The sequence below is a fragment of the Penaeicola halotolerans genome (genome assembly GCF_016464625.1).
Lineage (GTDB): Bacteria > Bacteroidota > Bacteroidia > Cytophagales > Cyclobacteriaceae > Penaeicola > Penaeicola halotolerans.
Map to the genome: position 1 here is coordinate 230,686 of NZ_JAEAGO010000002.1, position 57,671 is coordinate 288,356.

The following is a 57,671-nucleotide window of genomic DNA, read 5'->3' on the forward strand; positions in this document are numbered from 1 at the left end:
TCTATATACGTTTAAAAAAGTGACTTACACTGCTGAGACTACCTTTACGCTAGAAAGTGGCACAGGTGGTATGTCTGGAGATGCTTCTGGCTTAGCCTCCCTTGTGGGCATAGATATCGGTTCGCTTGCAGGAGGTGCAGGTGGTGCTTTTGAGGGTGAAAACATTATAGAGCTTTACAAAAGTCAGCGATTACTTGAACGTGCACTGCTTAAAAATGTGACTACAGTAGAACAAGACAGCTTTAGATTGATAGATCGATTCATAGCAGAGCGCAAGTATGATAAAAAGTGGTCAGAAGAATTGGCACAAGTAGACTTTAGTGTTCCAAGAGCACAGTTTAGCAAAATGCAAGACAGCTTGATGTATGAACTAGTAGAAGACTTAAGAGACTATCATGTGAGTGCCGAAAAAGTCTCTCGTAAGCTCAACATCATCAGTGTCAAGGTCAGCGCGAAGGATCCTCTTTTCGCTAGATACTTCAATGAGCAACTGGTCAAAGAAGCCAATCAGTTTTACTATGAGACTAAAACGAAAAAAACGAGTGACAATGTAGCGGTACTTCAACAGCAAACAGATAGTGTGAGACGCGTGCTAGATGAAAGTTTGCTCGGTATGGCTCAAATCTCAGAGCGCAATCCAAACCCTAACGCACTCAACAAATCCCAGCAGATACCTGCTCAACAAGCGCAGATAGACATGCGTACAGCTACTGCTGCATATACTGAGCTGGTCAAAAATCTAGAAATGGCCAAGCTGAACAATCTCAAAAATGCGCCCATCATCCAAGTGATCGATACACCAAGAAAGTACTTGGACAACAACAGAGTTTCAAAGTTAAAAGGGATTGTTATAGGCGGGCTACTAGCTGGGATATTAACGTTCATCTACTTGACAGGGAGCTGGATCATCCGTGGTGCCCTGCAAGCCGAAAAGTCAAAAGAGTAAATGTTAGTGGCTCATAAAGTAAGGTCGCTATTGATTCATAAGTCTTTTCAGAACTTTACTTTTCTTTTTATCACACAGATTTCCAATATCCTGATCTCTGTGCTTTCGATTCCTTTGATCTTTAAAGCCCTAGGAACAGAAGCCTTTGGTCTTGTCAATGCTGCCTTTACCATCATGATCACGATGGCCTTAGGGATTAGCTATGGCTATCATTTGAGTGGGCCTAGAGAAGTGGCCATTCACCAAGATAACCATCAGAAGCTGTCTGAGATCTTTACTGAAATATTCTCTAGCAAACTCATTCTGGCCTTCATCTCCCTATTACTCATCTGGGGAGGTAGTTTTTTGGGTGCTTTTTCGAGATATAGCGACATCCTCTTATTCTCCTCCGTGATGATCTTAGCGGAAGCATTTTTTCCCCTATGGTTTATGCAAGGAGTAGAGCAAGTGAAGCTACTCACGATTAGTAATCTTTGCGGCAAACTACTCTACATATTGAGCTTAGTTTTTTTTATACAAAGTCCTTCAGATGCTGTTTGGGTCAATTTTAGCTTTGGCGCCTCTGCTCTTTTGGTCAACATAGGATTAATCTTTTATGTAATCAAAAAGTGGAAAATAACGCTTTTCATCCCTAAGCTTCAGGCATTAGTCAATTCATTGAAAGAGAACTTTTCGCTCTTTATCAGCTCAGTAGCAGGGTATCTTACCGTCAATGGTGGCGTGATTATTCTTTCGTTTACTGCTACAGATTATGAGCTTGGTAGCTTTGGCCTAGCAGAACGTGTGATCAGAGTAGTGCGCCTATTTCCAAGCATCATGGCTCAGGCGATTTATCCTCATGCTTCAAGGCTTTATCAGCAAGATAGATTGAGTTTTTTTCGCTTTGTTAAAAAAACATATGCAGCCAGTCTTTTACTGACTTTGATGGGGTCTGTATTACTTTATTTATTAGCTCCTTACATCATTTATTTCTTTGCCAAAGATCCACTGGAAGATGCTGTACTATTACTGCGTGTATTGAGTTTGGTTCCCTTTTTAGCTACGCTCAATATTGCCAATGTCCTTTTGGTTTTAGTCAAATCTGAGAACAAACTGCTACTAAAAAGCACCTTTATCTCCTTTGTCTTTATGCTCTTAGTGGCCACACTAGGCGCGCAATATTATGGTGCTCTAGGCATGTCCATTGGTTTACTTTTGACAGAACTGATGTTCTTTGCAAGTCAGACTTGGATCAATTATCGCTATATCAAATCAGACACTATCGCACTCTATGGTCGCTATCGTACTCGTTAACTGGAATGGCTATGCCTACACGGCTAAGTGTCTCGATAGCTTGCGAAAGATCAGCTATCAAGACTTCGTGGTGATCGTAGTGGACAATGCCTCCACAGATGATTCAGTAGAGCAGCTACGAGCGCACTATCCAGAAATTGTCCTTTTAGAAAACTCATCCAATGCTGGCTTTACTGGGGGGAATAACTTGGCGTTAAACCATGTGCTGAATACTGCTAAGTATAACTATGTCATGCTGCTCAATAATGATACGGAGGTGACAGAGGGATTTTTAGAGCCGCTTATCACGTCACTCGATAGCAGTACTGAGATCGGGGCAGTACAGCCTAAGATGCGCTATGTGCATGATAGAAGCCTGATCTGGAATGCAGGCGGTAAGTATAATCCTTGGCTAGGTCTTCCCCAGACAGTGGGTGAAAATCAGCGGGATGTTGGACAGTTTGATGAAGCGCGAGCCGTAGATTGGATCACAGGGTGCTGTATCCTCATGCGTGTAGAGACACTGAGAAGCTTAGGGCTCTTAGAAGAACGATATTTTGCTTATTTTGAAGATGTAGATTGGTCGTTTAGGTTAAAGGCTATGGGCAAAAAACTCCTTTATGAGCCAAAATCTCTGATTTACCATGAGGCTGGTGTATCTGGTAAGCGAAAAGAGAAGGGTAAGGAGGGCTACTTATCTCCCTTTGTGATACAGCTGAATGTGCGCAATCATCTGTACTTTTACAGAAAACATGTAAAGGGACTTTATAAAATCAGTGCTGGATTCTATCAGACTGGAAAGGTATTAGCTTATGCGCTTTACTTCTTGCTTAGAGGAAGAAAGGAAAAGTTAAAAGCTGTTTTAAAAGGGCTACAAGAAGGTTTATCATAAAAATTGGGTTGATAAAAGGCTATTGAAAACTAAAAAATGATCACAGGCTTGCTATTTTTTTTAATAGTCCCGTTTTGCTTATTGGTATTCGGGTATTGTCTCTACCAACTTTTGGTAAAGGCTGAGCTTGTTTATTATTTAGTATTTCTCATCTTATACACACCATTTTACATCACCAATATTTCTTTGGTTTATGAAGTCACTGGGCTACAGATCGCTGTTCAGTTTTTTCAATACACCAAGGAAATCATTATGTTGGCAGCGTTGGTAGTCTTGTTTTTTTATCATCCCAAAGTACTACAAAAGCAATTTAGACTCATAGCTATCGATTATGTTTTCTTAACCTTCTTAGGCTTATGTACCTTGTTTTTGGTCTTGCCTATAGGAGATTCATCTTTTGTACAGAGATTACTTTACTACAAAGGAATCTTGCTCTTCTCTGTAGCTTATCTCGTGGGGAGAAATCTCCAGCTTAAACCAGATGAAATCAAACAACTCCTTCACCTGATCTTATGGGTCGGAGTAGCTACTTTGGCTTTCAATCTGCTAGAGGTATTTGTCTTAGACGCACACTTGCAGCAGTTTACTGGCTATGCCAAGTGGAACTCAGACATCAATGAGATAGATCCTACGGGAAACTATGGGCTTACTTGGACTTTCGAATCAAGCTCTGGAAAGAGGCGCTTCGCTTCATTCTTTGCCAATCCCCTTGAACTCGCAGCAAGTTCTCTACTGACTTTTTCTACTGCGCTGATATTATTTCTCAAGAGTCCCTACAGAACCAATCGAGCGATTTATGCTGCTATGATATTGGTAGCAGTTTTGACGTTGTATTTCTCATTTTCGAGGGCGGCATTTGGAGCACTCTTTCTTTTGATCGCTTTTACGGCTGTCGTTTTCAGACTGTATAAATTGATCGGGCTGGGCATATTGACCTTTCTTGGCTTAGTGATTTATATATTCTTCTTTGCACCAGATGATCTTCGTTATTTGGTCATTGACACATTGACCTTCAGCGAACCGTCTAGTCTAGGGCACGCGATCGAGTGGTTTCAAGCGATCAATCAGATGGTGATCAACCCTGAAGGTATCGGCCTCGCCATGAGTGGCAATGCGGGAGCTGTAGATGATGAATTAAAAGTGGGAGGAGAAAATCAGTTTTTGATCTATGGCGTACAGATCGGTGTGCTAGGTTTACTCTTATACTTGATACTTACATACCTCTCTATCAAAGTGCCTCTGAAAGTATATCGAACATATCCTGATGTCATGTATCGACTGATTCCGTTCATTGTATGTACTGTCAAAGTTGGATTATTACTACCACTTTTTACCTCTAATTTGGATATCTTTATTCACATCAGTTTACTTACTTGGTGCTTATTAGGCTACAGCGTGAGTTTTTATGGAAAGGAGTCTTATGAAAAAGCGTAAGGTAGTCTTGCTGGACATTTTTTATCTCTTGATGGCGCAGACGGGCATTAAGACTTATACGGAGACACTTATTGAGGTATTTCAGCACTATCCTGAAGATGATTTTCAAGTGGTAGTCTATCCTTCTTTAGAGAAAATACAAAAAATCACTTTTTTCAAAGGACGCATTAGTCTTTGGAAACGATTGCTTTTTCAACTAATCTATCATGGGTATAAGTTGACTTGGCTGCCGATCAAGTCGCATCTGGTGCAAGCTCGGGTAGTCATCAATCCAGACATTCTCTCCAATATCTGGGGTAAAGGTACGATCGTGCAAGTGCATCATGATACCTTTCTGTGGGATAGTCCTGAGCATTACAATCCCACTTGGCTCAAGGGCTACCTGCGTCTATTACATGCGGCACATAGAAGGGGGCGAGCAGCTATCTTGACCATTAGTGAGTTCTCTAAAGAAAGACTAGGGCATATTTTTCCTAAAGCGAAATCAATAGACACTATCTACCCTAGCGTACATTTGGGCTTGAATAACAAGGCTGCTACGCCCTCTCCAATTTCTGATCTCTATTTACTGCATGTAGGCGTCTTTGAGAAAAGAAAAAATCTAGTGAGTTTGATCGAAGCCTTTTATCTTGTCCTTCAAAAATCGCCTGACCTGAAACTAGTCTTAGTAGGTCAATCTGCACCAAAACCAGATATGGATGCCTCAGCTGAGATGGAAGCTACAGTCCAGCGGTTGGGGCTTGAGGATCGAGTAATTTATACTGGCTATTTATCTCAGCAGGCACTGCAGCAGTATTATCAGCATGCGGCTATGTATGTATTTCCTTCGAAAAACGAGGGCTTTGGAGTGCCTATTTTAGAAGCATTTTACCATCGCTTGACCGTGGTGATTTCTCCACAAGGTGCTTTAAAAGAAATAGGGGATGCGGGCGTTTATGTAGCAGCAGGTTATGAGCCCAAAGCGCTAGCAGCTGCTATCGACACAGTTCTCTCAGACGAGCAATTGCAAAAGGCGCTGATAATGGCTGGTCAACAGCGATTGACCTACTTCAGTCAGGAGCGCTATGCAAAAGATTTATACCAATGGCTAAGAAAACTCTAAGGTAATGAGCGAAATACTTAAAGGTAGGTTTGATGAGGATTGGAGCTTTGGTGCGAGACTAGGGCTTTTTTGGAGAGCTTTCGTTTGGCTAGTGAGAGGATATCTACTCAAGCCCTTTTTAGGAAAGTCTGGGCGTGTGATTTTGATCGGTTCGGGTGTAAGGATTCGTATGAAGTCTCAATTGAAGGCTGGTAATCACTTCATCATAGAAGATGATGCGGATATTAGCTGCCATAGTAAGCAAGGCATCTCTTTAGGAAATAAAGTGACCATTGGAAAAGGAGCGATCATTCGTCCTACTACACTTTGGGGAGGCCCACTTGGTGAGGGTATGCGCATCGGAGATCATTCTAATATCGGCCCGATGAGCTATATCGGTTGCTCAGGCTTCATCGATATAGGCAATCACGTCATGATCTCCCCTCGCGTAAGCATCTATGCTGAAAACCACAACTTTGCAGATCCTCATACGACTATGAAGTCTCAGGGAGTCACAAGGAGCTTTGTGAAAATCGAAGATGACTGCTGGATCGCTTCACATGCGGTGATCTTAGCGGGTGTGACGATAGGCCGGGGAAGTGTAGTCGCTGCGGGTAGTGTAGTGACCAAAGATGTCCCTCCCTATAGTATAGTAGCTGGCTCACCTGCTAAGATCATTTCAAATAGAAAGCAGGATGTCTGATAAATCAAAAATACTCTTTTTGCATAGTTCTGGCGATCTCTATGGGGCCTCCAGGATCATGCTATACAGTATAGAAATTGTTATAGCTGCAGATTATGAGGTCAAAGTGATTTTACCTGCTGAGGGTAATTTTAGTGAAGAACTGACTCGAAGAAAGATTCCTTTTGAAATCTTCAATCTTGGCATCATCAGGCGCAAATATTTTTCGATCAAAGGGCTCTTTAACCGCTATAGTAGGATGCGAGCTGCCGCTAAAAGGATCGCTCATATCTGTCGATCAGAAGGTGTCACACATATATACTCCAATACCACTGGTGTACTCGTTGGGGGCTATGTAGCACGAAAGCTTCAAATCAAACATATCTGGCATGTTCATGAGATACTGTCTCATCCGCGGTGGTTGGCTAAAATCATCGGTTTTTGGATCAATCTCACAGCCACTGCTGTCGTCTATGTCTCTCAGGCTGTCGCTAGAGCTTGGCAGCCTTTTGTACAAAAACCTCAAGCCTTTCAGGTCTATAATGGACTAAACTATCAGCAACTATTAGACACTGACCAAAGAGTCAAGCTCCGAAAGGAATGGGGAATTTCCGAAGAGCAAGTCTTGATCGGAATGATCGCCCGTGTGCATTATTGGAAGGGGCAGACCTACTTCCTAGAAATCGCTGCTAAGCTGAAGGAAAAGCATCCGAATGTGCAATTCTTGATGGTAGGAGATGCTTATCCTGGATATGAGTATTTGTATGAGGAGATTGCTCAAAAGAAGCAAAAGTTGAAAATAGAGTCCTCTGTGACAGACTTAGGTTTTCGTACGGATATCCCTGATATATTGTCTGCACTGGATATCTTTGTCCTCCCCTCTATCTTGCCAGACCCGCTACCCACTACCGTACTCGAAGCGATGGGCAGCGGCAGAGCAGTAGCCGCTACAAATCATGGTGGCGCCACAGAGATGGTCATTGTCGGTGAGACAGGAGTACTTATTCCTTTTGACGATGCAGAGGAAGCAGCAAACTTAATCAGTCCGCTGATAATGGATGATACAAAACGCAGTGTCTTTGGTAAATCTGCACAAAACAGGGTGCTGAAGCATTTTTCATTGGAGAGCTATGCGCAGCACATGAAAAGAGTATTTGAATTTTAGGATCATGAAAATCAGCATAATCGGCACTAGAGGTTATCCATATGTTTACAGTGGCTATGAGACATTTGTCAAGGAAGTAGCAGAGCGCATGGTTCAGAGAGGTCATGAAGTCACTGTGTACTGCCATGCAGGTCTTTTTAGTGAGAAGCCCAAAGAAGTCAATGGTATCAAACTTGTCTATGTTCGGGGCTTTCATACTAAATCATTAGAGCAGCTTTCTCATTCATTTTTGGCATTTATGCATGCTTGTATAGGTAAAACAGATGTGATCCTAGCAGCTAATCCAGCCAATGGTCCTTTTGGTTTGATCTGTAAGCTTTTTGGTAAAAAATGTGCTATCAATATGGATGGCTTAGAATGGAAGCGCCCCAAATGGAAAGGTTTAGGCGCTCGCTATTTTAAGTTTGCCGCCAAGCAGGCTACACGGTTTTATGACTTGATCATCAATGACTCTGAGGAGATGCGACAGGTTTATCTGAAAGAGTTTCAAACAGACTCTGAAGTAATCGCCTACGGAGCACATGTGAAGGAAAGCCAATACCCAGAGTTGATTCAAAAATGGGACTTACAGCCTCAGGGCTATTATTTGATTGTAGGTCGTATGGTTCCTGATAACAATGCAGACCTTTTGGTCAAAGGATTTATCGCTTCCTCCAGCACTAAAAAATTGGTGATCGTAGGCGATGTGCCTTATCAAGATACCTTTGCTAGGTCACTGAAAGCAATGGCAGAAAAAGATGACCGACTGGTCTTTACCGGCTATGTCACTAGCAGTGATGAACTGGCTGAATTATATCATCAGTCATTTGCCTATCTGCATGGTCATGAGTTTGGTGGTACCAATCCTACTATGCTCAAAGCCATGGCCTATGGCTGTGCGATCATGGCGCTAGACACGGTCTTCAACCAAGAGATGCTACAAAACGGTAAGCACGGACTATTTTTCTCCAAAGATGAAAATGCCCTAAGACAACTTATCCATCGTGCAGAAGCAGAACCGCTCACGATCTCTCATCTCAAAGCTACAGCTCGTCAAGGGATTACAAAAAAATACACTTGGGACTTTGTAACCGATCGATACTTAGAGGTACTCAAGTCATTGAGCAAATAGCTTTTCCTACTTCCAGAAGTAAGTAGCCTGCACTTGAAAGCTAAGATTTTGCTTGTCTATACCATCTACAAAATACTCTGCAGGATCATTGTAGAGTTCCCATTGGTAGTTGATCGCATTGGTAAAAAGTATGTCTGCACTTAACAGTACTTGGCCAAGCTGTTTGCTCCCTCGAAGACCTATATTGAGGTCAACCCAGAATCTTCTAAAGTCTCTAGAGTCTTCAAAGGCATAGTAGTAAAAGTCATTGTCATGCAATCGCCTCTCTATGGTAAGTCCTACTTGGTCTAAACCCTTAAACCAAGTGACTCCCAGAAACTGTGCATTGGCACCGCCACCAATCCCAGCACCAAGGACTTCTCCCTTGTGTGTAAAGCCTTGCCTGATGTAGTTATCCACATACCAGCTATCTCCTGAGCGAATTTCTCCCCTAGTATTTTGTCCAAGGAAACTTGCTTCCATTTCTACTTTGACAAAGCTGTTATTTTTGACAGGGTAGATTTTAGCCACTCCGCCCGTAAATGCCCTATCAAGCGTAGGGTTTTCTATGAACTCTCTAAATGATCTACTAGGCCCTTTGGTGCCGTATGAAAGATAAAACTCTGCTTTGGCCTCTTGCAGTAGCCATCTCATATACATGCTGCTCATCTGCTGAGAGCGAGGTCTATTGGTATTAGCGGCTACACCCGTAGACATGCTCCCATTGAAGAATGGGATGAGGTCTGCAGCGCCTCTGATCTCATCTGCATATAACTGTGTCAATTTATTGTAGCCAAGAGTCAAACCCTCGAGCCATTTAGGCTGATAAGCTAGGTTGATCCCTGAGACGTAGCGCCACTGATCACGCTTAGGCACATAGAGCTGGTAGCCTTGATTGGTCCTAGCAGTGTCGGGAGGCAGCTGATTAGAGTTTCCCAATTGACCTGCGATAAACTGTCCTTCAAACCGTCCGATCTTAGTGAGAATAGGTTTTTCTGTCTGCGCACTAAAGTGTAAAAAGCCTTCCGCCTGATTACTCATGACAAGTGCGTTTCGTTTGGCTGGACCCCACCAAAGATTTTGGGTTGAAATCCCTAAAGAAATGTCATTATCAAAAGTGTACTTAAGTGCGGACTGACCAAGCAGCATTCTCAGTTCGGCTTGATTGCCAAATCGCTCGGGCTGATCTATTCTGTTCCAGTAGTAGTACCTCCTCTCCCAGATCACATCAAAGTGCTCTTCCGGAAAAGCATCGTAGTTTTTGTTTTCATGAAAAACCAATTCAGGCATGAGTTGCAGGCTCCAGTTGCCTTTAGAAAGGTAAACGCCTCCAGTCAGGCTTTTTTGTAGCCCTCCATCTGCTCTAAAAGCGCCATCGTTGATGCTCGTAGGGAAATTGGTATTGAAGCTACTACGCATGCTCACTGGCAATAGTCTGATATCAAGCCATTTGTTAGACCACTTTTGCTCACTGAGAAAAGGCAACATGTCTGCTGGAAATGCCGAGATAGAAATTGGTCTTTGTATAAAGGAAAGTGTGCTATCTATTTGACCTAATAGCTGATAATTTCTCCAATACTCTTCATATGCATGGAAACCAACGGGAAGTGTTTGAGCTTGGACTTGCGAAGTCAAGCAATAAAGGAAAGATATGATCAGTAAGAATTTCTTCATCAGAATACGTAGCTAGCGCCCATGGTAAATTGTAAGTTGAATCGATCCTCGCCTACTCTGCGATTGGTGATTGGGTTTGGCTCAGACATGCGCCACTGATAGTTGAAACTCTGTATACCTCTCATAGATGCGTTCATGACTAAGCGGTCAAACTGCCAGCTGCCCATGAGGTTGATACTGAAGTCGGTCCAAGGCCTTCTAGCAGGATCATCTCCAAAGGCTCGATTGAAAAAGTCCTTTTGATTTTCTAGTCTTTGTACTTGAAGCCCTAGTTTGTTGATTTTTCTCACCCAGGCGATTTCTACTGTCTCTACATTAGATCCTGGTCCCGAGCCGACTCCTAGTGGCTGACCATAGTGGGTAAAACCTCTGACTTGATAGTGGGTATTCCAGCTGATGCCATAATTCTCTATGTACCGTGTGATCGTAGAGGGTGTCTCACTTGCTCGTGTGACTTCCGCTCGTATTTGGAGGAATTCGCTTGACTTGGGCAAAGGCACGAGTTTTTGAAATCCAAATAGGTAGGCACTCGCATGATCTGGCGACATGAAAAAGTCTCTCCAGTTGAGCGCATGATCTCTCCTGCCATACTCCATGTAGATTTCAGCATTTGACTTAGGAAATACCCAGCGTAGATTGACTGCTACTTGTTGGTCATTTCTTTGGTTGTCATACTCCACGCTATTGCCTCCACTGAAGCCCACTCGCTCCTTTTGAAACGCCTCGAAGATAGGGAAGTAAGTTTGCCAGTCCCCACCGATGATGTCTTCGCTATAAAACTGAAATGTTCTACTCAAACCAAGATAAAGCCCTTTGACCCATTTTGGATTATAGGAAATATTGATGCCATTGAGGTAGCGCCAGTCATCTGAGATCGTTCGAAAAAACTGATTGTTGATAGCCTCATCTTGCGTGGGCCCTTGATTAGAGCTTTCTAAACGTCCCATGATCAGCTGCCCTTCAAAATTCCCCAGAAATGTCTTGGCAGGCTTTCGTGTATTAAAAGTAAGGTGTTGAAAACCGGGCGCATTGTCACTGAAGATCAGTCCATTGAACTGTCCAGGACCCCAGGCGATATTTTCAGTGCTATAGCCTAGCGAAAATGCCCCAAAGTTTAGTCGTATGCTGCTTTGACCCAAAAAGAACTGTTGGTGAGCAGCTGTTCCGATGCGTTCGGGATTGTCTCCGCTATTCCAGTAGATGAATCGGCTATTGATCACACTTGTACTAAAATTCGCAGATTCGAATCCATCAAAGGCTCGGTTTTGTGCAGTGACCCACTCTGGTCTGAGTTGGATACTCAGTGGCCCCAACTTAGCATAAAATCCGGCCGAGAGCATTTGCTGAAAGCCTCTGTTTGGAATCATGGCGCGATCGCCCCAGCCATAAGGGTTTTTACTATTAAACTGCATTTGATATTCAGCTGGCAATAGCCCCAAAGCTATCTTTCCGCTGGCATTGCTTCTGTGCAAGGGGTACTTTGAAGCACCGACAGGCTGCATCAACACCCCATAATAATATGTAGTATCGAGCGCTGCCTGTGGATCAAAGGGTCGCACCATGAAGCTTGGGTAAGTTCGTGTGGTATCTAGTAATTGCTGTCTTCTCAAGGCCTCTTCCCAGACAGGTGCGCCCACAGGAATCGTCTGTGCGAAAGTATGGCTACCTATCAAGCAGCATAGCGCTATGAGGATTTTGACTTTCATGGGAGAATCGATATCCTAATGTTTCCTAAAGACCAACTTTCATCACATTTTGGATCAGGTGTGTTGGTTTGAACTAGCTGATCACGGAGTACCAGCCTGAGATCATCTTTGGTATGCCGGATGATCCTTTTGATCGTATATAATGCTGTTCCGTTGTTATTTTGAGACAAGTGACAAAAACCATTCAAAGCAGTGTTTTGACCTGTTCTGGGGTCATTGGGTGTAGGAAACGGATCTGGAAAAGACTGCTTGAAACAGTAGGTAGGTTCACAGGGTGTATTGGAAAAAGTCGTGTGCAGTACACTTGTATCATCTGCGATCATCTCCCATACATCTGGTCCATCTGGAGACTGAGCATTGCCATCCCAAGAGTCGTGTACGTAGAGATCTAGGGAGACTTCTACAAAACGATGTTTTGGCATGTCACTTAGTGAAAGCGTGATGGACTCATTGTTTAGCGTACCGAGCATTGCTTGGCCTCCAAATGAAATAATAGATGCGGTAGTACTGATATTGGATAAATCTCCCGCAGCAAAGTCAGATTGATAAACTATGACAGCCTCTTCTGCATCTAGTGCAGGAGTACATGCCGTAGCGAAGGCAATTAGTAGGCTTAATGCGGTAAAAACTTGTGATTTTATGAGTTTCATTGATAGGCAAATATACGCTGTTTAGGCATATGAGCGATTTACTAAGTGTGATTTCTTTTGATTTTGAGGAGGGATTGGTTGGGTTGATAGACCCGTCATTTCGGAGATACCGTTTTTTGTACTGGATTGATAAAAGTTGATGTGAGGCAAACCTTCCTTTGTCATCCTACCAAAAGTGGCAGGCAGGGGCGAGCCACAAGCGAAGCCATCCAGTCAGTAAGCTTCTGGATTGCTTCGGGTCAAGCCCTCGCAAGGACGCTATCCATCATACTGCAAGAAATAAAATGTTGCAGTTGGTAGGACAAAACAGGCATGGAATTAAAAATGGTATGAGTTAGCATCTATAGGATACCTAAAATGAAAAGAGACGCCCTGATAGGTCGTCTCTATGTGGGGTGGTGCAGGTGAGCGATCATTATAATTTCATAAATTATTGATATACAATTAATTGCATATTTTCTACCAGCTATTTAGGTGGATTTGTGTGTCACTATTGCGTAGGGTTTGTTGGCGGTGCTGATTGGGTGCTAGGAGGATGATTGAGGAGTTCTTGTAAGCGGGTTCTCTGGTTGCTGTAGGGGATCAAACAGGTAATTATGTAATGGTCGGGCGGTACTCAATGAGTACTTTACGGGTAAGCCCTAAGTACAGGACGGCTAAAAACTACCTAAAACTTACCTATACATGCAGGATAACTCAGGGAAGACTTGGAGTTGAATTGGTGTTGGATTGGAGATGAGTTGGTGTTCCTTTGGAGTTGCATTGGTGTTGCTCTTAAAAAAAACACCCTTTTGCCTCGTGGTAAAAATTCACTGTCCGCTTGCGTTTGACAATGTGAGGCTGAAGTCAAAGTTTCATAAAATCAGAGGTACACTTCCGTTGAAATGACTATATGAACTACGAGAGATTCTCTCTAAAAGTTGTGAAAATTTGAGGAAAGTTTGGTTTAGCACTGAACCGCCAATTTCTTGTAGGTGCTGTTAGCGGTAGAGGTTACTTCATCCTGCATTGTCATAAGCCTTCCTCATCCATTCAATCACTTCTTTGTCAATGTCTTTAATATCAGTAAGGATTATCTTATGAGAACACATTGCATTTGGTTTTTCGGGTTCTAGTTTCCCTTGTGGCTCTTGTCCTTTAAGATTAATTCCAATTTCAAAACGTGTCTTTGTTGCTGGATTCAAAGTCGCAAATTGTTTTTTCCGTCTCACACTCACATAGGAATTTTTCGGTGCGATTTCAAAGTCTTCCCCAAAAGACTGTATTTCGGAAATTAGTTTCTCGTAAATGGGTTTAAAATGTTCTTTCCCTTGATACTGGTTTATTATCAATTCATTTTGATTTTTTGCTGAACCTGCATCGGATTCGTTTACTTTGTGTGCAACAAGATTTGCAAATCCGTGTGTGAACTCGTATTGTTCTTTGAGAAATTTTACCATTTCTCCGTGTTTAGTAAATTTTTGAGATTTTACGATTTCAACCCATTGTTCTAAAGACTTACCTGTATTTTTATGCAGGTTGTCTATCATTGTTTGCGTTGCTTTATCCATACCTTTGTTTTTAAAAATCTATTATTGAAGATCCGCATATACAGGATTAATCAAGCACAAAGCTTGATTTAACTACTGAACGGCCACTTTTGGGTAGGTGATGATGTGCCCAGTTTTTCTTTTATTTTTTTAAAATTATCTTTTACCCGAATTCTGTCCTCATACTTAGTGTAGTCTTCGATGTTGATATCAAGTTTTTGTTCAGACGTCCTTATTTCAATTACGTCCAGTCGAATATCAATGGATTCAATATTGCTCAAATGGATAGTCGTGAGGTTATACTTTCTCGATTTAAAAGAGATTTCATTTTCTTTCCATTCAATAAATTGCCCACCCCATTTTTTTGCTGCACTTCGATATTGGAAAAACAGTCCTATAGGAATAAGAGTCAGTAGGAAGTCAGCCATTTTACCTCCACCATCCAAGATGTCTGGGGTAAATGCAACTTTGAAAACTGCCAGTAATAGTGTAATTATCGCACCCCATTTGAAAAACTTTATGTTTTTTTCAAAGCGATAGTTCTCTATTCTGTCTTCTAGCATATTCATTTTCAAATTGGGCTACAATAGTTTGGCTAAACTGCGTTTTAATGCAGTTTAGGTCTTATTGTAGCTAGTTTTAAAGTTCTATCTGTGCTGCTTTATTATCAAGAAGTGATTTGTATTCTTCTTTCATTGAATCATTTAAGAAACTACTTTCAATGAATTTGTTCCATTTCGGAATTAGTTTTTTATACTTTTTGAATATGTTGTCTATAACCTTTGAGTCCAAACCAGCACCCTTCATGGCAATTTCAAAATCTTTCTTTTTGATCTCTTTTTTCTTCCCATTTAAGTTCAAAGCAAGATCTTCATCATCTCCTTCGACTACTAATTCTGTGGCAACTAGATCATAAGCAGGGCATAGGCCATATTCTGAATTCCTTTTCAGTAAAGAGAAATTTTTAAGGTGCATATCGTTGTTTCCGGTTAAAAAACTAAATAGCACTAATTCAAAGAAATCCGTAACATCCAAACCTGGATTTGTGGCATGCTTTTTTATGGCCTTTGCTATTTGCTCATACGAGCCTTTGTACTTGTGCTCCGTCATTCGTTCAGTTATTTGGCACATGTCCTCCATATGAAGCTTGTTTCCTTTTTCCCGGTCGATTCTTTTTGTTATATAAGCTAACTCTCCAGATTTCAGTCTGATAAGTGAATGCTCTACGGTTTTTAATTTACTGACTTCAGCCAAGTGCATTGTCAAATCTTCGATTTCTGGTAAACTTGAGTATGTTTTTGTTTGGGGCTTTAAAATATATTCACCCCAAAGACCTACAATTGTAAATCGCTCAGGTTCTGATGAATTTTCCAATAGTCCAAGGGATAGTTTAGGTTGAACACCTGTAACCGTTTTTTTACTTTTGATTACTTGTTCAGCTAACTCTAGGATTTGGTCTTCTGTAAAATTCAATTCTGGAGGATTAATTTTACCAAAGAATTTCTTACTGCATTTTTGATGATAACCTTTTATGCCTGCCTCAGTAGTTAATTCTTCTAAACCTATTTCTTTATAGCAATAAAGACATTTATTCTCCATCTTCTTCCTGTGGTTGTATTGATACTGCCCCTATGCAATCATGACAAGTTTTTAGTAATATACTCATCCTATCCCGTGGATCTAGTTTCCAGTTTTTTTGTGCGATATCTAATAACCATCCTTCTGGAATTAAACCATCAAAAAACGGGAATAGCATTTTACTTTCATATCGATCACTTGTAAGTGGAAACGTCACGCTTATTGCTTCTGAGTTCAGTTGGTCCAGATATGATTTTTCGTATTGAAAATGATAGCCATCTTCATCTTCCGTTAATTTTCCGGCCAGTTTGTTATGCATGTAAACTTTAGCGGTCTTCATTTCTATCTGTTGGTATAGGTCCAAGTTCGTGGCCAAATAATGATAAGACCTGATTGACCTTATCAATCATTAATGATTTCTTTCCTTGTTCTAAGTCGCGCACAAATCGTAGTCCAACGCCTGCTTTAAACGATAGGTCTTCCTGTGTTAATCCGAGTTTTTTACGTCTTTCTTTTACAAATTGGCTTAGCTTTTCCATAATAACTTTATACCCTTTCGGGTATAAATATAGGGATAAAACGGAAAATATACCCAATCGGGTATAGAAATATGCGATTCAGTATAAAATATACCCGCTCGGGTATAATTTAATTAGCTACAACGTTTTGCATATGGCTTGTGGCGATTTCGGAGCACTTCACCATTAACCAAGAAGAAACTAAGATAGAAGCACAAAGCTCCAAGTTTGCACGTCACCCCGCCTGACGCAAAACCCGTGTTATAGGGCGTAGTTTTTGTTACCATATACCAATCCAGTTTTCTAATTTTCTTTTAAACTCGTCCACCGCAAGCCAAGTGTTTACTTTTTGTTCATCTCTCTTGTCGTATGCTGTCAAATACTGAATGTGAATTTTTTCTCCCTGTTTTAGTTCGGGAATTTTTGTCACAAATCCGTTCTGTTTCATTTCTGTTATTGACTGATAGAAATCTACTTTGTTTTTAAGTCTTGGTGGAAACCAGTCGTCATTTTCTGCTCTTGAATTTAAAATTTCTCCGTCTTCTGTCCCAATGTGCAATGTCCACTCGTTACTGTCGGCTTGTATTGCGTCCAAATGCTCTCCTGTCGCTGTGTCAAAAGTTATTTCGCCATAGATATTGTCAAGCAAGCAATAGGTTTCTAGTTTCTCGTCAATGTCAGCCGTTTTCTCAATCCTAAAAATCCAGCCGAAACTGTCAGTCAAGGTCTCCCCATTATAAAGTGGAACTCTTATTTTAAATGAAACGATTTCAATGTTGTGTCCGTCCGTTTTAAAAATTTCCGAACTGCCGTTTTCGTATTTCTTTGTCTCAATAACATTGTCTTGTCGGTTACAGATAAGTCCGCAACGAACAACTCCCAATGGTGTCTTAAATTCTCTTTTTATGTCAGTTGTCTGTGTCGTCATACTATGCCCTATAACTTGTATATACCCGCTACAGACTTTCGCTTAGCTATCTACTATTAGTTGTATAAGCGAATGTATTGTGCGTGTATCTTTCTTTCAAAACAAGATAATGAAAGGAATACAATTTTCTAACAACTCAGTGAAATTTTGAGAATGGGAAACGGTAAGCTCTTAGCGCATGCGCTTATCTCAAATAGATAAATCTACACCTGCTGGAGCAGTCGGCTGAAGGTCTCTGGGCGGATGGCGAGTAGGGAAGCGAGGTATTTGTAAGGCACTCTGGCGAGCAAGTGCGCAAAGGGCGACTGAGCAAAGTACTTTAAGCGCTCGGAAGCATTGGGTATGCGAGCGAGTAGCGCGCGCTCCTCAGCCATCAGGTAATATTGCTCCAGTAGTTGGCGATTGATCTTAGCAAATTCTGGATAGCCCTCTAGCGCTTCGTGCATCACCTCATAGCTGAGACACTCTACCTGAGTAGGTTCTAGGGCTTGGATGGTTTCCTTCGCAGCTGATTGGTTGAAAAAGCCCGAAATAGATGTCACCAGCTCATTTTCACAGCTGATCCAAGTGGTCACTTCCTTTTTGCCAGACAGGAAATATCCTCGCATCAGCCCTGATTTGATGAAGAAAAGATTTTGACACTGCTGCCCCTGCTTGAGTACGATCTCACCTTTGGCATAAGTCTTTGCCGTCATGTTTTGCGTCAGAAATACACTCAGTGCTTCTGATATCGGAAAAAGGGCATTCAAAAAATTTGTCGTATGGTTATTTTTCACGCTAGAAGTCAAATTCGGGATAATACCTAAAGCTAAAAATAATCTGTAAAAAAAATACCCTCCACAAAAAAACCTGCCCTTATCAGCAGGTTATTTTATCTCTATAGGATCATTTTTAGGAATAAAGGGCGTCCCACCACTGCCATCAGGCCAAGTTACTCCTGGTGGCAGATCGATATGCGGAGGACTTTCTATGCTGATACCGCCATCTCCACCATTGGAGTCTCCGCCTCTGCCCATCCATCTTTTGCGGCCGATGGTCGTCATAAAGTAGATCAGCATCACATAAGTCAAGCCGCACAGGATCAGGTCAATCACGAGGGAAGTCATAGGCGTGTTTTTTACTAAGTTACATATAATCAGCGCATAAAGTCAATGTGCCGACCCTCTAATACAAGAAAAAGTACACGCAGATTGTTCTAATTTGCCTCAAGATTTTATTTTTAAGCGAATCTGTTGGATATTTGCGCTCGAAATAATGAAGCACCATGATCGTAAAAACTAGAAAATACAAGCTCGAAAATAAAACCTATATCAAAATAGGGATGACCAATATCGTCAAAGAACAGTGGTGGGTGATTCTCATTTACTTAGCCCTCAACGCTGGCTATTTCTTAGCTCCTTCTTGGTGGTGGTTTATCGGTTCTACGATCGCCCTTGTACTTTATGTATTGTTTTGGGTGATACAGTTCGTGGGTGTCACACAGCTCGATCAGAACAAGATGCTCTTTGAGAAATTGGCTTACGAAATAGACAGCCGACAAATCCTCATTAAACTCAATAGCAAGCAGGGCATGCCTGTGACTTGGGATATGATCAAAGGGGCACAAGTGGTCAAAGATGCCTTTATCCTAAAGATGTCCAAAGCACAATTTATTCACTTGCCTTACAAGGTATTTGCTACAGATAATGAACGTAAGTTTGTAGAATCTGTCCTTAAGCGCAAAGGCTTGGTCAAATAAGCTAAAAATAGAAATCCCCAATGGCAGCCATTGGGGATTATTTTTTAAGGTGTTAGAAGTCTAGCAACTTTCCCATTGTTTCCTGAAGCCCAAAAGCTACTGCCTCCTTTAGCGCGCTTCACTGTATGAAAGCCCTCTTCTGAAAAAGGTATCCAAGCTAGTCCATCGTAAGAATAATCGCTGCCTGTAGTTCCTACGCAAACCCATAGCGCAGGATCTTCTCTTAGCGCAAGTCCTGATCGATAGCCTTTTGGGGGATAATTGACAGTAATTCTCCACTGCAAGCCCTGATCAAAAGTCGTCACTGCATTTTGAATAGTATCTTCGGGAGCGGCATAGTCTCCTCCTACGGCATAGATCGCTTTGCTATCTACTGCCAGAGCAAAGATCCCTTGGCTCGCTAATCCTTGTTTGATGGGACTATTCATGGCTTTCCAGCTCTCTCCTCCATCTTCTGTGAAAAGCAATCTGGATACAGCACCACCTGTACCGATGTAGGCTTTGTCCATCTCATGCGTCACTATGCTTGTGCCACTTGCCGCAAAGGCTGCTTCACCTTCCATAGCCACTGGAGCATTGGCTAGTCGTGTCCAAGTCTCTCCCGCATCAGTGGTCTTGAGTATGTACCACTGACCTCCTACAGGATCTCCCATGAGTAGGCCTTTCTCTACATCCCAAAAGTCTAAGCCATCAAAAAAAGCTGTACTGTCAGTCTCTTGAAACTTCAAATCCCAAGTTTGTCCACCATCTGTCGTCTTGTAGATGACTGCTGGCTGACCCGCACTCATAGCGATAGCAACCTGATCACTGAATGCCTCTATGTCTCTGAAATCCACCGAATCCATCCCTGCGATGATGCCTTGCTGCCATGTTTTCCCCCCATCTATACTGCGTAGCCAAGTGCCTTTAGATCCACTAGCCCAGACCACTTGATCATCTACTACAGAGAGTCCTCTTAGACTAGCAGAGGTACCCGTTTTAAAAATTTCCCAAGTTGGCTGTTCTACTTTATTCTCCGCTTGTCCACAAGCGAGTAGTAATCCTATCAATAGACCTACCAAAAAACGACTTTTCATTCTTGTATTATTTATGATCCAATTCTCTCAAGTACTTGGCCGTATAGTTATTTTCTAGTTTCATCATCTCCTCTGGCGTTCCTTCAAAGGCCAAATTGCCTCCACGCTCTCCTCCTTCTGGACCGAGGTCTATGACCCAGTCAGCTGAGCGGATGACTTCCGTATTATGCTCAATGACGATGACTGAATTACCTTGATCGATCAGGGCATTCATCGAGTAGAGGAGCTTTTTGATATCATGAAAATGCAAGCCTGTGGTCGGCTCATCAAATATAAATAAAATGTGGTCATCTGACTTAGAACCACCTTTGCTAAGGAAAGAGGCAAGTTTCACACGTTGTGCTTCCCCTCCACTCAGTGAGTTGGAAGACTGCCCCAGTCGGATATAGCCCAAGCCTACATCTTGGAGTGGCTGCAGCTTATTAGTCACAGCGCGCTGATCTGCAAAAAATTCTAGCGCTTCATCAATGGTCATGTCTAATACCTCTGCAATGTCTTTGTCTTTGTACTTGATATCTAAGATTTCTTGCTTGAAACGCTTCCCTTTACAGCCCTCACAAGTCAAGAAGATATCCGCCATGAACTGCATTTCTATCTTTTGTGTCCCTTCTCCTTGGCAAGTCTCACAGCGACCTCCGTCTACGTTGAAGGAAAAGAAGGCTGGCTTATAGTTTCGTTGCTTAGCCGTAGGCTGTTCTGAAAATAGGTTTCTGATGGCATCATAGGCCTTCACGTAAGTCACTGGATTGGAGCGTGAAGATTTACCGATAGGATTTTGATCTACAAACTCCACTTGGGTGATCTTCTTGAAGTCTCCCTCTAGCTTATCATATTTGCCTGATGTCTCGAATACAGTGCCTATCGTTTTGCCTAATGCTGGATAGAGTACTTGCTTGATCAAGGTAGACTTTCCAGAGCCACTTACACCTGTCACTACCGTCATAGTGTTTAGCGGAAAACTTACCGTAAGGCTTTTGAGGTTATGCTCACGAGCTCCTTTGAGGACGATTTTATCGCGCCATTTTCTAGGCTTAAACTTGTCTGTAATCTTTTCCGCTCCTGAGAGGTACTTGGCCGTGTAGGTATTATTTGCATTAAGTAGCTGATCAAGTGTGCCTTGGAAGACCAGCTCTCCTCCATGTGCTCCTGCTTCAGGTCCGATATCAATGATCTGATCAGCTGAGCGCATCACTTTTTCCTCATGTTCTACTACTACTACTGTATTGCCCATATCTCTGAGATCTTGGAGTACACTCACGAGTCGATCTGTATCTCTCGGATGTAGCCCGATACTTGGCTCATCGAGGATATACATAGAGCCTACGAGCGCACTTCCCAGTGAGGTAGCAAGCTTGATTCGCTGAAACTCACCCCCGGAAAGCGTGGAAGTCAATCTATTGAGCGATAAGTACCCGAGTCCGACTTTATCCAAAAAAGTCAATCGGTAAACTATCTCCTTGAGCAGTCTATCCGCTACTTTCTGATCATGCTGACTCAATGATAAGTTATTGAAGAAAGACAGGGCTTGCTCTACTGACATCAAGACGATATCAGAGATGGAAGTGCCTTGGATCTTCACATAAGCGGCATCTTTGCGCAGCCTTGTTCCTCTACAGTCAGGACAGACCGTGCGACCTCTGTAGCGAGAGAGCATCACACGATATTGGATTTTATGCGCTTTGCTTTCTAGGTAGTTGAAGAACTCATCTAAGCCTTTGAAGTATTGATTACCAGACCAGAGCACTTGCTTATGCGCTTCATCTAGCTCTTCGTAAGGTCTGTGGATAGGAAAACCAAATTCTATCCCACTTTTGAGCAGTGGCTGTAGCCATCTAGAGCTGCTCTCTCCTTTCCAAGGTGCTATAGCTCCTTCATAGACCGAGAGTGATTTATCTGGGATGACTAAGTCTTCATCTATGCCTAGTACTGAACCAAAGCCTTCACAAGTTTTGCAAGCTCCGTATGGGTTGTTGAAACTGAAAAAATTGGCTGTTGGAATCTCAAAACTAATCCCGTCTAGTTCAAATTTATCTGAAAATGACTTTCTCTCAACCCCTGGGATTTCTACTGTACAGTAGCCTTCTCCCTCAAAAAAAGCCGTCTGTACAGAGTCTGCTATTCGGTATTGATTGTCCTCATCATCTGGTCTTACACTCGCGCGGTCTATTAGGATCTCTATATTGCCTTTTGGTGTCTCTTTGGTACTGAGCAGCTCTTCGATGAACTGTACCTCTTGATCGACCAGTATTCTAGTAAAACCTTTTTGCAAAAGCACCTCGATCTCTTTTCTCACGCTTCTGCCATCCTTGAGCTTCAGTGGACAGGTGATCATCACCTTCGTCCCTTCTTCGTGACTATTGATGAAGTTCACCACATCTGTGACCGTATCATGCTTCACTTCCTCACCAGATATCGGAGAGTAGGTTCTTCCTATCCGAGCAAAGAGTAGCTTTAAGTAATCATATACCTCCGTAGTAGTGCCTACCGTAGAGCGTGGGTTTCTAGTATTGACCTTTTGCTGGATGGCTATGGCTGGAGATACTCCTTTGATGTATTCCACATCAGGTTTTTCCATCCTGCCGAGAAACTGTCTAGCGTAGGAGTTGAGACTCTCCACATACATCCGCTGTCCCTCTGCAAAGAGCGTATCAAAAGCCAAAGAAGACTTACCCGAGCCTGAAAGTCCCGTGACCACTACCAGCTTATTGCGTGGGATGGCGACACTCAGACTTTTGAGGTTGTTGACACGTGCATTTTTGATGATGATGTATTCCTTAGGATCGAGTTCATCGATCGCTGTGGTCTCCTTTACTTTCATATTTGACATAGCTACAAAGATACAATAGCAACCCCTCTTTTCGCAATTTGTTGATAAAAGCCCTGCTCTTGAGTAGATAAAAAAAATTAAGTTCCTCTAGGCCTCTTCAACACCCCTTTTCGATATTAATGATCACATTCCTATACAGAGCGCTGATTTGGTATAGGTTTTGATATGAGGAAAGGTTTTGCTATCCAAACATTATTTTTATACTTCTCAAAATATCGTTTGGTTTAATGTTAAAAAACTTAAAAAACATATTTATTGTGTATTTTTTCGACTTTTTGCATTGCTTCCTAAAATCCAATTCTATACTTTTGAATCTATCAATAATTCTACAACCATAAAGCGACAATATGATATAAACCTCTACGTTAACCATTAGTGATTTTATGAATAAGTACAAACCAAGTGATAGCGAGTTGATATCACAGTTTAGAAAAGGTAATGAAGAGGCATTTGCGCTTATAGTCAACAAGTACAAGGCAAAGGTTTTTACTTCGGTTTATTTGATCGTCAAAGATAAAGATGTGGCGGAGGACTTGATTCAAGAAGTCTTTATCAAAGTCATCAAAACTGTAAGGTCAGACCGATACAATGAGGAGGGTAAATTTCAGCCTTGGCTCATGCGCATCGCACATAATTTAGCAATTGATCATTTCAGAAAAAATAAAAGGTATCCTACCATCGTTCTTGAGGATGGATCCAGTTTGTTTGACAAAGTCGAGTTTTCAGAAGAAAGCTACGAAAGCGTGCAGATCAAAAATGAGACGCATGAAAAACTCAGACAATTGATCGATGACCTACCAGAGACTCAGAAACAAGTGCTCATCATGAGACACTACATGGATATGAGTTTTCAGGAGATCGCAGATCAAACTGGCGTCAGCATCAATACCGCGCTCGGAAGGATGCGTTATGCTTTGATCAATCTTAGAAAAAAAATAACACACACCAGTATCGCCTATGACCATAACTTCTACCCCAAATGAAATCCTTCGCCTTCTCTATGATGACTTGCCCGCAAGTGAGGCTGCTGCCTGCGAAGAAGCTATTGCAGCGGATCCTATGCTAAAAGAAGAATACTCAGCGCTCAAATCTGCTAAAGATGCGCTTGATCAACTCAACTTAGAGCCGTCAGCTGCTTCGATCGCTAAAATTTTGGCTTTCGCATCAAAAAACAAGCCTGAGAAAGTTTGAATACCAACATTTGATTAGTTTAGCTGTTAGAAATTAGAGTCAACAGCGAAGCTTCATCATACATGCTAAAAAAAGAGCGCTATCAGGCATTCATAGAACACTTCAGTCAGAAAATGCCTGAAGTAGAGACAGAATTACAGTACAGCAACCCGTTTGAACTGCTTGTAGCGGTAGTCCTCAGTGCGCAGTGTACAGATAAGCGGATCAATATGGTCACACCTGCACTTTTTAGAGATTTTCCTACTCCTGAGCATTTAGCCTCTTCTCACTTTGATGAGCTTTTTCCTTACATCAAGACTGTCTCTTATCCCAACAACAAAACCAAGCACCTCCTAGGCTTGGGCAAAATGCTCGTAGAACAATATAATTCAGAACTTCCCTCCACAGTAGAAGAGCTGCAAAAACTCCCCGGAGTAGGTCGAAAAACAGCCAATGTCATCACTTCAGTGATCTGGAACCAGCCTAGCATGGCGGTAGATACACATGTGTTTCGCGTATCTAAGCGACTCGGTCTCGTCCTTCAAAAAGCCAAGACACCTCTCGAGGTGGAAAAAGATCTGGTCAAAAACCTACCTAAAGACATCATCCCAAAGGCGCATCATTGGCTCATTTTGCACGGACGCTACACTTGCTTGGCCAGAAAACCCAAGTGTGAGTCTTGTGAACTTACCTACATGTGTCGCTACTTTGAAAAAACCCATAAAATCAAAAACTGATGTGTGGGATCAATGTCATCTGGTCTAGAGAGGCACAAAGTCAAGCCATCCAGCAGATGGCACAAGCGACCCTTCATCGAGGACCCGATCATACTGGGACTATACATCTTCAGCAAGATACATGTCACTTACACCTATCTGTCAATCGGCTAAAAATCTTAGATCCACATGACCGATCCAATCAGCCTTTTTGTCCCGATGGCAAAAAAAATATACTAGCTTGGAATGGCGAGATCTATAACTATCAAGACCTCAAAAATGAATTGCTCACTGAGGGGGGGCTGTTCGAAACAACCTCAGATACGGAAGTTCTCTATCACGTCTTAGACCACTGGGGTATCGCTGGACTATCTCGTGTTTCGGGCATGTTTGCTATCTCTTGGCTAGATCAGTCAGCACAAAAGCTCTATTTGATCAGAGACCGCAGCGGGATGAAGCCGCTTTATTATTACCACACTCAAGATATTTTGGTAACCTCTTCGGAGATCAAGGGCATCTTTGCTTCTGGATCAGTAGACAAAGTTCCTAACAAACGTCAGTTTGCCAATTACCTTTCTTATCGGTTTGCGATAGCTCCTGAGACACTTTTTAAGGATATCTTTTGTCTCTTGCCTTCGCAGATTTTATGTCTAGACCTACAGACGGGTAGTATTGATTTTGAGAAAGTCCCTACTTTCCAGTCATCCTTTTCGCCTGCATCACAAGACTTGAGATCTACTCTAAAAGAAAAGCTACAAGACAGTCTACTCAAACATCTTAGTGCAGACAAATCGGTAGGAATATTTCTAAGCGGAGGAGTAGACTCTACACTACTGCTCGCGCTCAATCATGATTTAAAAAACCCTCCTATCAGATCTTATAGCATTGCTTTTGAGAAGAGTCTGAATGGTCTAGGATTAGAGGATGACCTGTATGCAAAAAAAGCAGTCGCTAAGTACAGTCATGAGAGTTTTCATACGCAACTGACTATCACTAAAGAGTTGCTCAAGGCACGACAAGAGGATTTTTATCAAACCTATCTAGACGATCAGCCAGTAGCAGATACGGCTGCACTCTTAACTTACCTACTCTCAGAAAAAGCCAGCGAGCATAGTACTGTTCTACTCAATGGTGCTGGAGCGGATGAGTATTTCTTAGGATATAATCGGCACAAAGCATTTGCAGCTTACATGAAGCACCCTAAAAGATGGTCATTCCTCTCCCGCTTGTTCAAAGGCTTTCCACTTTTGCCTGCTCCTTTGAGAAAAATGCTCCAAGACATCAGCGAAGATCCCTCGGAAACTTGGGAAAACTTTTTTGCGCTGACTCCTGCTTATAAAACTACACGAACTAAACTGAGTGCTGTCCAAGATGTGCATCACTTGACTGCATTTGAGACATCCTACTACCTCCCGATGGATTTATTGGCCATCGCTGATCAGCTATCCATGCGCCATAGTGTAGAAATGCGCCTCCCATACTTAGATGATGACTTACTAGCCTTTATCAGTAAGCATCAAGCCACCCTTTTAACCAAAACAGGCGAGAAAACAATCCTAAAATCACTTTTGGAGGAGCTAGGAGGACAAGTATTTACTAAAAGAAAAAAGCAAGGCTTTGGCATACCACTTACGCGCTGGATGGCTGAAAACTTTAGCGTAGACCAACTTACATCGCTCTATCAGGATATTTTAAGGATCTCTGATATATCTGAATCAGACTATCCCTTAACTTTAGCTAGCTTTATCGCACAAGCGAAGCAACAACCTCAGTTTTTCTGGGCGCACTTTAGCTTGGTGAAGTGGTATAAGCTTAACTTTGGCGAATAAACCATTGGGCTCTTGAGAATCATCTATCTACATCAATACTTCAAAACACCGCAAACGGGTGGTGCCATCCGCTCCTATCACTTGGCTAAGGGTATGGTAGATGCTGGGCATGAGGTCGAGATGATCACCACACATAATGAACCGCGCTACGAGATCCATGATGTAGATGGGATCAAGGTGCATTACTTGCCCGTTCCGTATAGCAATGAGTTTGGTTTTCTAAAACGCATCAAAGCCTTTTATGACTATGTCAAGGCAAGCAAAAAACTCATTGCCAAGCTTCCTCTAGCTGACCTGATCTATGCTACCTCCACGCCTTTGACTGTAGGATATATCACACTCTGGGCGAAAAAGAAACTTGGTGTGCCCTACATATTTGAAGTGAGAGATCTCTGGCCAGAAGCACCCGTACAGACGGGGACTATACGGAACCCACTAGCCAAAAAATATCTTTATTCCCTCGAGAAAAAGATTTATCAGGCAGCTCAAAAGGTCGTGGCTCTGTCTCCGGGGATGAGAAACTACATAGAAAAGATCGTCCCTGAGAAAGAAATTCACTTGATACCCAATTTTGCAGATATTGATTTTTTCAAAAAAGACCTCTCTGTAAAAAATCATGTCAAAAACCTTGTCATCAGCTATACTGGTGCGCTTGGAAAAGTCAATCGCTTAGAAAGCTTACTCGAAATCGCTCAAAAAACACAAGAGGCTAATCTACCTATTCAATACAAGATCATGGGCGAGGGAGCAGAGCTTCCTAAATTGAAGCAACTGAGCAGTAGCATGAAATTGTCCAATGTGACTTTCATTCCATTTGGCAGTAAAGAGGAAGTCAAGAAGCTGCTAGATGTGAGCGATGCTATTTTCATCTCTTTTGATAAGATTCCCATCTTGGAGACGAATAGCCCTAATAAGTTTTTTGATGGTTTAGCTGCTGGTAAGCTTATCATCACCAATACCAAAGGATGGATCAAAGATATGGCCATCACCAATAAGTTTGGCTTTTATGTGGACACTGATCTACCTGAAAGCTTTGTGAAATTGATAAGACCTTTTCTGGAAGACCCTTATCTCTTACAGAGCTATCAGCAGCACGCACGCGATATGGCAGAGGCTTTTTTCAGCAGAGAAATCAGTGTGCACAAAATCTTATGTGTGATCGATCAAGAACACCGCATCATGCTTAGCGGGAACGAGGTCTATATTTTGACAGCCTAAATATCTTCTCAGCGTCACTTTCTGCCATCACATCACTGACCTCGAAGGCTTCTTCATTGAGTACATACTGATCTACGATATTCCAGCCGAGCCAGCGGCCGATGCGTCCTGGACACTCTGGGCTGATCTCAAATGTTCCCGGCCTCTCTCCTACAAATTTGGTGATCTCTGTAGGGTTGTCACTGAAGATTAGTTGATTTTCCACAAAGTATGACCAGATCAGTTCCTCATTGACCACTACATCTGCTACTTGTTGATCTGTGTAGCCTATGATCAGACTATCTGGTGTACATGGAATCATCGCTTTAGTGAAATGATACGCTTTGCCATAAAAAATCATCTCTGCTAGAAGAGTCTCTTGTGCTGGATCTACTTGATTGTATCGCTGAGAAAGTGCCTGCATGATCATCGGTACGATATAGGGCGCTGCATAGCGTGAAGCCATATACTCTGGTAGATTTGGCACTTTATACTTCGCTCCTGGACCCAGAAAGTAATCTAGCCCTATCACTAATATCTCTTCATCTAAATATAAGTCTGAGCCAAAGCCCGTCACAAAGGTATAGACTTCTGGTACTTGAAAATCAGGGAAATAATACTTCACATGCTGAAAAGCCAGCGTCAATTCATCCTCCAATTGATCTAAATTGGGGTACACCCTATTCACCTCTTGGAAAAGGGTATCCATATAAGGGTCTGATGAAAGTGCTACCATATTATCTAGTAGTTCATCTTTAGAGTCGTAGGCATCTATGCTTAAGAATCGCTCTGCAAAAAGTGGATGGCTTGCTAAAAAATCTGCAAATTCATCCTTCTCTGACAGTTTGGATACCGTCTGCTCTAAGCGTTTGATCTTCACATCTACAGGGATACTAGTGATCTCCTCACCAGGGAGACAGCTATCTGTGTCCTGCTTACAGGCATTTATCAATAGTATAATACAAAGGGCTATACCAACTCTTTTCATGAAAATGATCTTTTGTACAAACTTCTATAAAAACGAAAGATCCCACAAAATATGCGGGATCTTTCTATGTATTCAAAGATTAGAATCCAATTACTTAGGATCTAAAGTATTGTCGATTCTGACAAGGACATCTTCCAAGTGGATCTTAGAAAGTCTGTCTGATGTACGACCTATCGCACCTTGTACTTGAGATCTTAGCGTCTTGAGCTCAGCTCTTACGATTGCTCTGATATCTGACTGGCTTGCGTTCACTGTAGGGCCTACAAAGGCTCTAAACTGAGCAGGAACCTCAGGAGTGTCATTTGCCATCAAATACGCTAATCTGTCTACGTGTGCTCTTTGAAGGTTTCTTCTATATGGATCGATCGTAGCACCTCTGCTAAGCTCAGTCCAGATACCTCCACGAAGGTCAGTAAATAGTTCTGAAAGCGTATAAGCGCTGTTACCATTGAGTGTTTGGTTTTCAAGCATTCTACCCATTCTACCCCACTCTAGGATATTATTGAGCGTACCTACTTGTAGACCTCTTACTCTTTCCATCATACCATAGTCATTAGTTCTACGGAAGATTTCCTGATCGATCATCCATGTTGGCGTAGCAAATAGCTGTTGGTTAAGGAAAGTAACTGCTTGCTTCTGCTTCTCTTTCTCAGTGTGTGTATAAACAGCTTCACCTGATCCAGAAGATCTGTAGACTTCATAGATACCACCGATGTTGTTTCTCACATGGCCCATGTATCTAGAGAACTGACCTACTACCTGACCGTACATTTCTTCTAAGTCGCTGTAGTCTTTGTATGGCTTATCTTCCTCAGTAGTCCACTCGATCAAGTTAGGCATGATTCTCTTAAGGTTTTTGATACCATACTCACTTGCGAGCATCGCATTGTCACCTAGATCTTCACTTTGAGTGCTTGGGTCGGTAGTATTACCTTGACGACCAAATCTGTAAACAGGATCACCTTGCTTTGCATCGATCCACTTATTAAGTGTCATCAATTCTTCATCTGGAGTAGTCGCATCCAAGATCGGTCTATAACCCCACTCTACTGCATATTTGTCATAAGGACCTACCGCAGGGAATAAGCTTACACCTGTATCTTCTGGCTGCGCGATATAGTTAAATCTCGCGTAATCCATGATAGATGGTGCTGTACCATTTGCTTTAGTGAAAGCTGGGTCTCTCAACTTCTCTACTGGGTAAGCATGAGAAGAAGCAAAGTTGTGTGGAAGACCGATCGTGTGACCCACTTCGTGAGCTGCTACGAATCTGATCAATTCACCCATTACCTCATCCTTAAATTTCACTCCTCTAGCATCAGGATTAACTGCTGCTGTCTGAATGAAGAACCAGTTTCTTAAAAGGTTCATGACGTTGTGATACCAACCGATATCTGACTCGAGGATTTCACCTGATCTTGGATCAGAAGTGTGTGGTCCGTAAGCATTCTGTGTAGGTGATGCGAAGTATCTGATCACAGATATACGAGCGTCTTCTGGGCTCCACTCTGGATCTTCTTCAGGAGTAGGAGCATCTTTAGCTTGGATCGCGTTTTTGAAACCTGCTGCTTCAAATGCTGCATTCCAATCCTCAACACCTGCTTTTAGATATGGTCTCCACTTCTCTGGAGTAGCTGGATCGATGTAGTAGATGATTGGCTTCTTAGGCTCTACTAGCTCACCTCTTTTGAATTTCTCGATGTCTTCATCTTTGACTTCAAGTCTCCATCTGTCTAGGTATGTTCTAGTAGTTGTTCTCTGCTCATCAAGACCATAGTCTGTCTGGCGAGTAGTGAACCAACCCACTCTTCTGTCATATAGACGTGGCATCATTGGCTCCTTAGGAAGTAACACCATAGAGTTGTTGAACTCCAAAGTGATAGAACCTGTAGAAGAGTTTGAAGGAGGTGAACCTGCGATATAAGTCATCACTGTTCTAGCCTCGATATTAGTTGGGAAAGACTTCACGCTCTCGATGTACGAACGCTCATTATCCAAACGCTGTACTCTGTACTGAGTTCTGTATCTTGAAGGTAATGAAAGTGCCTGAACATCTTTGTTGAAAAGACCAGTCGCTTCGATCACTGCAGAAGAATCTGTACCAAAAGCCTTGATATCAAAAGCTGCCAAGATTGGCTCTAAGTTAGAGTTTTTAACCGCTTGGAAGATAGGAAGTGAATCAGCAGCAGTATTGCTGTAAGAGATCACTCTTAAGAATACTTTTTCGCCTTCTATATCCCATCTTACTAATTGTGTGTTTACTTTCTCACCACCGTATCCGATTCCATCGGCAGTTTTAGAGATTGTAGTCACTAGGAGCATTTCTCTACCAAATAGCTCCTGAGGAATCTCATAGAAATATTTGTCATCTAACTCATGTACTGCAAACACCCCTGCATCTGTCTTTGCTTTAGCGGTGATTACTTCTTTGTACGGCTTCGGACCGGTTGTTCTAGATGGAGCAGCTGGACGCTGAGCAGCAGCTGCAGCTTTCTTTGCTTCCTCCTCTTTTTTCTTCTTTTTGCTTTGAGCAAATGTATCTTCACTGTAGATAAGCGCACCCGCCATCATCAGTCCCAATACACCTTTTCTCATCAAGCTTGAGTAGGTTTTCTTCATGTGAATTGTTATTTGTTTAAAATTATCTTTTCTAAATTATGGCTTTTGAAGAGCTTCCATTAGACCTCACAAAAGACAGAATAGACGAAAATTTAAACACAAGCCCTTGTAATCAGCTTTCCTATTATATGAGCGGTCATACTAACTAATCAATGGCATTAATTTTAATATCTTGAAAGACATCATCATCATCGGTGGCGGACTGGCTGGCCTAGTGAGTAGTATTCTTCTCAAAAAGGCTGGCTTTGAAGTTATGGTCATAGAGAAAAAGGGCTATCCTTTTCATCGTGTTTGTGGAGAGTATATCAGCAATGAAGTCAAGGATTTTTTACTGGCAGAAGAGCTCTATCCCACGCACTTGGCCCCCGCAGAGATTAGCAGGTTTAGGCTGAGTTCGCCCGATGGCAATGTAGCCGAAATGCCACTAGACTTAGGCGGTTTTGGCGTCAGCCGATATGCCTTGGATGATTTTTTGTATCAAAAAGCCTTGGCCCTTGGTGTACACTTTTTGATCCCTACACAAGTCCTCTCCGTGACCCAAGAAGAAGATCACTTCACTGTGGAAACCAACCGTGATGGTATCTTCAAAAGTAAGTTGGTGATTGGCGCCTTTGGCAAAAGGTCTCGCCTCGACAAGCAACTTGAAAGACGGTTTATCAATCAGCGATCTCCGTACATCGGGGTCAAATATCACATCAAACTTGATTATGATGCAGATGTGGTGGCTCTGCACAATTTCCAAGGAGGCTACTGCGGGATCAATCGTGTGGAAAATGACACCTTTAATCTTTGCTATCTCGGTAGTCAAAAAAGTCTTAAAAAGTATGGCAATATCCCAGATATGGAAGCGCAAGTACTTTGGAAAAACCCTCATCTAAAAGCCATTTTTCAACAAGCAGAGTTTCTCTTTGAGAAGCCTGAAGTAATCAATGAAGTATCCTTTGCAGCCAAAAAACCTGTAGAAAAAGGTGTATTCATGACGGGTGATGCGGCTGGGCTGATCACTCCACTCTGTGGAAATGGTATGGCGCTCGCGATACACAGCGCCAAGCTACTCAGCGAACTCATTATAAAACACGAAGGGAATCACCCTAAAATAGTTTCAGCTTATACCCGAGGATGGAATGCCCTTTTCAAGCAAAGACTATGGACAGGTCGACAGCTTCAGCGACTTTTTGGCTCCAGTAGTTTATCAAACCTAGCCGTGGGACTGGTCAAAAACAGTCATTCGCTAAGCACTTGGCTCATGAAGCAGACTCATGGCCAGCCTATATAAACCCTAGCACTTGGAGTATCTGAGTGCTCTTGATAAAATAGTGGATAAAAAAGACATTGAGTGCAGTTGCAGAAATTCTGTTGAGCCACATGGTCCATGTATAATTTGCTGCACTTTCATCTTTCAGCACACGACTATACCAGATAGCAAAGTAGATCAATACAGGGCTAAGCGCTAGAGCAAAATCTCTCACTGCCCAAAACTGATTTTTAGAGACAAAAAACCAAGCAAAGCATGCTGTAGCTATCAAAAAGCAAACCGCTGTAAAGTGAAAAGTTCCTCGAATGCCAAGCTTCAAACTAAGCGTTTGATCACCTCTTTTAGCATCCTCGGCATGCTGGTAGATTTGCGTCATGGGATAGGATCCAAGCAGAATCAGTGATGTCAATATCCCAGGTATGAGCACATGAAGCTTTAATCCTGCGTCCCATGCAAAGCCATTGAGCCCAACATACACCATCACAAAGGTGAAGTAGCCCTGAAAAATCCCTGCAACTAACCAACTGATGATTGGGTACTTTTTCAAGCGAACAAGTGGATGACTATAAGCCATAGACACTAAGCCATAGATCACCACTAGTGTCCCAAAGGAAGCATTGATCGTATATGACCAAGCTATGGCAATGATGAAAAATAACATAGAAGTGTAATAGAGAAGTTTCGTTACCTTGGGCGGGTGCTTCAGTCCTCCTATACTCCCCTCATCTTTATCAAAGTAGCTGTTATAGCCATTGCTAGAAGGATAAAGGAATATATGCAAAATGATGAAAACTATGCGTAGACTATCAGGGTTGATATTGGGTGAAAGGCTGAGTGCAAATAAGAAAACGGGCAAAAGGTAATAGGAAAATGGAATCCTAAGATGCTTCAGCGTAGAAATGATACCCATAGTTTTTTCAAACAATTTAGTTAAATTTATTAGAAATCCTCTTTATGAAAACTTACCTCTCTGCTATTGAAACTGCTGTTCCAGATCATCAAATCCCCCAGCAGGACATCGCAGAGTTCATGATAAAAGCCCATGCCCTCGATGCAGAAGAGAGTCGCAAGTTACGATTCATCTATCGTGCCTCTGGCATTCAGTCTAGGCATTCCGTGATTCCAGATTATGGAACTAGTCCCGATCGGTTTAGTTTTTATCCAGCCAACGATCTTTTGGATCCTTTTCCAAATGTGAAAAATCGAATGCAGCTTTTTGAAAAGGAAGCGCCTCTTTTGATGCAAAAAGCCGTGGGAAAAGTTCTTCAACAGCTTCCTGCGCAAGCGATCACGCACTTGATCACGGTTAGTTGCACTGGCATGTATGCCCCTGGGCTTGACTTTGACCTCATGCAGCACTTTGGTATCTCTGGCTCTGTCGAGCGCTACGCTATCAACTTCATGGGTTGCTATGCCGCCTTCAATGCACTGAAACTTGCCCATCATATCTGCCAAAGTAACCCGACTGCCAATGTACTGATCGCAGATGTGGAGCTTTGTACCCTGCATTTTCAGAAAGACTACACAGAAGATAACCTCATTGCCAATGCGCTCTTTGCAGATGGTGCTGCAGCAGTGCTTGTGCAGGGTGAGCAATCAGTCTATCTCAAAGAGCCGCTTTTCACTATAGAAAAATTTGCTTGCTCTCAGTCTCCTAAAGGAGCTGATGCGATGGCCTGGCACATTGGAGATTTTGGTTTTGAAATGAAGCTCAGTAGCTATGTGCCTCAGTTGGTGGGCGAGGGTATTCCAGACTTGGTGGATGCTTTACTCAAAAATGGTGAGCAACTCCAAGCTGACCATTATGCCATTCACCCTGGCGGGAAAAAGATCTTAGAAGCAATCGAAAAAGCTCTAAGTATCTCAGCAGCTGCTAATCAAACCAGCTATGATGTCCTTAGCCAATATGGCAATATGAGTTCTGTAACGGTGCTTTTTGTCCTAAAGGCCTTGGCTGAAAAACTCACAGATACCCCTGCTGATCAAAATGTCCTCAGCATGGCTTTTGGTCCAGGACTCACCTTAGAATCCATGTTGCTCAAAACCACCTGATCATGCCTAACCTCCGACAGCGATCCTACCAAAAAGAACTCATGGATGATCTCAACTGCCAAGGCGAGATGCTCAAGCAAACGCTCCATGAGCTCAAAGTGATCAATAAGCTGCTAGGAGGAAATCATGTCACGACTGGGGCGCTTCAAAAGCTCCTGACCAAAAATACTCCTTACCACATTGCGGACATGGGCTGTGGTGGTGGAGACATGGCTGTAGTAATGGCCAACTGGGCCAATAAAAATAGTTTTAACATAAAAATCACGGGCATAGATGCCAACCCCAATATCATCGACTATGCTCAAAGAAATACACAGGCTTATTCTAATATCGATTACTTAGTCGCCAATGTCTTTGACCCTACACTAAAAGAGCATCAATTTGATATCGTTACTTGCACGCTTTTTACCCACCACTTTACGGATGATGAGCTTGTGAACATGCTTCAAAACTTTCAACTGATCGCTGGAAAAGCTATCATCATCAATGACCTCCACCGACATCCTTTAGCTTGGCATAGCATCAAGTGGTTGACACGCTTTTTCTCTAAATCTCCGATGGTGCAAAATGATGCACCACTCTCTGTAGCAAGATCATTTAAGCGTGCTGATTGGGAAAAAATTCTTTCACTTGCGGGCATTGCTAAGTACAGTCTTCGCTGGTTTTGGGCCTTCAGGTGGCAATTGATCATCTACAAGTAGCGGTAAAGAAAGCCTCAAAATTTCGGTTTTAACGCTGTTTTTTGTAATTTAGATTTTTGTCGAATAAAAAATGTATCTTATATGCTAGAACAATTAAATCTTACTCCTGAGAATATTGAAAAACTGAATGAGTGGTTTTTGACTACTGGACTTGATCTCTGTTGGGCACTTATTAAAGTTGCGATCACCTTTGTCATAGGAAAATTTGCTATCGGCTATGTGATGAAAGCCATTCGCAAAGCTTTTGTCAAATGGGAAATCGAGGCTTCACTTTCTTCTTTCTTGAGTAGTTTTGTCAGATTTGTTCTTTACATCATATTGATCATGATCATTCTGAGCATGTTGGATGTTCAGATAGCAGCTTTCCTAGGTGTACTGGGAGCGGCAGGTTTGGCTATTGGTTTAGCCTTGCAGGGTAGCTTATCAAATTTTGCCGGAGGTATATTGATTTTGATTTTTAAACCCTTCAGGGTCGATGATGTGATCGATGCTCAAGGGTTTGTTGGCTCAGTTGAACGAATAGATATTCTTCACACACACGTCCGCACTTTTGACAATAAGTTAGTCATCATGCCTAATGGCGCACTAGCTAACTCCAATGTCACTAACATGACTCGCAAGGATACCCGTAGAGTAGATATGGCGGTGGGTATCGCTTATGGATCAGATATAGCAAAAGCCAGAAAAGTGATCTTAGAGACACTAGCAAAAGATGAAAGAATCCATGCTGATCCTGAGCCAGTGGTCTGGTTTCATAATTTTGGCGATAGCTCGCTTGACTTGACTATCAGATGTTGGACAGCTACTGGAGATCTTTGGCCAGTCTACTGGGAAAATATGGAGGCGATCAACAACGCCTTCAATGCCAATGGTATCGAGATCCCTTTCCCACAGCGAGATATTCACATGCGAACTAAATAAGTTTAGCAGAAATGAGAAGAGAGGCCAACGCCTCTCTTTTTTATTTCACCCAAGTGACTTTTTCAGCGATAGGATTTCTTTTCCCATTTGGCCAGCGATCAGTCAGCGGCTTGGCTATAAAGAAAAATCCCATCAGCATATCCTGTGGCTCTAGTCCAAAAAAGGGCTTGGCTTCCTCATAAAAGGTAACGCCTCCTGTCCCCCAATAGGCGGCTAATCCATAGGCACTCGCTGTCAAATACATATTCTGTACCGCCATAGATACAGCAGCGATCTCTTCCATCTCTGGTACCGCTCCGCTTCGCTTCATACCTATTGCGATGATGTGAGATGCTTTCAGCGGATTTTCCAGCATTTTTTGATAAACTGCTTCATTAAAGTTATCATTCTTTTCTGCACGCGCCTTGTACAGGTCTGCTTGAAACTGCGCAAACTTAGCTTTACCCTCTCCACTGAATACCGTAAACCTCCAAGGCTCTGTCATCTTGTGTGTAGGTGCCCAGTTGGCATTTTCTAAGATCGTCTCTATGACATCATCATCCGCTATCGTATAGCTAGGATCAAACTGTGCTACAAACATCGACCTACGTGTCCTTAGCATGTAATTCACTGATTCTATATCAAATCTTGGCTCCATCGTTTGTGTGTTATGTTGATTTAAAAGTACTAGATAAAAGAAGATTTTTAATCTCTGTTGGTATAACTCATTTCTACCGCTGCTAAGTTCTTAGCAATATCTTAAATACAAATTCTTTTAAATAATAGTAATAAAAGATTGATTTTTATAATATTAAAAATCTAATTACTCAACTCTTTTTAAATGAACATGCAAAATATATCAAGATTAAGCATCGTGTTTTTAGTAAGTGCTTTTATCCTCTCTAGCTGCAATAAAGAAAGCGACAAACCACTTTCATTTCAAATAGAAAAAGTAGACTCAGTGAATATTGACTTCATTGGCAAGATGGTCTTTCATGACTATGACGCCAAGAAGAAAAAGTACCTCTTGAACTCTGAATCACCCTCTGTAGCACTCATAGAAGTTGATGAAAATGGTCAAATCACTTATCAATTTGACCTTGAAGATAATGGCAGAAACCCAATCCCAGGTATTGCTAGTGCAGGATATGTAGATGATGCGCTTTATTTATATTCCTATATGTTCACTTTCTACAAGCAAAAGAATAGTGCGGAATTTGTCTTGGACAAGCTCATTCCTTACGAGCATACAACTTTATATATGCCAGTAAAACTACCTGTCGTCAAAAAAACTAATGAAGCGGTTTTTTACATAAAACCACTTAAGGAGTCATTCCGCGAAGATCAGACCACTTTTTATGAGCGATTATACGATCAACCTTTGCTAGAAAAACACGATTTATCGACTGGAAAAACTCATTCATATCTTAAGCTGCCAGAGGAGAGCGTTTTTAAAAGTGGTTTAAATCATGGTATATATGTCCCTACGATCAAGAATGTAGGCAAAGACTGGCTTTTAGCAACGTGGATTGATGATAAGCTGTTTCTATATAAAGAGGATGGAGATAGCATCACTTTTGCCAAAAGCATTGACCTTCAAATTGATGGCTTTGTAAGTTTTGAAGGAGCTGCACTTGAAAATGGTCGACAGTTTTATGAATCAAATCGAGATATGGTTCATGGAAATGTAAATGGCATATTTGACTTGTCTAACTACATCGTGGTGACTTATCAAAAAGGAATGAGGTCGGAAGATGTTTTAAACTATAGAGCCCAATATCCTAGTGAAACTTCTGATTTTGAGATCCAAAAGCAAAATCGCTATTATGCTGCCATTTTAGACAAGTCTTATAATGTCCTTGCTTCAAATGTACAATTACCTTATGGCATTTCCTTTCCTGTTGCTGTGAATGAGAAAGACGAGATTCTTGTCAAAAAGAATGAGGAACATTTTGATCAAGAAGAAGATGTCGTCACGATCTACAAACTTAAAATCACCCAAGAGTAAGTTAAAACTTCTTAGTCAATTTTAGCCCAGAAAAACCATTGCGCTCAGGTGCCGGCTGATAAAATCTCCCGCCAAAGGCATTGAGGTCATTGCCAAGACTGTAGGCTTCATTGAGTAAGTTCTCTGCACCTACATAGAGCTCGGCCTCCCAGCCTGACCATGTAGCTCTCCACCCAAGCCTAGCTGACAACAAATGGTAGGTCGCTTGATAGACGGTATTGGCATCATTGAGAGGAATCTCATCTGTCCATTGGGAGGTGACATTGAGATAAATCCCTTGCTTGGTTTCTAGGTCTAGTTGATTGACCAAAATATTGGGTGCTACGCCTGTGAGTTGATTACCTGAAAAGTCATCTCCTCCACTTTCATAGTTTTTGAACTCAAAGAAATGTCCAGTATAGGCTTGGGTGAGTCTGAGCGATTTCATGAATGCACCTCTGCTTGGTTTGATCAAATCCTCTGTCAATAAAACTTCTATCCCTTTTTGGTCTGTACTTCCAGCATTTCTGAATAGCACTACGCCTTGCTCATTGGTAAATGAGGTGATCGTCTCTGACAGTTGAAAGTAAAAGGCCGTGGCATCTAACTGTATATGGTTATTGAGAAAAGCGGTTCTCCAACCCAACTCATAATTGATCCCTCGCTCAGACTCTAGGTCTAAATTGATGGAACCTTCATTAGTCCTCACCTCATCTATGGTAGGTGAGCTAAACCCATAGCTGATGCTTCCGTGAATGGCCGTGTGGGCATTGACTCGCTTGAGTACTGCCAATCTAGGAATGAGCACTGGGTCGAAGTTTCTGATGTTACGTGCAGGTGCATTGCCAGAGGCATCTATACGCCTGTCTATATCATATTGGAAGTAGTTTTGACTGACTCCAAGTGTGACTATCCACGACTGAGGTAGCTCTAGCTCTGCTTGAGTAAAGAAAAAATACTGTTTGGCACCCAGTCTATCTGAGAAACGAATGGTGTCTGCTATTCCTGAGCGATTACCAAAATTATCAGCCTGAGTGGTGCTGATTTGATATTCTAGGCCTGATATCCACTTGAATGGCAAAGCCCCGAGTTGATCCGCAAAGGTGAAACTAGATCTGAGACCTAGTCCATTTTGAAGCTCTCTCTTATAATCAAGGATAAATGGATTCTCAAAATCTGTCGTATTGAGGTTCAATGTACTGGTATTGCTCCAGTTGTCTGAAAAGTCATAAGTATGAGAAAAACTGAGATAAAGAGATTGCTGATCTATGGATGAGTTTTGATCGATACTCCCTGGACGTGCTTGACGAGGATTTTCTGCTAGCTGAGTCGCATTGAGCGCACCTGGTATCTGATATTTAAGATCTGCATAGAGCAAATTGGCACTTAGCGACTGCCGACTGCTCGGATACCAATGCCCACTTAACTGCAACACTTTTCTATCTGTAGCACTATGCGCTCTATAGCCATCCGCTTGAAGATCTACATAAGAAAAAGAATAGGCGGCATTTTCTAATTGCTGAGATACCGCCACTCTGTATTTCTGTAAGCCATAATCCCCTACCAGCAATGAAGCCTCTGCTTGATCTTGCTGAATCCGCTGATTGCTCTCAAGGCTGATCACTCCTCCAGTACCTGCTCCGTAGATACTTCCAGCTGGCCCTTTGATGATTTCGGCAGTTTGGATATTGGATAAATCAAGTAAGTTTAATGGTGTAGTCCCATCTGGTGAGGTGAAAGGAATGTCATTCCAGTAGACTTTGACATTGCGTACGCCAAAAGGAGAACGCAAAGCACTTCCTCTGATCGATATGCGGTAGCTCGCTGGCGCACGCTCTTCTATTCTCACACCTGGCTTGGTATTGAAAGATTGTACGATAGAGCCTTCATTGAAACGTGCCAAATCCTCAGGCCTGACGACAGAGATGGGAGCAGCCTGTTCGATGAGCTGTCTTTCCGTTTGATAGCTTTGAACTACCAGCTCTGATAAGGAATTGACAGAAGGAACAAGTTCTACAGCGAAATTTTTATCTGGACTAATGCTTAGCTTATACGGTTCGTAAGCTAAGTGTGAAAGCATTACAACTGTTTCTTCTGAGACCATCAGTTTAATGATTCCCGCTTCGTCAGATACGGCTCCCGAACCGTCAGGAAGCTTAGCCGCTACGCCATAGATAGGTTTTTGAGTGACTTTATCTTTGACAACGATGATGGTTTGAGCTTGCGCTATGTTCAAAAAAAACAATGCACTCAATAAAAGTAAAGAGTTCTTCATATAGACCTTTTAGTCTTTAACAAAAAAGGCATTCAATTGTCTCGAATGCCTGTTACTTTTTAGTGATGATGTCCACCTGGTCCATGAGCGTGACCATGCTCTATTTCCTCTTTCTCTGCCTCTCTGATATCTAATATTTCACCTTTGAAATATAGGTCTAATCCAGCAAGAGGGGAATTGAAATCCATGTGGATTCCTTTATAATCAATCTTGATGATTTCTCCGCGCATCATATTGCCTTTATCATCTTTCATCGGGATCACTTTACCTACTTTGAGGATATCCTTTTCTAGTTTACCATTTTCCTTGAAGCTAGATTTTGGTACGATCACGACTTTATCGTCATCATAGTCTCCATAGGCGTTTTCATAGTCTATAAAAAAATCAAATGTGTCTCCTGCTTGCTTTCCCTCTATATTTTTTTCAAAAGCTGCTACTACATTGTCCGCTCCAAAAAGGAAACTGAAAGGGGTGTCTTTTTCTACCTTTTCAAAAAATGTCTTACCGTTTTCTCCGTCATCTACGTGCAACTCATACACGAGTGTAATCACTTTATTTTTCTCTGCTTTCATGGCTATTTTAATTGACGCTGCAATTTATGACAAAATATTTTATTCTAACCCCGATTAAAATTTGGAAGTTCAAAAGCAATTGTATTACTTTGAATCACAAAGTACTTTTTATGAGCGAAAAAGAAAAATACCTACAAGACCTGAAGGAGATCAAAGACATGATGAGTCGATCTTCTAAGTTTATCTCACTAAGCGGACTATCGGGTATCAGTGCTGGAGTCATTGCATTGATCGGAGCTTTTCTAGCTTATCGATTTGTCTATACGGATCAGCTTTTTCTTGGCTATCGTAGCATTACTTTGACACAAGATAAAGCACTCATTTTGATAGGGCTTGCCTTAGCTGTCGTAACGCTAGCCCTTGCTTTTGGAGTTTATTTCACAGGAAAAGCCGCAAAACAAAAGCAACAAAGCCTCTGGAATGAGCAAAGCAAAAGGCTCTTGATCAACTTATTTATTCCACTCATTACAGGAGGTTTACTTTGTCTAATCTTGCTCTCCAAGGGATTTATCGGAATGGTCGCTCCACTGACATTGATATTTTATGGATTAGCACTGGTCAATGCGAGCAAATATACGCTCACGGATATTCGTAGTCTTGGACTGATCGAGATCGCATTAGGGCTAGTATCCATCTATTTCATTGGTTATGGACTGCTGTTTTGGGCGATAGGCTTTGGCGTGCTGCATATCATCTATGGTATCGTGATGAAAATCAAATACGGAGCGTGAAAGAGCTACTCAAACAGTTGGATAAAGCCTTTGAAAATAAGGTCAGGCTTGGTGTCATGTCTGCCCTGATGGTCAATGACCATCTGGACTTCAATGCACTCAAAGAGCTACTAGGTGTGACAGATGGTAACCTTGCTAGTCACCTGAAGTCGCTTGAGAAAAGTGAGTACATCACAGTAGAAAAAGACTTCATCGACCGAAAGCCTAATACCAAGTATAGCGCTTCTGAGCAAGGTAAAGAAGCTTTTAAAGCCCATATCAAAGCGATCGAAAAACTATTGGAATAAATCACTGAAAAAAATTTAGACAACAACTTTGAAATACAAAGTACTTTTAAACAATCAAACTATGCAAACAGAAAACACCTTAGAAAAAGTAGGCGACTGGATCAGGAATTCAGTCATGCTGAAGCTGATCACCATTTCGATCTTGATTTTATTGCTCCTCATACCATCTAGCATGGTGATGTCCGTGATCTCCGAGCGAGAGTATCTAAGTGGAGAAGCTACTACTGAAGTAAGTGCCAATTGGGCAAACGCACAAGCCATCAATGGCCCGATACTCACTGTTCCTATACGCTATGAGTATATCGAAAACGAAAAACTCATCCAAAACACGGAGTACTTTCATATCCTACCAAATGAGCTTGATATCCAAGGTACAGTCACACCCGAAACTTTGAAAAAAGGTATCTATGAAGTGGTCGTCTACAGATCTGCCCTTAATATCAAGGGAGACTTTTCGATAGCAGATGGCTATGATCGCACGCACTTGAAAGAAGTCCTCTGGGATCAAGCCTTCCTGACAATTGGGATCTCAGACCTGAGAGGTATCAAAGAAGAGATACTCTTCCAGTGGGATGATCAAAAAATCAAAGCGCTACCCGGATCTAAAATTCCTGATATCATCAAATCTGGCGTATCTATTCCACTAGCCAATGCACAGGACTTGGTGGAAAATGATAAGGCATTTGACTTTCAACTTACCCTTCATGGTAGTCAAAAGCTTTCCTTCACACCTGTAGGTGGGCTGACTACAGTATCTATAGATTCGGACTGGAGTGCTCCTGCTTTTAGTGGCAATTTTCTTCCACTTGATCGGTCTGTCTCTGATGCGGGCTTCTCTTCTACTTGGAAAGTCCTCCAACTCAACAGAAATTATCCACAGTCTTGGACAGGCAATCGCTATGCGGACCATTTGCAATCAGCACAGTTTGGAGTAGACCTCATCCTGCCACTGGGCGACTATCAAAAATCCATGCGCTCTGCCAAATATGCCATCATGACCATCGCCCTTACCTTTTTGATTTTCTTTTTGGTAGAAATCCTCAACAAGCGAAAAATACATCCTTTTCAATATACATTAGTTGGACTAGCGCTGTGTCTTTTCTATGTATTGCTAATATCCATCTCTGAGCATACCAATTTCAATATTGCCTATCTGATCTCTTCGGTATCAGTTATCGGTATGATTGGCTTATACTCTATGAGTGTATTTCATCACAGAAAACTCAGCCTTTTACTGACAGGGATTCTCAGCGGATTGTACGGCTTTGTCTTTGTGACTTTACAGCTCTCCAACTATGCTTTGCTTCTTGGTAGCGTAGGGCTACTACTGATCCTAGGCTTGACGATGTACTTTACTAGAAATGTCAACTGGTACCAGTTGCAGATCAAAACAGAGTAGATTCAAAATGAAAAACCCAAGCTAGAAAGTATATCTAGCTCGGGTTATTTTATGCTTCTTAAGGCTTGATCAGTATGTATCAATATATTTCCAAAAACTCCGTCTGAGGCCTGTTAATAGTCATTTTAACATTAGACCCTTTTGCTCTTAACTTGGCCATTTCTTGCTCGATGATCGACTCCATTTGATCATAGTAATGCTTTGCATAAGATTCATTGCTAGAGACAGTTTGTACACTTTTAAACTGAGGCACTTCTATTTTCAACTCATCATCCATTAAAGTGATTGACTGAACTTGATAGTGAAGTAAACCTGTTGATTCTTTGACTTCTAGTATCAGACCGGGTAAACCTCCAAATTTCCAAGGGCCATTTACAAAAGGAAGGTCAATACTAAACCACGCTTCATAATCTCTTCCTCTAAAATGAGTGAAAGCCTTTTGGACACGATAGCCAGCTACCTCGCTAGTCTCGTCTACAATCTCCCATTTCATGATATCTACTTGATCGATTATCTTGAAATAATGCCCCTTAAAGCCTGGCATATAGGAAGTCAAAAGATTTTTTGATGCATCCTTATACAAATATTTCTCTTTTGAACCTAGTGTCACATTCATATCCTCTGGCAAGCCAAATGGCCCTTTATTTTCAGGGTCTGCCATATTTGATGCTATAGCCTCAGCATAATAAAGTGACTCATGGCCATTAGTAATCAAATATTCCTTTGTTCTATCTTCATCCGTCAAGTCTACATAAGTTGCCTTGACAGACTGCGCTTGAATGTTGCCTAGCCCTAAAACAAGGGTAGTCGCTATCGATGTAATGATTAGTTTCATAAAGTCTATGTTTTGTTTAAATAGATTTTAAAGATTACAATATAGTCTTTTTCTTATTTTTTAAAAAACATTTATAAAAATCGACAATTAAACATAATGATTTTTGTTCGTTTAGTTAAACTTAAGTGGCTAGATTCCTTTATGATGCTCAATTCTTCGTATATTGAATAGCCCAATTTTTTGAAAGCTATGAAGTTTAAAAAAGCGTTAATCATCATTTTTTCTCTTATTGTTGGTCTCCTTTTGGCTAGCTACATATTTGTTGCCTTTTACTTAGAGACATTGGTGATCGCTCGTTTAGAAAAAGAAGTTGAGGCGACTTTTGGAAATTACTATAACTTGGAGTTTTCTGAAATCTCTACAGCTCCAAGCCTGCGGTCGATCAGCATCACCTTTGAGGAGCCCGTTTTGAGAAGTGATACCACACAGACTGCTGGACTGCTGCGTTACCCTCCGATCTTTTTCAAAGCCTCTAGCCTTTCAATCAACCGTATCCGCGTACTAGACGTCTTTTTTGGTTCTTCACTCGGGATAGGCGAGATCCACTTGACTGATCCAGAGCTAGTGCTCTTTGTCAACCAACCCACCACAGAGCAGCCATCGGAGGAAAATAAAGCGGCTGATCTAATTCAATACATCGATATCAATAAACTAACTATTGAAAAAGGCTCCCTGCAGCTCTATGATTTTACCAAACCTGCTGATACGCTCTATTTTGGAAATGATATCCTCATAATGCTTACAGATATCCATATCCCTACACAGTCACCCGTGAGCCTATATAAGGCTTCTACAATCGGAAATATCAGTTTTAATATGCAGTCAGTACGGTTCAACCCAAGTAATATTCCCTACTCATTCGCTGTAGACAGTATCAGTATAGATAGACAAGCAGATATATTTGAAACTCATGGAATAGACTTACTACCCGCTAAAAGCAGGCTAAGACTTAGTAGAGAACAGCGCTATCAGAAGACTTTCGCTGATGTACATCTTGACATGCTTAAAATAGTAGGCCTAGACTATGAAGCACTCCAAGAAGACATACTCAGTATAGAGGAGATCCAAATCAAAGGAGGACTTATCGACCTTTTTAGAAATAGACAAAAGGATCTCAATACAGGATTAGATAAAAAAACCATTCAAGAGGGGCTGAGGAGTATTCCTTTGCAGTTGGATATTCATCGAGTTAGGTTTGAAGACATTGACCTAAAAGTCGCACTACTCAATCCTGCATTCGAAGAACCTGCGGTAATTAACTTAAGCAAAGGAAAAGGTACTTGGAAAAATATCAATACTAAATCTGATACTGCCGTCATCATGCATGTATCACTAGATGCCATAGTGATGAAATCCGGTAAACTAAAATTTGAAGTGGATCTACCAGTACTTGAAAATACTAATAGCTACAGAGGCATCATCACAGATATGCCTTTTGAAGAGTGGAATCAAGTAATCAATCATTTTAGTAGCGTAGAAATAGAAGCTGGAGAGATACAAGAGATAAAGTTTGCTGGAGTAGCTAATGCCAAACAGACATCAGGAGAGATGACTTTTCGCTATACAGGTCTCAAAGCTGGCTACTATCAGTCTTCTGAAAAAATCGATCGTAGAAAGTCTAGAATCATCAGCTTTATAGGAAACCTACTCATCAAAAATGATAATCCAAAAAAAGCTGGCGAAACGCCTGTCTCTGTAAAATACACTTTTGAAAGAGCCGACTATCAAGGACCTACTATGCTATGGATAGGTGGTTTACTTAGAGGGATAGAGTTGACCATATTAGGTGAAAAAATCGTAGCCGAGATTGATAAGAGACGTGCAAACAAGCCCTAAAAAAAATTAAATTTTCCCACTATTCTTCTGGCAGTTGCTTAAATTTCGAATTGATTTAAAACCAAAATCGTCATGGAAATCTTTCTTCAATCAGAAACTTGGATTGCCCTTATCACGCTGACTTTTCTAGAGATTGTACTAGGTGTGGACAATATCATCTTCATCTCTATCGTCTCTAACAAACTGCCAGAACATCAGCAAGCCAAAGCGCGAAATATTGGATTGCTCTTTGCCCTTATTTTCAGGATAATGCTCCTTCTAGGTATCTCATATATCATCAAATTCACCCAACCACTTTTGACCATCTGGGATTTTGAAATGAGCGGTAGAGACATCATCCTAGCACTTGGTGGTCTTTTCCTTTTGTTCAAATCGACAGTGGAGATTCACCACAAGATGGAAGGGATAGCCGAAGAGGTCAAACCAAACAGTGCCAAGACGATCGGTAGTGTCATCTTCCAGATCATCCTTTTGGACATCATATTCTCCTTTGACAGTATCTTGACGGCTGTGGGTTTGGTCAAAGAGGTTTTGATCATGATCATCGCAGTGGTGATCGCCCTTATCATCATGATGATCTTTGCTGGAAAAATAAGTCGATTTATCAATAAACACCCTACGCTTCAGATCCTAGCATTGAGCTTTTTGATTCTGATTGGATTTATGCTTTTGGTAGAAGGCTTCCACGTAGAAGTGCCTAAAGGCTACATATACTTTGCGGTGTTCTTCTCACTGACCGTAGAAGTGATCAATATGCGCATGCGTAAAAAACAAAGCAATCAAGAAAATAAAGTAGAGCTAAATCCTCGCATCAAAGAAGCAGATGAATAAAGAAAGGCGAGCAATGCTCGCCTTTTTACTTGTTACTTATTTGGCTTATATGCTTTCCAATAGTTAGACCAGATCTCATAGATCGGACTTCCCGTAGAGCTATTGCCGCTGTGGTGCCACTCTCCATCCTTCACTTCATAGTTAAATCCTAGCGAAGCGCCCACTCGCTTATCATCTCTCGAGAAAAACAAGATATTCTCTGTGTAATTGCCATCATTGGCTGAGTAAGTTCCGCCACCTGAGCCGGAGAATTGCTTGGTTTCAGAGTTAAAAGCTATCCATTGAAATCGGCCACCAGAAAGTATTTTCACAGTTCGCCTAGCACCTGGAGTAGAACGCCTGACTTCTCCACCTTCTCCCCCAGCTCTTCCTGTGAAAACCCATAGTCCTGTAAGGTCGTCTGCATTCTCTGCAAGTTTCTCCCAAGTCTGACTTTTGCCTTGAGAAGTGATCGTCATCCGATTGCCGTTCATAGAAGATTGATAGACCTGCATCGTGCCAACCTTATCTGGTGAGGCTGTATGAAAATCATACTGCTCAAGGTAGCTATTTTCTTTGACCTCAAGCGGCCCTCCAAAAGTATGGATAAATTCTCCAGCAGGAAGTTTCCGTGCAGCTACAGCGTAGTAACCTTCTTGGATGATTTTGATATGCTCTTCGTCAGATACTGTTTGTCCATTTTCTGCTACTAGTTTCCAAGCACCATCTAACTGCTGTGCGGAGAGCTGCATACTTGCTATCGCAAGAATTAAAGTCATTATGCTCTTGATCATGGGTCTATTTGTTTGGTTATCAAGGTGAATTTATCTAGAAAAGAACAAATTCTAAAATTATCCACATTTTATTCGTTTTCAGCATCTTGTAATGATTCCCATTTTTTTTCAAATGAAGACAAAATTAAACCATTATGACTATTAATTCAAAAGCAGCTGTGTAAGTTAGTATTTAATGAATTAACAGAATAATATTCTATTAATAGACTTAAAAACAAGTTGAATCTGGAAGGGCTTTTCTAACCTGTTCTTTTACAGCAATTTGCAAAATGTGGATAACTATCGTGGATAACTTTAAAAAATTCGCTTTTTTCGTTTTATAGCTTGATATTCTGTAACTTCAAGATTGTCTATAATCCTACTATGCCTTGACAAGACTAGAGAAAAGAGCATTTATCAAAAAGCAGGTCATCAGAGGCTTGATCCTCTTGGCTTTGATCATTTTGAGTTTTCTTTTGGCTAAAAAGAATCTCCAAGCCGAGCAGATCGGTTGGCTCGAACCGCTGTATAATAAGCCTGGATTAGTCTTCTTTCTTTTTTCACTTTCTGAGATGCTATCAGGGATCATCCCTCCTGAGCTTTTCATGATCTGGGGATTACAAGCCAGTGTGAACATAGGCTATTGGTACATCATTGCGATACTAAGTGTCATCTCTTATGTAGCTTCTTTCATAGACTTCAGCATAGGCAAGTATCTCCAGCACACTAGATACTATCGCTATGTGCGTAAGCGGTACCTACAGAAGTACGAGCAGCAACTAGAAGACTTCGGTGGAGCGTTGATCATCATTGCGGCATTGACTCCATTGCCATTTGCCGCTATAGCGATGCTCATAGGTGCCGGAGGATATCCCACTCGTCAGTATCTTCTCTATAGCCTTTCTAGAATCGTACGGTTCTTTATCTATGGATGGATACTAGGTCAGATCAACTATCTATGAAGACATATACCATTTATCAGTCTCAGCAAGATGTGCTAGAAAAAATCTCAGATGGACAAGTCATCACTGTACAGCTGGGTGAGATGAAGGTGTATGTCAAAAGAGTTGGGCTTTCATTTTTTGCTTTTGAAAGGTACTGCCCACACAGTGGTGCCGACTTAAAAAAGGCTCACATCCATGAAGGACGAGAGCTCACTTGCCCGATGCATGGCTACTGCTATGATATGGTCAATGGACGAGAAGTAAGAGGCCGAAGCCGATCACTCAAAGTCTTTGGAGCGATACTCAGTGAAAATGGTTTGGAGATTTTTGGTAGTTATTAGACTTTTTCTCCCTCCCTTGAGAATCCATTCTTCCTTTTTTGTGTTTATCCATAAAATCAAAAAGCATGCAAGGAAAACTAATCTATGTATATGATGCGCTGTGTGGCTGGTGCTATGGCTTCAGCCCTGTGATGCAGCAACTTGAAGAAAAATATATGAACCAATTAGCTGTAGAAGTTCTATCAGGCGGTATGGTCTTAGGAGATCGTATCGGTCCAGCTAGTGCGATGGGCGAATATATCGGTCAGGCATACAAACGTGTGGAAGAAATGACGGGTGTCACCTTTGGTCATGACTACCTCCACGGCCTACTGCAAGATGACTATGCCATATTTAGCTCCGAAAAACCTGGTTATGCCTTGACAGCTTTCAAAAAGCGTCAACCAGAAGAAGCCCTAAGTTTCGCTCATGAGCTACAGCTGGCGATTCATCAAGATGGCAAAGGTCCAGACATGGATGAGACTTTTGAGTATATGGCGGATGTTTTCGAGATAGATCCAGACGACTTTTTAGCAGAGATGAATAGTCCAGCAAATAAAAGACAAACACAAGAAGAGTATGATTTAGTGAAGCGCTATGGCATACAGGGTTTCCCTGCTTTGATCATGGAGTATGATCAACAGCTCTATCTGATAGCTAGAGGTTATGCCCCTTTTGAACAGGTGGATGGCATCATCCAAAAAATCTTGAGTGGTAAGGCCTAAAAGCAAAAGCCTGATGAAATAATTTCATCAGGCTTTTTTATATGATGCTTATGCTTGATTAAATAGCTTTTGCAGTCACCTCTATATTTCCTCTTGTTGCCTTTGAGTATGGACAAGCTTGGTGTGCTGCATCTACGAGCTGCTGTGCCTCTGATTTGTCCATGCCAGGGATTTTAACTTCAATCGCAGCAGCTAGACCAAAACCTCCTTTATCAGACTTGCCAATGCTCGCCTTTACAGTGATTTCTGCATTGCTGACATCTTTGCCTTTAGCTACGGAAGCTAGCGCTCCACCGAAGCATGCTGCATATCCCGCTGCAAAGAGTTGCTCTGGGTTCGTATGCTTACCTGCACCTCCGATTTCTTTTGGCATATCTACTGGAAAATCCAGTTTTCCGTCATCCGTTTTCACTGATCCGTTTCTGCCACCTTTACCTGTAGCTACTGCTGTGTAATCAATTGTTATTTTTTCCATGATTAGTTTATGTATTTAATTTAAAAGATTGATTAAATCGTTGAGTTGATTCTTTAATGCTCGCATATTATTTGGCTGCATGTCTTGGAGTAAACAAATCATATCTGCTGAGATTTGTTTGCCTGCTTCCTCGAGAGATTTTCCTTTGGCTGTCAAGCTGATGATTACCTTACGTTCGTCTGAGGTGTCTCTTTCTCTAGTCACCAAGTTGGCTGCTTGCATTCTCTTCAAAAGTGGTGTGAGCGTACCAGAGTCTAAATAAAGCATGTGTCCAATTTCGGAGACGAGCTGACCATCTTTTTCCCATAGGAGCATCAACACCAAATACTGTGGATAAGTAAGTCCCAACTTATCCAAAGGCTCTCTGTAAGCTTGAATGATCTTGCGAGAAGCTGCATAGAGCGGAAAGCATATTTGATTACTCAGACGATGTATTGGCTTGGAATCCTCCATATCGATAGTAAACGATTATATTGTGCAAAATATTTTAGCACTAAAAAAAAACCATCACTAGGATGGTTTTTTATCAAAATCTACTAATTACCACTTCTTTGGAGGCATGATCACACTATCTATCACGTGTACTACACCATTGGTAGCTTCGATATCAGCTGCCGATACATTTGCATCGTTGATCATTACTTTTCCATTCATGATTTTCACAGTGATTTCACTTCCTTCTACTGTCTTAGCTTTTTGACCGTTAGAAAGATCAGAAGACATCACTTTACCTGGTACTACGTGGTACTTCAAGATAGCGACCAACTGTGCTTTATTTTCTGGCTTCAAAAGACTCTCTAGCGTTCCAGCTGGAAGCTTAGCGAAAGCATCATTAGTAGGAGCAAAAACTGTGAAAGGACCATCACCTTTCAATACGTCCACTAGATCACCTGCTTTAACAGCAGCTACCAAAGTAGAAAGGAAGTCAGTAGATACAGCTGTGTCTACAATATCCTTGTCTGCTTTTTTCTTTACATCATCATTCGCAAATACAAACGTAGACGCGAAAATTACTAATAGGAATAATGCACTTAACTTTTTCATAATTTTACTGGTTTGGTTTAACATAAAATCAAAACAGCTTGTAAGTGTTAGTGTTTATCAAGAAAATGGCCATTTGACAAAAGGAATATATCAGGGATAGTCGGAAAAAATAAAAGCTCGGATAGTAGCCCGAGCCTTTATGACTTAATAAACCAAACCATTTATTCAACTATATTAATCATTAGTTGCGAATTTTTCAACTGCTCGCCATACTCTAAAGACATTTCCTGAACATATTTTTTCAATATCGTCTTTAGAATACCCTCTTTTGAGTAATTCAGCGATCAGGTTAGGATACATCGAGACGTCCTTAAGACCGGTAGGAAGTGAGTCTCCCACCCCGTCAAAGTCAGAGCCCAAGCCCACGTGATTGATACCTACCAATGACACAACATGATCTATGTGATCCGCTACCACAGTCACACTTGGAAAAGGATCATTGTCCATCATGTATTGATTGATATAAGCTTGAGCAGCAATATCAGATCTGCTCAAATTATTTTCTGCTAGCCAGTTTACTATATGCTCACGTACTTTTGATGTTCTTTCTCTATAATTACCATCGATGAAGTTTCCTCCAAAGTTGATCATGATGACTCCATCATTTTTAGCAAGTGCTTTGATCATATCATCGTCCATATTTCTCTCAAAACCCGGTGTAAACTTACGGGCAGACGAGTGAGAAGCTATCACGGGCGTCTCCGTGATCTCCATCACATCCCAAAATGCCTGATCAGAAATATGTGATACATCTACCATGATCCCTACTCGGTTCATTTCTTTGACTACTTCTTTTCCATATTCACTTAGACCGCCATGAGTTCTCGTGGTATCATAAGAAGAATCACTAATTAGATTATCCTTGCTATGAGTTAGTGTGATATAGCGAATACCTCTTTCGTGAAAATAGGCTACGTTATTGATATCGTCTTCTAGTGGAGCGCCATTTTCCATTCCCATAGGTAGGGATATTTTACCTTCAGCATGATGCTTTTGGATATCGTCTGGCGAGTATGCCATCGCAAATTTATCTGGCCAAGTATTCGCTACTCGCTCTGTCATCTTGATCAGTGAATCTGCAAAATCTTTCGCCCCTCCTCTTTCTTGATAGCCTGCTGGGATATAGATAGACATAAATGGCGCATCCAGCCCGCCTTCTTTGGAGCGAGGATAATCGAAATTACCACCATCTGTTCTGACTGACACATCGAGAGCTTCTCTTTGCAAAGTGAATCCTCCAACTTTCATTCGATAGGGTAAATCCACATGGCCATCTACCATGATAAATTCTTGTGCCATCTCTTTGGCAGCCTCTAAACGTGCCTCAGGATTAAGCTCTGTATAATCGACTGTCTCTTCACTTGCCTCTGGCGAACAACTTGCCATTAAAGACAATAAGAGGAGTGAAAATCCTCTGTAAAACTCTTTTTTCATGTGTAATAGGTTGATTGACATCGTAATATAAAAAAGAATCTATCGTATCAGCATAGATATTTATGTGAACGGCTAAAGAAAACAAAAAGACCCTACATCTCTGCAGGGTCTCTTGAGTTTGGTTTGATCAAGTATTTACCAAGGGAATTTCGAATGACCATTGTCAATCAAGTAATCAGCGATCATTCTTCTAAGCTCTTTGGTATTGACCAAGTCCATCTTAGTATATCGCTTCAGACCCATAAGCATTACTTTCTGCTCATCTCCTTTAGTAAAAGATCCAATAGCTTCTTTGGCAGCTTTGTTGATTTTCTCCACTGCTTCAGTGAGGTAAACTTGTGTCATCGCAATGTGTACTTTACACGCTTCTTCCCCTCTTTGAGAGATCAATTTCTCCGTTCTGAGAATAGCTGATTCTGCTGCATAGATTTCGATCATCACATCAGCCAGGTTAAGCATGATTTCCTGCTCATCATTGATTTTATCAGCAAGCGTCATAGCAGCCTTGCCGCCAACCATAAGGAACACTTTCTTCAAGTTTTTGATCACTTCTTTCTCTGCTGCAAATGGCACCGAAGTATCTACGCTTGCAAAAGATGGCACAGAAGTAAGTTCTTTAGAAACTGCCATCCCTGGAGTCATGATATCTAGTTCGCCCTTCATGGCTTTTCTCAATAGCATCCCTACCATGAGCATACGGTTGATTTCATTAGTACCTTCGTAGATACGAGCTATACGAGCATCTCTGTAAGCACGCTCCATAGGAGCATCTGCTGAGAATCCCATACCACCATATACTTGCACCCCTTCATCTACGATATAGTCGAGCACTTCTGATCCGTGTACTTTGGCTATGGCACATTCGATGGCAAACTGCTCCACTCCTTTAAGTTTCGCTTGTGCCTCATCCATGCCTTCAGCTATGAGTGCATTGATCTTATCTTCTACATCTTGACCTGATCTGTAGCAAAGCGACTCAGTAGCATAAGTCTGTATCGCCATTTCTGCTAATTTGTGCTTGATCGCACCGAAGCTAGCGATCGATACACCGAACTGCTTACGGTCCTTAGCATAAGTAATGGCATGATTAATCACCGTTCTAACACCCCCCAGTACACCAGCACCAAGTTTAATACGACCAATATTGAGGATATTTACAGCTATTTTAAACCCATTTTCTCTATCAGATAGCATGTTCTCTACTGGCACTTTACAGTCATTGAAGAAAACTTGACGCGTAGAAGATCCTTTGATCCCCATCTTCTTTTCTTCTTCATTCATAGTGATGCCACCAAAAGCCTTCTCTACGATGAAGGCTGTCAAGTTTTTATCATCACCAATCTTAGCAAAGACGATGAAAAGATCTGCAAATCCCGCATTAGAGATCCACATTTTTTGACCATTGATGATGTAGTGTTTACCATCTTCTGAAAGTACCGCTTTGGTTTTACCTGAGTTGGCATCCGAACCTGCATCTGGTTCTGTCAAACAGTAGCACGCAGCCCACTCACCTGTAGCCAGTTTAGGAAGGTACTTTTTCTTTTGTTCTTCATTACCATAATAGAGTATTGGCAAAGTACCGATACCCGTATGCGCTCCATAGGTAGTAGAAAAAGAACCAGCAGCACCTACTATATCAGCAATCAACATCGAGGTGTTGAAGCTCATGCCCAGACCACCATAGCTTTCAGGTACTGAGATCCCTAAGAGTCCAAGTTCTCCAGCTTTTTTGAAAATACTTGGCACGAGATCCGGCTCCTTCATACCATCTATGCGATCTGCATTTGGAAAAATCTCAGTTTCCACAAAGTCCTGACAAGCTTGAGCCATCATGCGCTGCTCTTCATTAAACTCCTCAGGGATAAAAACTTCCTGAGCGGCTGTTTCTCTGATGAGGTATTCCCCTCCTTTTATTGCATTATTTTTTACTTGCGTTTCCATGTTATTGATTGATAAAAGACAATTAGATTTTGATTTACATTATAATAGCTCGTAAATACCAGCTACTCCTTGACCGCCTCCTACACATGCGGTGACCATTCCATATTTACTATTTCTACGCTTCATTTCATTGAAAAGCTGTACGCTTAGCTTAGCTCCAGAGCATCCTAGTGGATGACCTAGTGCGATCGCCCCACCGTTGACATTGAGCTTAGATCTGTCTAAATCTAGTTCTTTGATCACAGCTAGAGACTGAGCAGCAAAGGCTTCATTTAGTTCGATCAAGTCTATATCTGACTGCTTCAAGCCAGCTTGCTTGAGCGCTTTCGGGACAGCCGCTACTGGACCGATCCCCATGATACGTGGATCTACACCTGCCGCAGTGTAAGTCACCATGCGTGCGATCGGCTTCAAGCCAAGCTCATTGACAAGCCTTTCAGACATGACCATGACAAAGGCTGCTCCATCAGAAGTTTGTGATGAGTTACCTGCTGTTACCTGACCATTATTTCTAAAGGCAGGCTTTAGCTTAGCCAATGTCTCTACATTCGTGTCTGCTCTAGGCCCTTCATCCGTGTCGACTACGAAAGAGCGTTCTTTTTTCTGACCTTTAGCATCTATGTATGTTTCCGTGACATTCACTGGTACAATCTCATCTTTGAATTTCCCTTCTTCGATCGCTTTGATAGCTTTCATATGCGATTGATAGCTAAACTCATCAGACTCTTCTCTGGTGATTTTAAAATCTTTAGCGACTTCTTCTGCTGTCAGTCCCATCCCGATATAGTATGATGGGTTTTCTGTGGCTATTTTATAATTGAGCGCAGTCTTGTATCCCATCATAGGCACCATAGACATAGACTCTGTGCCTCCTGCTATGATACAATCTGCTGTGCCTGCGTGGATTCTCGCTGAAGCCAGTGCAATAGCTTCTAGTCCAGAGCCACAGTATCTGTTGACAATCATACCCGGCACTTCTATTGGCAATGCGAGAAGAGAAATCATCCTGCCCATTTGCATACCTTGCTCTGCTTCTGGCACTGCATTTCCTACGATTAGATCATCTATTCTTTTTGGATCTAAGCTTGGTACTTGACCGACTAGGTGTTTGATCACGTCTGCAGCCAAATCGTCTGGTCGGTAAAATCTAAATCCTCCCTTTTTTGATTTGCCGACTGCTGATCTATATCCTGCTACTATATATGCGTTCATTGTTTTAATTTTTAGTTTGGAAAATAGTCCTCAATTAGTTTCTAAGCGGTTTGCCCTTAAACAAAATGCTGTGAATTCTCTCCAGTGTCTTAGGTTCACCTGTCAAACTTAGAAAGGCTTCACGCTCTAAGTCGAGTAAGTATTGCTCACTGACCATCGTTGGTGCAGATAGATCACCACCACTCATGACATAGGCTGCCTTACGTGCGATCTTCGCATCATGCTCTGATACGTAGTGTCCAAAGGTCATCCCAGTGATACCTGCTGTGAACAGTGCTAGTGATCCTTTTCCTTGAACTTTGATGTCAGTTCGCTGCTTAGGTTGCGTATATCCAGCCTCATGTAATGCCAATACTTTCGCTTTTGCAGCTGCTAATACATGGGATCTGTTTAGTACGATTTCATCTGTTGCTCTGAGGTAGTTGAGTCCTTTCGCTTCGTGAGCTGAAGTAGAGACTTTCGCCATAGCGATATTCATAAAGGCTTCCTGTAGGATATTGTATTCTACATCGTTTGGACGGATCATGTCACTCGCTCTAAGTGTCATCTCTTTGGTACCACCACCCGCTGGTATCAATCCTACACCAAACTCGACTAGACCCATGTACAATTCTGAGTGAGCTACGATAGCATCCGAATGCAGTGACAACTCACATCCGCCTCCAAGTGCCATACCTGCTGGTGCTACTACGACAGGTACTGATGAATATCTAGCACGCATCATGGTATTTTGGAACTGTGCAATCATCATGTTGATCTCATCATATTCCTGATCACCTGCATACATGAAGAGCATCGCTAGGTTAGCACCAGCTGAGAAGTTAGCTGCTTCATTTCCGATGACGAGACCTTTGTAGTTTTTCTCCGCCATACCGATAGCCGTATTGATACCTTCGATCACTTCGGCTCCGATTGAGTTCATCTTTGTGTGGAACTCTAGTCCAAGCACTTCATCTCCTAAGTCATACACTGTTGCACCTGCATTGCCCCAAACTTTCTTGTTGCCTGCAGCCTTGAGATTACTAAGCACGATGAGTCCTTCAGTCCCAGGGATGACTTTGTAGCTTCCACTAGGGATGTCATAGTATTTTTTGACACCATCTTCTACTTTATAAAATGACTCCTTGCCTTTGCTCAGCATGTCATAGACCCACTGCGCTGGTTTTTCGCCAGCGGCTTCCATCTTCGCAACAGTATCTTTGACTCCAAGCAAATCCCAGTTTTCAAATGGACCAAATTCCCAACCAAAACCTGCAGCCACTGCTTGATCTATTCTATAAAGCTCGTCTGAAATCTCAGGGATTCTAAATGAACAATATCTAAATAAATCATAGAATGTCGCTCTGTAAAACTCACCAGCTTTGTCATCGAAATTGACCAAGAAAGGAATTCTCTTTCTTAAATCTTCTATCTCCTTAGATGCTTCTAAAGCTTTGAAGCTTGGCTTCTCTACATCTTTGTATTCAAAAGTTTTGAGGTCTAGTTCTTTTAGTTCTTTTCTGCCATCGTCATGACGGATCATTTTGAAATAACCTTGACCAGTCTTATCTCCCCACCACTTACGCTCATGGAGTTCTGATACTATCTTTGGTAGTTTGAACTTGTCCTTAGATTCATCGTCTTTGAGAATAGCGTGCAGGTTATTAGAAACATTGACTGTAGTATCAAGTCCTACCACGTCCATGGTACGGAAAGTAGCAGACTTTGCTCTTCCAATGACTGTACCTGTCAGTTTATCCACCTCTGAGACACTCAGTCCCATCTTTTCGATCGTGTGCATACCCGACATGATCGCATATACACCTATTCTATTGGCGATAAAAGCAGGAGTATCTTTACACAAAACGGTCTCTTTACC

Annotated in this window: 55 protein-coding genes (2 of these 55 only partly in view); 27 read left to right on the plus strand and 28 right to left on the minus strand. The window is 41.8% G+C overall.

Annotated elements, in window-relative coordinates:
* The 8 genes from I5349_RS05220 to I5349_RS05255 all read left to right on the plus strand — a co-directional run.
* On the plus strand, positions 1-946 hold the 3' portion of the coding sequence (locus tag I5349_RS05220) for a GumC domain-containing protein (protein WP_226389687.1). It extends 134 nt beyond the left edge of the window; 946 of the gene's 1,080 nt are visible here — the last part of the coding sequence; the start codon falls outside the window, past its left edge; the stop codon is at positions 944-946.
* Positions 947-952: 6 nt separating this feature from the next.
* The gene (locus I5349_RS05225) at positions 953-2,239 is read left to right on the plus strand and encodes an oligosaccharide flippase family protein (protein ID WP_226389688.1); all 1,287 of its coding nucleotides are present in this window, start codon (positions 953-955) and stop codon (positions 2,237-2,239) included.
* A complete protein-coding gene (locus tag I5349_RS05230) occupies positions 2,217-3,110 on the plus strand; it encodes a glycosyltransferase family 2 protein (RefSeq protein ID WP_226389689.1) in 894 nt (297 codons plus the stop codon). Before I5349_RS05225 ends, I5349_RS05230 begins: the two co-directional genes overlap by 23 nt.
* A gap of 111 nt (positions 3,111-3,221) precedes the next feature.
* Positions 3,222-4,544, plus strand: a complete 1,323-nt coding sequence (locus I5349_RS05235; RefSeq protein WP_226389690.1) for an O-antigen ligase domain-containing protein — start codon at positions 3,222-3,224, stop codon at positions 4,542-4,544.
* Complete coding sequence (locus tag I5349_RS05240) at positions 4,531-5,646, plus strand: glycosyltransferase family 4 protein (protein ID WP_226389691.1); 1,116 nt, start codon at positions 4,531-4,533, stop codon at positions 5,644-5,646. The genes I5349_RS05235 and I5349_RS05240 overlap by 14 nt, the downstream gene beginning before the upstream one ends.
* 4 nt (positions 5,647-5,650) lie before the next feature.
* Positions 5,651-6,328: an acyltransferase gene (locus tag I5349_RS05245; protein WP_317194229.1), complete on the plus strand. Its 678-nt coding sequence runs from the start codon at positions 5,651-5,653 to the stop codon at positions 6,326-6,328.
* Positions 6,321-7,472 carry a glycosyltransferase family 4 protein gene (locus I5349_RS05250; RefSeq protein WP_226389692.1) on the plus strand — a complete coding sequence of 384 codons (1,152 nt, stop codon included), beginning with the start codon at positions 6,321-6,323 and terminating at the stop codon, positions 7,470-7,472. The genes I5349_RS05245 and I5349_RS05250 overlap by 8 nt, the downstream gene beginning before the upstream one ends.
* 4 nt (positions 7,473-7,476) lie before the next feature.
* Positions 7,477-8,583 (plus strand): DUF1972 domain-containing protein, encoded by a 1,107-nt coding sequence (locus I5349_RS05255; protein WP_226389693.1) that lies wholly within the window; start codon positions 7,477-7,479, stop codon positions 8,581-8,583.
* A 6-nt stretch (positions 8,584-8,589) separates the two neighbouring features.
* On the opposite strand, the gene I5349_RS05260 is transcribed toward I5349_RS05255, so the two are convergent.
* The 11 genes from I5349_RS05260 to I5349_RS05310 all read right to left on the minus strand — a co-directional run bounded on the left by I5349_RS05260 (position 8,590) and on the right by I5349_RS05310 (position 18,251).
* Positions 8,590-10,236: a capsule assembly Wzi family protein gene (locus I5349_RS05260; RefSeq protein WP_226389694.1), complete on the minus strand. Its 1,647-nt coding sequence runs from the start codon at positions 10,234-10,236 to the stop codon at positions 8,590-8,592.
* Positions 10,236-11,942: a capsule assembly Wzi family protein gene (locus tag I5349_RS05265; RefSeq protein ID WP_226389695.1), complete on the minus strand. Its 1,707-nt coding sequence runs from the start codon at positions 11,940-11,942 to the stop codon at positions 10,236-10,238. Before I5349_RS05265 ends, I5349_RS05260 begins: the two co-directional genes overlap by 1 nt.
* Entirely contained in the window at positions 11,939-12,592 is a 654-nt protein-coding gene (locus I5349_RS05270) for a hypothetical protein (RefSeq protein ID WP_226389696.1), read from the minus strand. Before I5349_RS05270 ends, I5349_RS05265 begins: the two co-directional genes overlap by 4 nt.
* A gap of 998 nt (positions 12,593-13,590) precedes the next feature.
* Positions 13,591-14,142, minus strand: a complete 552-nt coding sequence (locus I5349_RS05275) for a DUF4287 domain-containing protein (RefSeq protein WP_226389697.1) — start codon at positions 14,140-14,142, stop codon at positions 13,591-13,593.
* Between the two features lie 68 nt (positions 14,143-14,210).
* Entirely contained in the window at positions 14,211-14,684 is a 474-nt protein-coding gene (locus tag I5349_RS05280; protein WP_226389698.1) for a hypothetical protein, read from the minus strand.
* Between the two features lie 76 nt (positions 14,685-14,760).
* Positions 14,761-15,720: a HipA domain-containing protein gene (locus tag I5349_RS05285; RefSeq protein WP_226389699.1), complete on the minus strand. Its 960-nt coding sequence runs from the start codon at positions 15,718-15,720 to the stop codon at positions 14,761-14,763.
* Positions 15,710-16,018, minus strand: coding sequence for a HipA N-terminal domain-containing protein (locus I5349_RS05290; protein WP_262895365.1), 309 nt, complete (start codon positions 16,016-16,018; stop codon positions 15,710-15,712). The genes I5349_RS05285 and I5349_RS05290 overlap by 11 nt, the downstream gene beginning before the upstream one ends.
* A 7-nt stretch (positions 16,019-16,025) precedes the next feature.
* On the minus strand, positions 16,026-16,238 hold the full coding sequence (locus I5349_RS05295) for a helix-turn-helix transcriptional regulator (protein ID WP_226389701.1): 213 nt from the start codon (positions 16,236-16,238) through the stop codon (positions 16,026-16,028).
* Between the two features lie 259 nt (positions 16,239-16,497).
* Positions 16,498-17,145 carry a hypothetical protein gene (locus I5349_RS05300; RefSeq protein WP_226389702.1) on the minus strand — a complete coding sequence of 216 codons (648 nt, stop codon included), beginning with the start codon at positions 17,143-17,145 and terminating at the stop codon, positions 16,498-16,500.
* A gap of 203 nt (positions 17,146-17,348) precedes the next feature.
* Complete coding sequence (locus I5349_RS05305; protein WP_226389703.1) at positions 17,349-17,840, minus strand: Crp/Fnr family transcriptional regulator; 492 nt, start codon at positions 17,838-17,840, stop codon at positions 17,349-17,351.
* Positions 17,841-18,011: 171 nt separating this feature from the next.
* Entirely contained in the window at positions 18,012-18,251 is a 240-nt protein-coding gene (locus I5349_RS05310) for a hypothetical protein (protein ID WP_226389704.1), read from the minus strand.
* A 158-nt stretch (positions 18,252-18,409) separates the two neighbouring features.
* Between I5349_RS05310 and I5349_RS05315 the strand changes: the two genes are divergently transcribed.
* Positions 18,410-18,883 (plus strand): YcxB family protein, encoded by a 474-nt coding sequence (locus tag I5349_RS05315; RefSeq protein ID WP_226389705.1) that lies wholly within the window; start codon positions 18,410-18,412, stop codon positions 18,881-18,883.
* A 44-nt stretch (positions 18,884-18,927) separates the two neighbouring features.
* On the opposite strand, the gene I5349_RS05320 is transcribed toward I5349_RS05315, so the two are convergent.
* Both I5349_RS05320 and uvrA read right to left on the minus strand, forming a co-directional pair.
* The gene (locus I5349_RS05320; RefSeq protein ID WP_226389706.1) at positions 18,928-19,959 is read right to left on the minus strand and encodes a WD40/YVTN/BNR-like repeat-containing protein; all 1,032 of its coding nucleotides are present in this window, start codon (positions 19,957-19,959) and stop codon (positions 18,928-18,930) included.
* Between the two features lie 7 nt (positions 19,960-19,966).
* Positions 19,967-22,786 carry an excinuclease ABC subunit UvrA gene (gene uvrA, locus I5349_RS05325; protein ID WP_438865890.1) on the minus strand — a complete coding sequence of 940 codons (2,820 nt, stop codon included), beginning with the start codon at positions 22,784-22,786 and terminating at the stop codon, positions 19,967-19,969.
* Between the two features lie 383 nt (positions 22,787-23,169).
* Between uvrA and I5349_RS05330 the strand changes: the two genes are divergently transcribed.
* The 5 genes from I5349_RS05330 to I5349_RS05350 all read left to right on the plus strand — a co-directional run bounded on the left by I5349_RS05330 (position 23,170) and on the right by I5349_RS05350 (position 27,719).
* Entirely contained in the window at positions 23,170-23,769 is a 600-nt protein-coding gene (locus I5349_RS05330) for an RNA polymerase sigma factor (protein WP_226389708.1), read from the plus strand.
* Positions 23,744-23,977 carry a hypothetical protein gene (locus I5349_RS05335; protein ID WP_226389709.1) on the plus strand — a complete coding sequence of 78 codons (234 nt, stop codon included), beginning with the start codon at positions 23,744-23,746 and terminating at the stop codon, positions 23,975-23,977. The genes I5349_RS05330 and I5349_RS05335 overlap by 26 nt, the downstream gene beginning before the upstream one ends.
* A gap of 62 nt (positions 23,978-24,039) precedes the next feature.
* The gene (nth, locus tag I5349_RS05340; protein WP_226389710.1) at positions 24,040-24,693 is read left to right on the plus strand and encodes an endonuclease III; all 654 of its coding nucleotides are present in this window, start codon (positions 24,040-24,042) and stop codon (positions 24,691-24,693) included.
* Positions 24,693-26,501 (plus strand): asparagine synthase (glutamine-hydrolyzing), encoded by a 1,809-nt coding sequence (asnB, locus tag I5349_RS05345; RefSeq protein ID WP_226389711.1) that lies wholly within the window; start codon positions 24,693-24,695, stop codon positions 26,499-26,501. The genes nth and asnB overlap by 1 nt, the downstream gene beginning before the upstream one ends.
* Before the next feature lie 12 nt (positions 26,502-26,513).
* Positions 26,514-27,719, plus strand: a complete 1,206-nt coding sequence (locus tag I5349_RS05350) for a glycosyltransferase family 4 protein (protein WP_226389712.1) — start codon at positions 26,514-26,516, stop codon at positions 27,717-27,719.
* Here the strand turns inward: I5349_RS05350 and gldB are convergent.
* Together gldB and I5349_RS05360 are read right to left on the minus strand one after the other, a co-directional pair.
* Positions 27,685-28,686, minus strand: coding sequence for a gliding motility lipoprotein GldB (gene gldB / locus I5349_RS05355; protein WP_226389713.1), 1,002 nt, complete (start codon positions 28,684-28,686; stop codon positions 27,685-27,687). The two genes, I5349_RS05350 and gldB, sit on opposite strands and share 35 nt — an antisense overlap.
* Before the next feature lie 90 nt (positions 28,687-28,776).
* On the minus strand, positions 28,777-31,305 hold the full coding sequence (locus I5349_RS05360) for a zinc-dependent metalloprotease (RefSeq protein WP_226389714.1): 2,529 nt from the start codon (positions 31,303-31,305) through the stop codon (positions 28,777-28,779).
* A 172-nt stretch (positions 31,306-31,477) separates the two neighbouring features.
* Between I5349_RS05360 and I5349_RS05365 the strand changes: the two genes are divergently transcribed.
* Positions 31,478-32,581, plus strand: a complete 1,104-nt coding sequence (locus I5349_RS05365) for an NAD(P)/FAD-dependent oxidoreductase (RefSeq protein WP_226389715.1) — start codon at positions 31,478-31,480, stop codon at positions 32,579-32,581.
* Here I5349_RS05365 and I5349_RS05370 read toward each other — a convergent pair.
* The gene (locus I5349_RS05370) at positions 32,574-33,485 is read right to left on the minus strand and encodes a UbiA family prenyltransferase (RefSeq protein WP_317194230.1); all 912 of its coding nucleotides are present in this window, start codon (positions 33,483-33,485) and stop codon (positions 32,574-32,576) included. The two genes, I5349_RS05365 and I5349_RS05370, sit on opposite strands and share 8 nt — an antisense overlap.
* A 29-nt stretch (positions 33,486-33,514) precedes the next feature.
* Between I5349_RS05370 and I5349_RS05375 the strand changes: the two genes are divergently transcribed.
* From I5349_RS05375 to I5349_RS05385, 3 genes are all read left to right on the plus strand, one after another.
* Positions 33,515-34,612, plus strand: coding sequence for a type III polyketide synthase (locus I5349_RS05375; RefSeq protein ID WP_226389716.1), 1,098 nt, complete (start codon positions 33,515-33,517; stop codon positions 34,610-34,612).
* 2 nt (positions 34,613-34,614) lie between these two features.
* The gene (locus I5349_RS05380; RefSeq protein WP_226389717.1) at positions 34,615-35,313 is read left to right on the plus strand and encodes a methyltransferase domain-containing protein; all 699 of its coding nucleotides are present in this window, start codon (positions 34,615-34,617) and stop codon (positions 35,311-35,313) included.
* An 81-nt stretch (positions 35,314-35,394) separates the two neighbouring features.
* Positions 35,395-36,234, plus strand: a complete 840-nt coding sequence (locus I5349_RS05385) for a mechanosensitive ion channel family protein (protein WP_226389718.1) — start codon at positions 35,395-35,397, stop codon at positions 36,232-36,234.
* Positions 36,235-36,274: 40 nt separating this feature from the next.
* Here I5349_RS05385 and I5349_RS05390 read toward each other — a convergent pair whose 3' ends face one another.
* Positions 36,275-36,871 carry a nitroreductase family protein gene (locus tag I5349_RS05390; protein ID WP_226389719.1) on the minus strand — a complete coding sequence of 199 codons (597 nt, stop codon included), beginning with the start codon at positions 36,869-36,871 and terminating at the stop codon, positions 36,275-36,277.
* 189 nt (positions 36,872-37,060) lie between these two features.
* Between I5349_RS05390 and I5349_RS05395 the strand changes: the two genes are divergently transcribed.
* Positions 37,061-38,221: a hypothetical protein gene (locus I5349_RS05395; protein ID WP_226389720.1), complete on the plus strand. Its 1,161-nt coding sequence runs from the start codon at positions 37,061-37,063 to the stop codon at positions 38,219-38,221.
* 1 nt (position 38,222) lies between these two features.
* Here the strand turns inward: I5349_RS05395 and I5349_RS05400 are convergent, their stop codons facing one another.
* The gene (locus tag I5349_RS05400; protein ID WP_226389721.1) at positions 38,223-40,475 is read right to left on the minus strand and encodes a TonB-dependent receptor; all 2,253 of its coding nucleotides are present in this window, start codon (positions 40,473-40,475) and stop codon (positions 38,223-38,225) included.
* A gap of 59 nt (positions 40,476-40,534) precedes the next feature.
* Positions 40,535-41,047 (minus strand): FKBP-type peptidyl-prolyl cis-trans isomerase, encoded by a 513-nt coding sequence (locus tag I5349_RS05405; RefSeq protein WP_226389722.1) that lies wholly within the window; start codon positions 41,045-41,047, stop codon positions 40,535-40,537.
* A gap of 110 nt (positions 41,048-41,157) precedes the next feature.
* Between I5349_RS05405 and I5349_RS05410 the strand changes: the two genes are divergently transcribed.
* The 3 genes from I5349_RS05410 (at position 41,158) to creD (ending at position 43,464) form a co-directional block, all read left to right on the plus strand.
* On the plus strand, positions 41,158-41,778 hold the full coding sequence (locus I5349_RS05410) for a hypothetical protein (RefSeq protein WP_226389723.1): 621 nt from the start codon (positions 41,158-41,160) through the stop codon (positions 41,776-41,778).
* Positions 41,775-42,065 carry a winged helix-turn-helix domain-containing protein gene (locus I5349_RS05415; RefSeq protein WP_226389724.1) on the plus strand — a complete coding sequence of 97 codons (291 nt, stop codon included), beginning with the start codon at positions 41,775-41,777 and terminating at the stop codon, positions 42,063-42,065. Before I5349_RS05410 ends, I5349_RS05415 begins: the two co-directional genes overlap by 4 nt.
* Positions 42,066-42,126: 61 nt before the next feature.
* Positions 42,127-43,464 carry a cell envelope integrity protein CreD gene (gene creD, locus I5349_RS05420; RefSeq protein ID WP_226389725.1) on the plus strand — a complete coding sequence of 446 codons (1,338 nt, stop codon included), beginning with the start codon at positions 42,127-42,129 and terminating at the stop codon, positions 43,462-43,464.
* 79 nt (positions 43,465-43,543) lie between these two features.
* Here the strand turns inward: creD and I5349_RS05425 are convergent, their stop codons facing one another.
* Complete coding sequence (locus tag I5349_RS05425; protein WP_226389726.1) at positions 43,544-44,299, minus strand: GLPGLI family protein; 756 nt, start codon at positions 44,297-44,299, stop codon at positions 43,544-43,546.
* Positions 44,300-44,488: 189 nt separating this feature from the next.
* Between I5349_RS05425 and I5349_RS05430 the strand changes: the two genes are divergently transcribed.
* Together I5349_RS05430 and I5349_RS05435 are read left to right on the plus strand one after the other, a co-directional pair.
* Positions 44,489-46,135: an AsmA family protein gene (locus I5349_RS05430; RefSeq protein WP_226389727.1), complete on the plus strand. Its 1,647-nt coding sequence runs from the start codon at positions 44,489-44,491 to the stop codon at positions 46,133-46,135.
* 72 nt (positions 46,136-46,207) lie between these two features.
* On the plus strand, positions 46,208-46,966 hold the full coding sequence (locus tag I5349_RS05435; RefSeq protein WP_226389728.1) for a TerC family protein: 759 nt from the start codon (positions 46,208-46,210) through the stop codon (positions 46,964-46,966).
* A gap of 32 nt (positions 46,967-46,998) precedes the next feature.
* Here the strand turns inward: I5349_RS05435 and I5349_RS05440 are convergent, their stop codons facing one another.
* Entirely contained in the window at positions 46,999-47,739 is a 741-nt protein-coding gene (locus I5349_RS05440; protein ID WP_226389729.1) for a hypothetical protein, read from the minus strand.
* A gap of 368 nt (positions 47,740-48,107) precedes the next feature.
* Here I5349_RS05440 and I5349_RS05445 point away from each other — a divergent pair, with 368 nt between their 5' ends.
* From I5349_RS05445 to I5349_RS05455, 3 genes are all read left to right on the plus strand, one after another.
* Positions 48,108-48,680: a VTT domain-containing protein gene (locus I5349_RS05445; RefSeq protein ID WP_226389730.1), complete on the plus strand. Its 573-nt coding sequence runs from the start codon at positions 48,108-48,110 to the stop codon at positions 48,678-48,680.
* The gene (locus I5349_RS05450) at positions 48,677-49,003 is read left to right on the plus strand and encodes a Rieske (2Fe-2S) protein (protein ID WP_226389731.1); all 327 of its coding nucleotides are present in this window, start codon (positions 48,677-48,679) and stop codon (positions 49,001-49,003) included. The genes I5349_RS05445 and I5349_RS05450 overlap by 4 nt, the downstream gene beginning before the upstream one ends.
* Positions 49,004-49,068: 65 nt before the next feature.
* Entirely contained in the window at positions 49,069-49,707 is a 639-nt protein-coding gene (locus tag I5349_RS05455; protein ID WP_226389732.1) for a DsbA family protein, read from the plus strand.
* A 58-nt stretch (positions 49,708-49,765) separates the two neighbouring features.
* On the opposite strand, the gene I5349_RS05460 is transcribed toward I5349_RS05455, so the two are convergent.
* The 7 genes from I5349_RS05460 to I5349_RS05490 all read right to left on the minus strand — a co-directional run.
* Positions 49,766-50,182: an organic hydroperoxide resistance protein gene (locus I5349_RS05460; RefSeq protein ID WP_226389733.1), complete on the minus strand. Its 417-nt coding sequence runs from the start codon at positions 50,180-50,182 to the stop codon at positions 49,766-49,768.
* A 15-nt stretch (positions 50,183-50,197) separates the two neighbouring features.
* Positions 50,198-50,635: a MarR family winged helix-turn-helix transcriptional regulator gene (locus I5349_RS05465; RefSeq protein ID WP_226389734.1), complete on the minus strand. Its 438-nt coding sequence runs from the start codon at positions 50,633-50,635 to the stop codon at positions 50,198-50,200.
* Between the two features lie 87 nt (positions 50,636-50,722).
* A complete protein-coding gene (locus I5349_RS05470; RefSeq protein ID WP_226389735.1) occupies positions 50,723-51,226 on the minus strand; it encodes a fasciclin domain-containing protein in 504 nt (167 codons plus the stop codon).
* Between the two features lie 174 nt (positions 51,227-51,400).
* Complete coding sequence (locus I5349_RS05475; protein ID WP_226389736.1) at positions 51,401-52,660, minus strand: dipeptidase; 1,260 nt, start codon at positions 52,658-52,660, stop codon at positions 51,401-51,403.
* Positions 52,661-52,795: 135 nt separating this feature from the next.
* On the minus strand, positions 52,796-54,601 hold the full coding sequence (locus tag I5349_RS05480; RefSeq protein WP_226389737.1) for an acyl-CoA dehydrogenase FadE: 1,806 nt from the start codon (positions 54,599-54,601) through the stop codon (positions 52,796-52,798).
* A 39-nt stretch (positions 54,602-54,640) separates the two neighbouring features.
* Positions 54,641-55,813: an acetyl-CoA C-acyltransferase gene (locus I5349_RS05485; protein WP_226389738.1), complete on the minus strand. Its 1,173-nt coding sequence runs from the start codon at positions 55,811-55,813 to the stop codon at positions 54,641-54,643.
* Positions 55,814-55,847: 34 nt separating this feature from the next.
* On the minus strand, positions 55,848-57,671 hold the 3' portion of the coding sequence (locus I5349_RS05490; protein ID WP_226389739.1) for a 3-hydroxyacyl-CoA dehydrogenase/enoyl-CoA hydratase family protein. 585 nt of this gene lie beyond the right edge of the window; 1,824 of the gene's 2,409 nt are visible here — the last part of the coding sequence; the start codon falls outside the window, past its right edge — the gene reads right to left on this strand; its stop codon occupies positions 55,848-55,850.

Bases quoted from the DNA above. Each gene is read 5' to 3' on its own strand.
- nth (WP_226389710.1), top strand. From the start codon at position 24,040: ATGCTAAAAAAAGAGCGCTATCAGGCATTCATAGAACACTTCAGTCAG.
- I5349_RS05335 (WP_226389709.1), top strand. From the start codon at position 23,744: ATGACCATAACTTCTACCCCAAATGAAATCCTTCGCCTTCTCTATGAT.
- I5349_RS05265 (WP_226389695.1), bottom strand. From the start codon at position 11,942: ATGAAAGTCAAAATCCTCATAGCGCTATGCTGCTTGATAGGTAGCCAT.
- I5349_RS05470 (WP_226389735.1), bottom strand. From the start codon at position 51,226: ATGAAAAAGTTAAGTGCATTATTCCTATTAGTAATTTTCGCGTCTACG.
- I5349_RS05440 (WP_226389729.1), bottom strand. From the start codon at position 47,739: ATGATCAAGAGCATAATGACTTTAATTCTTGCGATAGCAAGTATGCAG.
- I5349_RS05240 (WP_226389691.1), top strand. From the start codon at position 4,531: ATGAAAAAGCGTAAGGTAGTCTTGCTGGACATTTTTTATCTCTTGATG.
- uvrA (WP_438865890.1), bottom strand. From the start codon at position 22,786: ATGTCAAATATGAAAGTAAAGGAGACCACAGCGATCGATGAACTCGAT.
- I5349_RS05285 (WP_226389699.1), bottom strand. From the start codon at position 15,720: ATGGAGAATAAATGTCTTTATTGCTATAAAGAAATAGGTTTAGAAGAA.
- I5349_RS05310 (WP_226389704.1), bottom strand. From the start codon at position 18,251: ATGACTTCCCTCGTGATTGACCTGATCCTGTGCGGCTTGACTTATGTG.
- I5349_RS05305 (WP_226389703.1), bottom strand. From the start codon at position 17,840: ATGACGGCAAAGACTTATGCCAAAGGTGAGATCGTACTCAAGCAGGGG.
- I5349_RS05255 (WP_226389693.1), top strand. From the start codon at position 7,477: ATGAAAATCAGCATAATCGGCACTAGAGGTTATCCATATGTTTACAGT.
- I5349_RS05360 (WP_226389714.1), bottom strand. From the start codon at position 31,305: ATGAAGAAAACCTACTCAAGCTTGATGAGAAAAGGTGTATTGGGACTG.
- gldB (WP_226389713.1), bottom strand. From the start codon at position 28,686: ATGAAAAGAGTTGGTATAGCCCTTTGTATTATACTATTGATAAATGCC.
- I5349_RS05430 (WP_226389727.1), top strand. From the start codon at position 44,489: ATGAAGTTTAAAAAAGCGTTAATCATCATTTTTTCTCTTATTGTTGGT.
- I5349_RS05395 (WP_226389720.1), top strand. From the start codon at position 37,061: ATGCAAAATATATCAAGATTAAGCATCGTGTTTTTAGTAAGTGCTTTT.
- I5349_RS05275 (WP_226389697.1), bottom strand. From the start codon at position 14,142: ATGGATAAAGCAACGCAAACAATGATAGACAACCTGCATAAAAATACA.
- I5349_RS05380 (WP_226389717.1), top strand. From the start codon at position 34,615: ATGCCTAACCTCCGACAGCGATCCTACCAAAAAGAACTCATGGATGAT.
- I5349_RS05315 (WP_226389705.1), top strand. From the start codon at position 18,410: ATGATCGTAAAAACTAGAAAATACAAGCTCGAAAATAAAACCTATATC.
- creD (WP_226389725.1), top strand. From the start codon at position 42,127: ATGCAAACAGAAAACACCTTAGAAAAAGTAGGCGACTGGATCAGGAAT.
- I5349_RS05480 (WP_226389737.1), bottom strand. From the start codon at position 54,601: ATGGAAACGCAAGTAAAAAATAATGCAATAAAAGGAGGGGAATACCTC.
- I5349_RS05250 (WP_226389692.1), top strand. From the start codon at position 6,321: ATGTCTGATAAATCAAAAATACTCTTTTTGCATAGTTCTGGCGATCTC.
- I5349_RS05290 (WP_262895365.1), bottom strand. From the start codon at position 16,018: ATGCATAACAAACTGGCCGGAAAATTAACGGAAGATGAAGATGGCTAT.
- I5349_RS05485 (WP_226389738.1), bottom strand. From the start codon at position 55,813: ATGAACGCATATATAGTAGCAGGATATAGATCAGCAGTCGGCAAATCA.
- I5349_RS05330 (WP_226389708.1), top strand. From the start codon at position 23,170: ATGAATAAGTACAAACCAAGTGATAGCGAGTTGATATCACAGTTTAGA.
- I5349_RS05245 (WP_317194229.1), top strand. From the start codon at position 5,651: ATGAGCGAAATACTTAAAGGTAGGTTTGATGAGGATTGGAGCTTTGGT.
- I5349_RS05465 (WP_226389734.1), bottom strand. From the start codon at position 50,635: ATGGAGGATTCCAAGCCAATACATCGTCTGAGTAATCAAATATGCTTT.
- I5349_RS05295 (WP_226389701.1), bottom strand. From the start codon at position 16,238: ATGGAAAAGCTAAGCCAATTTGTAAAAGAAAGACGTAAAAAACTCGGA.
- I5349_RS05230 (WP_226389689.1), top strand. From the start codon at position 2,217: ATGGTCGCTATCGTACTCGTTAACTGGAATGGCTATGCCTACACGGCT.
- I5349_RS05400 (WP_226389721.1), bottom strand. From the start codon at position 40,475: ATGAAGAACTCTTTACTTTTATTGAGTGCATTGTTTTTTTTGAACATA.
- I5349_RS05435 (WP_226389728.1), top strand. From the start codon at position 46,208: ATGGAAATCTTTCTTCAATCAGAAACTTGGATTGCCCTTATCACGCTG.
- I5349_RS05375 (WP_226389716.1), top strand. From the start codon at position 33,515: ATGAAAACTTACCTCTCTGCTATTGAAACTGCTGTTCCAGATCATCAA.
- I5349_RS05300 (WP_226389702.1), bottom strand. From the start codon at position 17,145: ATGACGACACAGACAACTGACATAAAAAGAGAATTTAAGACACCATTG.
- I5349_RS05260 (WP_226389694.1), bottom strand. From the start codon at position 10,236: ATGAAGAAATTCTTACTGATCATATCTTTCCTTTATTGCTTGACTTCG.
- asnB (WP_226389711.1), top strand. From the start codon at position 24,693: ATGTGTGGGATCAATGTCATCTGGTCTAGAGAGGCACAAAGTCAAGCC.
- I5349_RS05455 (WP_226389732.1), top strand. From the start codon at position 49,069: ATGCAAGGAAAACTAATCTATGTATATGATGCGCTGTGTGGCTGGTGC.
- I5349_RS05405 (WP_226389722.1), bottom strand. From the start codon at position 41,047: ATGAAAGCAGAGAAAAATAAAGTGATTACACTCGTGTATGAGTTGCAC.
- I5349_RS05270 (WP_226389696.1), bottom strand. From the start codon at position 12,592: ATGAAACTCATAAAATCACAAGTTTTTACCGCATTAAGCCTACTAATT.
- I5349_RS05450 (WP_226389731.1), top strand. From the start codon at position 48,677: ATGAAGACATATACCATTTATCAGTCTCAGCAAGATGTGCTAGAAAAA.
- I5349_RS05390 (WP_226389719.1), bottom strand. From the start codon at position 36,871: ATGGAGCCAAGATTTGATATAGAATCAGTGAATTACATGCTAAGGACA.
- I5349_RS05280 (WP_226389698.1), bottom strand. From the start codon at position 14,684: ATGCTAGAAGACAGAATAGAGAACTATCGCTTTGAAAAAAACATAAAG.
- I5349_RS05460 (WP_226389733.1), bottom strand. From the start codon at position 50,182: ATGGAAAAAATAACAATTGATTACACAGCAGTAGCTACAGGTAAAGGT.
- I5349_RS05475 (WP_226389736.1), bottom strand. From the start codon at position 52,660: ATGAAAAAAGAGTTTTACAGAGGATTTTCACTCCTCTTATTGTCTTTA.
- I5349_RS05425 (WP_226389726.1), bottom strand. From the start codon at position 44,299: ATGAAACTAATCATTACATCGATAGCGACTACCCTTGTTTTAGGGCTA.
- I5349_RS05320 (WP_226389706.1), bottom strand. From the start codon at position 19,959: ATGAAAAGTCGTTTTTTGGTAGGTCTATTGATAGGATTACTACTCGCT.
- I5349_RS05385 (WP_226389718.1), top strand. From the start codon at position 35,395: ATGCTAGAACAATTAAATCTTACTCCTGAGAATATTGAAAAACTGAAT.
- I5349_RS05410 (WP_226389723.1), top strand. From the start codon at position 41,158: ATGAGCGAAAAAGAAAAATACCTACAAGACCTGAAGGAGATCAAAGAC.